Annotated in this window: 72 protein-coding genes and 1 other annotated feature (1 of these 73 only partly in view); of the genes, 61 read left to right on the top strand and 11 right to left on the bottom strand. The window is 53.5% G+C overall.

Annotated elements, in window-relative coordinates; all coding sequences use genetic code 11:
• Together SERS4_RS0123640 and SERS4_RS0123635 are read right to left on the bottom strand one after the other, a co-directional pair.
• Positions 1-146, bottom strand: the 5' portion of a protein-coding gene (locus tag SERS4_RS0123640; RefSeq protein ID WP_012147255.1) for a YheU family protein. The gene continues 88 nt to the left of window position 1, outside the view; only the first 146 of its 234 coding nucleotides appear in the window; its start codon is at positions 144-146; its stop codon lies beyond the left edge, outside the window.
• Positions 143-1,123, bottom strand: coding sequence for a hydrolase (locus SERS4_RS0123635; RefSeq protein ID WP_017894267.1), 981 nt, complete (start codon positions 1,121-1,123; stop codon positions 143-145). The genes SERS4_RS0123640 and SERS4_RS0123635 overlap by 4 nt, the downstream gene beginning before the upstream one ends.
• A gap of 118 nt (positions 1,124-1,241) precedes the next feature.
• Between SERS4_RS0123635 and SERS4_RS0123630 the strand changes: the two genes are divergently transcribed.
• Both SERS4_RS0123630 and SERS4_RS0123625 read left to right on the top strand, forming a co-directional pair.
• Complete coding sequence (locus SERS4_RS0123630; RefSeq protein ID WP_012147253.1) at positions 1,242-1,844, top strand: LysE family translocator; 603 nt, start codon at positions 1,242-1,244, stop codon at positions 1,842-1,844.
• A 10-nt stretch (positions 1,845-1,854) separates the two neighbouring features.
• Positions 1,855-2,637 (top strand): PhzF family phenazine biosynthesis protein, encoded by a 783-nt coding sequence (locus SERS4_RS0123625; RefSeq protein ID WP_017894266.1) that lies wholly within the window; start codon positions 1,855-1,857, stop codon positions 2,635-2,637.
• Here SERS4_RS0123625 and SERS4_RS0123620 read toward each other — a convergent pair whose 3' ends face one another.
• Positions 2,638-3,618, bottom strand: a complete 981-nt coding sequence (locus SERS4_RS0123620) for a LacI family DNA-binding transcriptional regulator (protein ID WP_012147251.1) — start codon at positions 3,616-3,618, stop codon at positions 2,638-2,640.
• Positions 3,619-3,861: 243 nt separating this feature from the next.
• Between SERS4_RS0123620 and SERS4_RS0123615 the strand changes: the two genes are divergently transcribed.
• The 9 genes from SERS4_RS0123615 to tauD all read left to right on the top strand — a co-directional run bounded on the left by SERS4_RS0123615 (position 3,862) and on the right by tauD (position 12,882).
• Complete coding sequence (locus tag SERS4_RS0123615) at positions 3,862-4,779, top strand: GNAT family N-acetyltransferase (protein WP_017894265.1); 918 nt, start codon at positions 3,862-3,864, stop codon at positions 4,777-4,779.
• Positions 4,780-4,810: 31 nt separating this feature from the next.
• On the top strand, positions 4,811-6,070 hold the full coding sequence (locus tag SERS4_RS0123610) for an MFS transporter (RefSeq protein ID WP_017894264.1): 1,260 nt from the start codon (positions 4,811-4,813) through the stop codon (positions 6,068-6,070).
• The gene (locus SERS4_RS0123605; protein ID WP_017894263.1) at positions 6,063-7,142 is read left to right on the top strand and encodes a Gfo/Idh/MocA family protein; all 1,080 of its coding nucleotides are present in this window, start codon (positions 6,063-6,065) and stop codon (positions 7,140-7,142) included. The genes SERS4_RS0123610 and SERS4_RS0123605 overlap by 8 nt, the downstream gene beginning before the upstream one ends.
• On the top strand, positions 7,139-8,203 hold the full coding sequence (locus SERS4_RS0123600) for a sugar phosphate isomerase/epimerase (RefSeq protein WP_017894262.1): 1,065 nt from the start codon (positions 7,139-7,141) through the stop codon (positions 8,201-8,203). The genes SERS4_RS0123605 and SERS4_RS0123600 overlap by 4 nt, the downstream gene beginning before the upstream one ends.
• Positions 8,200-9,321: a Gfo/Idh/MocA family protein gene (locus SERS4_RS0123595; protein ID WP_017894261.1), complete on the top strand. Its 1,122-nt coding sequence runs from the start codon at positions 8,200-8,202 to the stop codon at positions 9,319-9,321. The genes SERS4_RS0123600 and SERS4_RS0123595 overlap by 4 nt, the downstream gene beginning before the upstream one ends.
• 107 nt (positions 9,322-9,428) lie before the next feature.
• Positions 9,429-10,424: a taurine ABC transporter substrate-binding protein gene (gene tauA, locus SERS4_RS0123590; RefSeq protein ID WP_017894260.1), complete on the top strand. Its 996-nt coding sequence runs from the start codon at positions 9,429-9,431 to the stop codon at positions 10,422-10,424.
• 9 nt (positions 10,425-10,433) lie between these two features.
• On the top strand, positions 10,434-11,201 hold the full coding sequence (tauB, locus tag SERS4_RS0123585) for a taurine ABC transporter ATP-binding subunit (RefSeq protein ID WP_017894259.1): 768 nt from the start codon (positions 10,434-10,436) through the stop codon (positions 11,199-11,201).
• Positions 11,198-12,037, top strand: a complete 840-nt coding sequence (gene tauC / locus SERS4_RS0123580) for a taurine ABC transporter permease TauC (RefSeq protein WP_012147242.1) — start codon at positions 11,198-11,200, stop codon at positions 12,035-12,037. The genes tauB and tauC overlap by 4 nt, the downstream gene beginning before the upstream one ends.
• Complete coding sequence (tauD, locus tag SERS4_RS0123575; protein ID WP_017894258.1) at positions 12,034-12,882, top strand: taurine dioxygenase; 849 nt, start codon at positions 12,034-12,036, stop codon at positions 12,880-12,882. The genes tauC and tauD overlap by 4 nt, the downstream gene beginning before the upstream one ends.
• Here the strand turns inward: tauD and SERS4_RS0123570 are convergent.
• Positions 12,879-14,792 (bottom strand): ABC transporter ATP-binding protein, encoded by a 1,914-nt coding sequence (locus tag SERS4_RS0123570; RefSeq protein ID WP_017894257.1) that lies wholly within the window; start codon positions 14,790-14,792, stop codon positions 12,879-12,881. The genes tauD and SERS4_RS0123570 overlap by 4 nt on opposite strands.
• Positions 14,793-14,925: 133 nt before the next feature.
• Here SERS4_RS0123570 and kefG point away from each other — a divergent pair, with 133 nt between their 5' ends.
• From kefG to slyD, 4 genes are all read left to right on the top strand, one after another.
• Entirely contained in the window at positions 14,926-15,477 is a 552-nt protein-coding gene (gene kefG / locus SERS4_RS0123565) for a glutathione-regulated potassium-efflux system ancillary protein KefG (protein WP_012147239.1), read from the top strand.
• Positions 15,478-15,479: 2 nt separating this feature from the next.
• On the top strand, positions 15,480-17,288 hold the full coding sequence (gene kefB, locus SERS4_RS0123560) for a glutathione-regulated potassium-efflux system protein KefB (protein WP_017894255.1): 1,809 nt from the start codon (positions 15,480-15,482) through the stop codon (positions 17,286-17,288).
• A gap of 14 nt (positions 17,289-17,302) precedes the next feature.
• Positions 17,303-17,506 (top strand): YheV family putative zinc ribbon protein, encoded by a 204-nt coding sequence (locus SERS4_RS0123555; protein ID WP_012147237.1) that lies wholly within the window; start codon positions 17,303-17,305, stop codon positions 17,504-17,506.
• 122 nt (positions 17,507-17,628) lie between these two features.
• Positions 17,629-18,231, top strand: coding sequence for a peptidylprolyl isomerase (gene slyD / locus SERS4_RS0123550; RefSeq protein WP_012147236.1), 603 nt, complete (start codon positions 17,629-17,631; stop codon positions 18,229-18,231).
• 74 nt (positions 18,232-18,305) lie between these two features.
• On the opposite strand, the gene SERS4_RS0123545 is transcribed toward slyD, so the two are convergent.
• Positions 18,306-18,533 carry a SlyX family protein gene (locus SERS4_RS0123545; RefSeq protein WP_012147235.1) on the bottom strand — a complete coding sequence of 76 codons (228 nt, stop codon included), beginning with the start codon at positions 18,531-18,533 and terminating at the stop codon, positions 18,306-18,308.
• 369 nt (positions 18,534-18,902) lie between these two features.
• Here SERS4_RS0123545 and fkpA point away from each other — a divergent pair, with 369 nt between their 5' ends.
• From fkpA to SERS4_RS0123345, 41 genes are all read left to right on the top strand, one after another.
• Entirely contained in the window at positions 18,903-19,736 is an 834-nt protein-coding gene (gene fkpA / locus SERS4_RS0123540; protein WP_012147234.1) for an FKBP-type peptidyl-prolyl cis-trans isomerase, read from the top strand.
• A gap of 400 nt (positions 19,737-20,136) precedes the next feature.
• Positions 20,137-20,859 (top strand): transcriptional regulator, encoded by a 723-nt coding sequence (locus SERS4_RS0123535; RefSeq protein ID WP_012147233.1) that lies wholly within the window; start codon positions 20,137-20,139, stop codon positions 20,857-20,859.
• Positions 20,859-21,248, top strand: coding sequence for a sulfurtransferase complex subunit TusD (tusD, locus tag SERS4_RS0123530; RefSeq protein ID WP_017894253.1), 390 nt, complete (start codon positions 20,859-20,861; stop codon positions 21,246-21,248). The genes SERS4_RS0123535 and tusD overlap by 1 nt, the downstream gene beginning before the upstream one ends.
• Before the next feature lie 8 nt (positions 21,249-21,256).
• Complete coding sequence (gene tusC, locus SERS4_RS0123525) at positions 21,257-21,616, top strand: sulfurtransferase complex subunit TusC (RefSeq protein ID WP_012147231.1); 360 nt, start codon at positions 21,257-21,259, stop codon at positions 21,614-21,616.
• Between the two features lie 9 nt (positions 21,617-21,625).
• Positions 21,626-21,913, top strand: a complete 288-nt coding sequence (gene tusB / locus SERS4_RS0123520; RefSeq protein ID WP_017894252.1) for a sulfurtransferase complex subunit TusB — start codon at positions 21,626-21,628, stop codon at positions 21,911-21,913.
• Between the two features lie 142 nt (positions 21,914-22,055).
• Positions 22,056-22,430: a 30S ribosomal protein S12 gene (gene rpsL, locus SERS4_RS0123515; RefSeq protein ID WP_004930426.1), complete on the top strand. Its 375-nt coding sequence runs from the start codon at positions 22,056-22,058 to the stop codon at positions 22,428-22,430.
• A gap of 96 nt (positions 22,431-22,526) precedes the next feature.
• The gene (gene rpsG, locus SERS4_RS0123510; protein WP_012147229.1) at positions 22,527-22,997 is read left to right on the top strand and encodes a 30S ribosomal protein S7; all 471 of its coding nucleotides are present in this window, start codon (positions 22,527-22,529) and stop codon (positions 22,995-22,997) included.
• 97 nt (positions 22,998-23,094) lie between these two features.
• On the top strand, positions 23,095-25,209 hold the full coding sequence (fusA, locus tag SERS4_RS0123505) for an elongation factor G (protein ID WP_012147228.1): 2,115 nt from the start codon (positions 23,095-23,097) through the stop codon (positions 25,207-25,209).
• Positions 25,210-25,279: 70 nt separating this feature from the next.
• Complete coding sequence (tuf, locus tag SERS4_RS0123500; protein ID WP_012147227.1) at positions 25,280-26,464, top strand: elongation factor Tu; 1,185 nt, start codon at positions 25,280-25,282, stop codon at positions 26,462-26,464.
• 132 nt (positions 26,465-26,596) lie between these two features.
• A complete protein-coding gene (gene bfd, locus SERS4_RS0123495; protein WP_017894251.1) occupies positions 26,597-26,791 on the top strand; it encodes a bacterioferritin-associated ferredoxin in 195 nt (64 codons plus the stop codon).
• Between the two features lie 74 nt (positions 26,792-26,865).
• Positions 26,866-27,330 carry a bacterioferritin gene (gene bfr / locus SERS4_RS0123490; protein ID WP_017894250.1) on the top strand — a complete coding sequence of 155 codons (465 nt, stop codon included), beginning with the start codon at positions 26,866-26,868 and terminating at the stop codon, positions 27,328-27,330.
• 407 nt (positions 27,331-27,737) lie between these two features.
• Complete coding sequence (gene rpsJ, locus SERS4_RS0123485; protein ID WP_001181005.1) at positions 27,738-28,049, top strand: 30S ribosomal protein S10; 312 nt, start codon at positions 27,738-27,740, stop codon at positions 28,047-28,049.
• Between the two features lie 32 nt (positions 28,050-28,081).
• Positions 28,082-28,711 (top strand): 50S ribosomal protein L3, encoded by a 630-nt coding sequence (gene rplC / locus SERS4_RS0123480; RefSeq protein WP_012147224.1) that lies wholly within the window; start codon positions 28,082-28,084, stop codon positions 28,709-28,711.
• 10 nt (positions 28,712-28,721) lie between these two features.
• Positions 28,722-29,327, top strand: a complete 606-nt coding sequence (gene rplD / locus SERS4_RS0123475; protein WP_012147223.1) for a 50S ribosomal protein L4 — start codon at positions 28,722-28,724, stop codon at positions 29,325-29,327.
• Positions 29,324-29,626, top strand: a complete 303-nt coding sequence (rplW, locus tag SERS4_RS0123470; RefSeq protein ID WP_012147222.1) for a 50S ribosomal protein L23 — start codon at positions 29,324-29,326, stop codon at positions 29,624-29,626. The genes rplD and rplW overlap by 4 nt, the downstream gene beginning before the upstream one ends.
• Before the next feature lie 18 nt (positions 29,627-29,644).
• On the top strand, positions 29,645-30,469 hold the full coding sequence (rplB, locus tag SERS4_RS0123465; protein ID WP_012147221.1) for a 50S ribosomal protein L2: 825 nt from the start codon (positions 29,645-29,647) through the stop codon (positions 30,467-30,469).
• Positions 30,470-30,483: 14 nt separating this feature from the next.
• Positions 30,484-30,762, top strand: a complete 279-nt coding sequence (gene rpsS / locus SERS4_RS0123460; RefSeq protein ID WP_004929772.1) for a 30S ribosomal protein S19 — start codon at positions 30,484-30,486, stop codon at positions 30,760-30,762.
• A gap of 14 nt (positions 30,763-30,776) precedes the next feature.
• On the top strand, positions 30,777-31,109 hold the full coding sequence (rplV, locus tag SERS4_RS0123455; protein WP_004391423.1) for a 50S ribosomal protein L22: 333 nt from the start codon (positions 30,777-30,779) through the stop codon (positions 31,107-31,109).
• Positions 31,110-31,126: 17 nt separating this feature from the next.
• Entirely contained in the window at positions 31,127-31,825 is a 699-nt protein-coding gene (gene rpsC, locus SERS4_RS26805) for a 30S ribosomal protein S3 (RefSeq protein WP_012147220.1), read from the top strand.
• A gap of 12 nt (positions 31,826-31,837) precedes the next feature.
• Complete coding sequence (gene rplP, locus SERS4_RS26800) at positions 31,838-32,248, top strand: 50S ribosomal protein L16 (RefSeq protein ID WP_004951171.1); 411 nt, start codon at positions 31,838-31,840, stop codon at positions 32,246-32,248.
• Positions 32,248-32,439 carry a 50S ribosomal protein L29 gene (gene rpmC / locus SERS4_RS26795; protein WP_004951169.1) on the top strand — a complete coding sequence of 64 codons (192 nt, stop codon included), beginning with the start codon at positions 32,248-32,250 and terminating at the stop codon, positions 32,437-32,439. Before rplP ends, rpmC begins: the two co-directional genes overlap by 1 nt.
• On the top strand, positions 32,440-32,694 hold the full coding sequence (gene rpsQ, locus SERS4_RS26790; RefSeq protein WP_012147219.1) for a 30S ribosomal protein S17: 255 nt from the start codon (positions 32,440-32,442) through the stop codon (positions 32,692-32,694).
• A gap of 165 nt (positions 32,695-32,859) precedes the next feature.
• On the top strand, positions 32,860-33,231 hold the full coding sequence (gene rplN, locus SERS4_RS0123430; protein WP_004951161.1) for a 50S ribosomal protein L14: 372 nt from the start codon (positions 32,860-32,862) through the stop codon (positions 33,229-33,231).
• A 10-nt stretch (positions 33,232-33,241) separates the two neighbouring features.
• The gene (gene rplX, locus SERS4_RS0123425) at positions 33,242-33,556 is read left to right on the top strand and encodes a 50S ribosomal protein L24 (protein ID WP_004951158.1); all 315 of its coding nucleotides are present in this window, start codon (positions 33,242-33,244) and stop codon (positions 33,554-33,556) included.
• 14 nt (positions 33,557-33,570) lie between these two features.
• The gene (gene rplE / locus SERS4_RS0123420) at positions 33,571-34,110 is read left to right on the top strand and encodes a 50S ribosomal protein L5 (RefSeq protein WP_004951155.1); all 540 of its coding nucleotides are present in this window, start codon (positions 33,571-33,573) and stop codon (positions 34,108-34,110) included.
• Positions 34,111-34,123: 13 nt separating this feature from the next.
• Complete coding sequence (gene rpsN / locus SERS4_RS0123415) at positions 34,124-34,429, top strand: 30S ribosomal protein S14 (protein WP_012147218.1); 306 nt, start codon at positions 34,124-34,126, stop codon at positions 34,427-34,429.
• A gap of 30 nt (positions 34,430-34,459) precedes the next feature.
• On the top strand, positions 34,460-34,852 hold the full coding sequence (gene rpsH, locus SERS4_RS0123410) for a 30S ribosomal protein S8 (RefSeq protein ID WP_004951149.1): 393 nt from the start codon (positions 34,460-34,462) through the stop codon (positions 34,850-34,852).
• A gap of 14 nt (positions 34,853-34,866) precedes the next feature.
• On the top strand, positions 34,867-35,400 hold the full coding sequence (gene rplF, locus SERS4_RS26785) for a 50S ribosomal protein L6 (protein WP_012147217.1): 534 nt from the start codon (positions 34,867-34,869) through the stop codon (positions 35,398-35,400).
• Between the two features lie 9 nt (positions 35,401-35,409).
• Complete coding sequence (gene rplR / locus SERS4_RS26780) at positions 35,410-35,763, top strand: 50S ribosomal protein L18 (RefSeq protein WP_012147216.1); 354 nt, start codon at positions 35,410-35,412, stop codon at positions 35,761-35,763.
• 14 nt (positions 35,764-35,777) lie between these two features.
• Entirely contained in the window at positions 35,778-36,281 is a 504-nt protein-coding gene (gene rpsE / locus SERS4_RS0123395) for a 30S ribosomal protein S5 (RefSeq protein ID WP_004951140.1), read from the top strand.
• Positions 36,282-36,283: 2 nt separating this feature from the next.
• Positions 36,284-36,463, top strand: coding sequence for a 50S ribosomal protein L30 (rpmD, locus tag SERS4_RS0123390; protein ID WP_012147215.1), 180 nt, complete (start codon positions 36,284-36,286; stop codon positions 36,461-36,463).
• 3 nt (positions 36,464-36,466) lie between these two features.
• The gene (rplO, locus tag SERS4_RS0123385; RefSeq protein ID WP_012147214.1) at positions 36,467-36,901 is read left to right on the top strand and encodes a 50S ribosomal protein L15; all 435 of its coding nucleotides are present in this window, start codon (positions 36,467-36,469) and stop codon (positions 36,899-36,901) included.
• A 7-nt stretch (positions 36,902-36,908) separates the two neighbouring features.
• The gene (gene secY, locus SERS4_RS0123380) at positions 36,909-38,240 is read left to right on the top strand and encodes a preprotein translocase subunit SecY (protein ID WP_004929740.1); all 1,332 of its coding nucleotides are present in this window, start codon (positions 36,909-36,911) and stop codon (positions 38,238-38,240) included.
• A 32-nt stretch (positions 38,241-38,272) separates the two neighbouring features.
• Complete coding sequence (gene rpmJ, locus SERS4_RS26625) at positions 38,273-38,389, top strand: 50S ribosomal protein L36 (protein ID WP_002227352.1); 117 nt, start codon at positions 38,273-38,275, stop codon at positions 38,387-38,389.
• A 146-nt stretch (positions 38,390-38,535) separates the two neighbouring features.
• Positions 38,536-38,892 (top strand): 30S ribosomal protein S13, encoded by a 357-nt coding sequence (gene rpsM / locus SERS4_RS0123375; RefSeq protein ID WP_012147213.1) that lies wholly within the window; start codon positions 38,536-38,538, stop codon positions 38,890-38,892.
• Positions 38,893-38,908: 16 nt separating this feature from the next.
• Entirely contained in the window at positions 38,909-39,298 is a 390-nt protein-coding gene (gene rpsK / locus SERS4_RS0123370; protein WP_004951128.1) for a 30S ribosomal protein S11, read from the top strand.
• Between the two features lie 31 nt (positions 39,299-39,329).
• Complete coding sequence (gene rpsD / locus SERS4_RS0123365) at positions 39,330-39,950, top strand: 30S ribosomal protein S4 (protein WP_012147212.1); 621 nt, start codon at positions 39,330-39,332, stop codon at positions 39,948-39,950.
• 25 nt (positions 39,951-39,975) lie between these two features.
• Entirely contained in the window at positions 39,976-40,965 is a 990-nt protein-coding gene (gene rpoA / locus SERS4_RS0123360) for a DNA-directed RNA polymerase subunit alpha (RefSeq protein WP_002919219.1), read from the top strand.
• A 40-nt stretch (positions 40,966-41,005) separates the two neighbouring features.
• A complete protein-coding gene (gene rplQ / locus SERS4_RS0123355; RefSeq protein WP_004929726.1) occupies positions 41,006-41,395 on the top strand; it encodes a 50S ribosomal protein L17 in 390 nt (129 codons plus the stop codon).
• A 195-nt stretch (positions 41,396-41,590) separates the two neighbouring features.
• Complete coding sequence (gene zntR, locus SERS4_RS0123350; protein WP_017894248.1) at positions 41,591-42,022, top strand: Zn(2+)-responsive transcriptional regulator; 432 nt, start codon at positions 41,591-41,593, stop codon at positions 42,020-42,022.
• Between the two features lie 84 nt (positions 42,023-42,106).
• Positions 42,107-42,313: an alternative ribosome-rescue factor A gene (locus SERS4_RS0123345; RefSeq protein ID WP_012147210.1), complete on the top strand. Its 207-nt coding sequence runs from the start codon at positions 42,107-42,109 to the stop codon at positions 42,311-42,313.
• A gap of 57 nt (positions 42,314-42,370) precedes the next feature.
• On the opposite strand, the gene mscL is transcribed toward SERS4_RS0123345, so the two are convergent.
• The 5 genes from mscL to def all read right to left on the bottom strand — a co-directional run bounded on the left by mscL (position 42,371) and on the right by def (position 47,216).
• Complete coding sequence (gene mscL / locus SERS4_RS0123340; RefSeq protein WP_012147209.1) at positions 42,371-42,787, bottom strand: large-conductance mechanosensitive channel protein MscL; 417 nt, start codon at positions 42,785-42,787, stop codon at positions 42,371-42,373.
• 140 nt (positions 42,788-42,927) lie between these two features.
• Positions 42,928-44,304 (bottom strand): Trk system potassium transporter TrkA, encoded by a 1,377-nt coding sequence (gene trkA / locus SERS4_RS0123335; protein WP_012147208.1) that lies wholly within the window; start codon positions 44,302-44,304, stop codon positions 42,928-42,930.
• A 77-nt stretch (positions 44,305-44,381) separates the two neighbouring features.
• On the bottom strand, positions 44,382-45,671 hold the full coding sequence (gene rsmB, locus SERS4_RS0123330; RefSeq protein WP_017894247.1) for a 16S rRNA (cytosine(967)-C(5))-methyltransferase RsmB: 1,290 nt from the start codon (positions 45,669-45,671) through the stop codon (positions 44,382-44,384).
• A gap of 73 nt (positions 45,672-45,744) precedes the next feature.
• Positions 45,745-46,689 carry a methionyl-tRNA formyltransferase gene (gene fmt / locus SERS4_RS0123325; protein WP_017894246.1) on the bottom strand — a complete coding sequence of 315 codons (945 nt, stop codon included), beginning with the start codon at positions 46,687-46,689 and terminating at the stop codon, positions 45,745-45,747.
• A 17-nt stretch (positions 46,690-46,706) separates the two neighbouring features.
• Entirely contained in the window at positions 46,707-47,216 is a 510-nt protein-coding gene (gene def, locus SERS4_RS0123320) for a peptide deformylase (RefSeq protein ID WP_012147205.1), read from the bottom strand.
• Between the two features lie 133 nt (positions 47,217-47,349).
• Between def and dprA the strand changes: the two genes are divergently transcribed.
• Genes dprA through aroE form a run of 5 tightly spaced genes read left to right on the top strand, consistent with a single transcriptional unit; the run spans position 47,350 to position 50,894 of the window.
• Entirely contained in the window at positions 47,350-48,471 is a 1,122-nt protein-coding gene (gene dprA, locus SERS4_RS0123315; RefSeq protein ID WP_017894245.1) for a DNA-protecting protein DprA, read from the top strand.
• Positions 48,443-48,916, top strand: a complete 474-nt coding sequence (gene smg, locus SERS4_RS0123310) for a DUF494 family protein Smg (protein WP_012147203.1) — start codon at positions 48,443-48,445, stop codon at positions 48,914-48,916. The genes dprA and smg overlap by 29 nt, the downstream gene beginning before the upstream one ends.
• Positions 48,917-48,941: 25 nt before the next feature.
• Entirely contained in the window at positions 48,942-49,487 is a 546-nt protein-coding gene (locus SERS4_RS0123305) for a type I DNA topoisomerase (RefSeq protein WP_012147202.1), read from the top strand.
• A 7-nt stretch (positions 49,488-49,494) separates the two neighbouring features.
• Positions 49,495-50,064: an L-threonylcarbamoyladenylate synthase type 1 TsaC gene (tsaC, locus tag SERS4_RS0123300; RefSeq protein ID WP_017894244.1), complete on the top strand. Its 570-nt coding sequence runs from the start codon at positions 49,495-49,497 to the stop codon at positions 50,062-50,064.
• Positions 50,065-50,075: 11 nt separating this feature from the next.
• Entirely contained in the window at positions 50,076-50,894 is an 819-nt protein-coding gene (aroE, locus tag SERS4_RS0123295) for a shikimate dehydrogenase (protein WP_012147200.1), read from the top strand.
• A 36-nt stretch (positions 50,895-50,930) separates the two neighbouring features.
• Here aroE and SERS4_RS0123290 read toward each other — a convergent pair whose 3' ends face one another.
• A complete protein-coding gene (locus SERS4_RS0123290; protein WP_012147199.1) occupies positions 50,931-51,473 on the bottom strand; it encodes a gamma carbonic anhydrase family protein in 543 nt (180 codons plus the stop codon).
• A 582-nt stretch (positions 51,474-52,055) separates the two neighbouring features.
• Positions 52,056-52,370, top strand: a sequence feature (16S ribosomal RNA rRNA prediction is too short).
• Positions 52,371-52,386 lie beyond the last annotated feature (16 nt).

Here is a 52,386-nt window from a genome sequence, read left to right as displayed (position 1 = left end):
CCGTTTTTCAGTTGGCGGCGCACGTCTTCCACTTTCTGTTCCAGCGAACGTTCATGCTCGCCGTAGTCGGTACCTTCGCGCAGCACAAAGGACTCGATCAGGCTATTGAGGGTCTCGGTTTCCAGTTCTTTCCAGGGGATGATCACTTGGTTGTTTCCAGGTAAGGGGCAAGCCAGGATGGAATACGGTATTCCAGCCACATATGGGGTTTTTTCAATGTGCCGCCGACAAAACCGACGTGACCGCCAAACTCGGTCAATTGATATTCAATATTGTGCGGCAACGTGGCGGTTTCGGGGATCACTTCGTCGGTCATAAAAGGATCGTCCTTGGCATGGATGATCAACAGCGGCGTTTGGATCGACGGTAACAACGGCAGGGCGCTGCAACGGCGGTAATAATCGGTGGCGTCGCTAAAGCCATGGATGCGCGAGGTAATGGCATCATCAAAGTCGCGGATCCGACGCAATGCCTTGAGCTGCGGCAGTTTGAGCGGCAGCGTATCAGGATAGTGCAGCAGTTTGCGGGTGGCGTTTTGTTTCAACTGCCCGAGCAGGTAGTGCTGATAGACCCGCGAGAAGCCTTGATCCATCCGCCACGAACAGGGCTCCAGCATCAGTGGCGCAGAAACCACCACCGCCGCCTGCAGCAGGCTGTCGGCGCCCTGTTGTGCCAGATAACAGGCCAGCATGTTGCCGCCGAGAGAGACGCCAACGGCAGCGGTGGGGGCTTCTCCGTAGGTAGCACGCAGCCACTGGAGGAAGAAGCGTGCATCTTCCGTTTCACCGGAATGGTAGATGCGCTGCTTGCGGTTCGGGACACCGCTGCAACCGCGAAAATGCATTACCACCCCGAGCCAACCCTTTTCACGCCAGGCATTAAGTTGGCCATGGGCATAGGGGCTGTAGAAGTTGCCTTCCAGGCCGTGGAACAGCACCACTCGCGGCTTGCCGCTGGCCTGAGCCGGATCTTCGCTCCAGGCGAGATCGACAAAGTCGCCGTCGGGCAGTTCCAGCCGTTGCCAGTGGGGTTTCAACTGCACGCGGCGACGCATCAGCCGTGGCAGCAGCGTTTGCAGGTGCGGATTACTGGCCCCGGTCAAAGGGCGAAAGGATTCATGCATAACCTGAGTAAAATTCTTATTGGCAACTATTGTGGGATGATTAGTGCGCTGATAGCTTCACTAGCCTGAGTTAACAATAATACTGCAAAAAATGACCTGGGTGAGGAGCGCCCGCCTGATGGATGCGAGTTTATTTCTTTCGATGTTAGGTTTTCTGTGGGTGGCCGCGATCACACCTGGCCCCAACAATATGTTACTGACCACTTCCGGTGCCAACTTTGGCTTTATGCGTTCACTGTTGCTGATGATTGGCATCATGCTCGGCATGCAAAGCATTTTGCTGCTGGTGGCGTTCGGCGTCGGCAGCCTGATTCTGGTTTATCCGGCGCTGCATCTGGTGCTGAAAATTCTCGGTAGCCTGTATCTGCTGTGGCTGGCATGGAAAGTGGCTACCGCCGCTTATGAAAAGCTGGAAACCGACGTGGCTCCGCCCAAACCGATACGGCTCTACCAGGGGTGGCTGCTACAGTTCCTTAATCCCAAAGCCTGGCTGATGGCGCTGGGGGCGGTGGCAAGCTTCAGCCTGGCGGGTGCTCAATACAACGCCTCGATTCTGGCGATCTCACTGGGCATATTCGTGGTGAACATCATTGCCGGCGTGATTTGGTTGGGATTTGGCACGGTGATTGGCCGACTGCTGCGCAGCAAAAAGGCCTGGATCATTTTTAACGTTTCTATGGGGTTGCTCACCGCGGCCTGTGTGTTACTCATCTGGCATTAAGGAATTGCGAATGGCAGAAAATTACTTCCATATTGCGGCCTTCACCGGTAAAGGGTTTCGGGGCAATCCGGCCGGCGTCTGCCTGCTGAAGCAGCCGTTGTCGGTTGCGGAGATGCAGGCTATCGCCAATGAACTGAGCCTGCCGGAAACCAGCTTTGTCTGGGACGATGGCGATATGTCGGCCATCCGTTGGTTTACTCCCCAGCGAGAAGTCGATTTGTGCGGTCATGGCACGCTGGCGGCGGCACACGTGATGTTCAGCGTGGTGAACCCGGCGCTGCAGGATATTCGTTTCCGCTCGGCGAGCGGCGACCTGTACGTTAAACGCGACGCCGAAGATGGCGAACGCCTGGTCCTGGATTTCCCGTCCCGGCCGCCGCAGAAGGTTGTGGAGCCTGAAGGGTTGGCGGCGCTGCTGGGGGCTAATCCGCAGGAAGTGTGGCAGGCCAATGCGCTGTTGGTGGTATTGGAAAACGAAGCGCAGGTCAGGGCATTACAGCCGGATATCCCGGCACTGATTGCCCTGGTCGGCCGGGCAGTGATTGTCAGCGCTCCGGGTGAGGCGGTGGATTTTGTCTCGCGCTATTTTACCCTCGACGGCGGCGAAGATCCGGTGACCGGCTCCGCACACTGCACGCTGATGCCCTACTGGAGCGCACGTCTTGGTCGCCATCAGCTGCACGCCCGGCAGATTTCGGCGCGCGGCGGCGAGTTGTTCTGTGAGCTGAAGGGCGATCGCACCTTGATTGGCGGCTATGCGCACACGTTTTTGCGTGGGGAATTGAGCTTGTAATCAGGCTGAGCCACGCTCAACCAGCCGCCACTCAAGCACTTCATTGCGCGGTGGTTGTTGCGGATTTTTGATTTTTTCCAGCAGCAACTGCACGCTGCGCACGCCGAACTGGTGCATCGGTTGTTCGACGGTGGTCAGCGGTGGCGTGGTGACGGCCCCGAATGGCACGCCGTCAAAGCCCATTACCGCGACATCTTCGGGAATGCGCAATCCCTGTTGGTGCAGGGTGCTCATCGCCCCACCGGCGATCACGTCGGAGATGGTGAATACCGCATCCGGTCGCGGCCCGGCATCCAGCAGGCGAGCCATGGCCAACGCACCGGCGGCATATTCCAACCCCTCGACGTATTCCACCTGACAATAGTCGAATCCGGCTTCGGCCAGCGCCTGTCGATAACCTTGCTCTCGCTGCTGCGAGTAGAGATAGCGCATGTCGCTGTTGATCAGGGCAATACGTCGTCGGCCCCGTGCAGCTAAATAACGCACGCCGGCCCTCGCCGCCTGATGGTTGTCGATGGTGACTGAAGAGGCACGGAACTCGGGATCGCCTTCGCCGCATTGTACCCAGGGAAAATCGCCAATCATTGCGGTCAGGCCGGGCAGGCAACTGACGGCGTCCATGGTAATCACGCCGTCGACCACTTTACCGCTCAGCAGGCTGAGATAGGCGGACTCCCGGGTTGGATTGGATTCGGAGTTGCACAGCAAAATGTGGTAGCCGTGGCGTTCGGCTTCTTCTTCGATACCGCGTACTACCAGGGAACAAAAAGGATTGGTGATACTGGAAACCAGCACCAGCAGCATACGGCTACGCGAAGTGCGTAGCTGACGCGCCAGCAGGTTGGGTTGGTAGTCGCATGCGCGGATCGCCGCCAGTACCTTGTCGCGAGTGGCCGGTTTGACGATTTGCTGGCCGTTCAATACCCGTGAGACCGTCGCGGCAGAGACGCCGGCGAGTTTCGCCACCTTTTCGATCGACATGGTTTGCTGTTCCTTCTGCCCAATTGCCCCGCACAATATGCCCAAGCGCGGCAAAAAGTCTGCGCCTGGCCTCAGGATTGTGATGTGGGTTACAAATTCATCTTATCAGCCCCTTTCACCAGATTAATCAGGTTGCCGAAAAAAAGAAATCGATTACATTTTGCTCATGGTGAAAATGAAATCGATTACATTTTGCGATTTCACGTTATTTCGCTGAACCCATAATCTGAAAAGAGGGGGCGGATGCAGGTGCAACTGAGAGTAGCGGAAAACAGTGATCGCCAGGCGGTCGCACAACTGATTCATCTGTCGACCAATGCCTGGTATCAACGCCACGGCATGGGCGCCATCTTTTCCGCAGCACCGACCAGCTGCGGGCTGTTTGTTGACGTCTATCGCCATCTGGATCCCGGACAGCACTGGGTTGCGCACGATGAACAGGGCGTGCTGTGCGGTTCCTGCTTCTTTCACCTGCGTGAAACTCATCTCGGGCTGGGCATCATGAATGTACATCCCGACTACTTTGGTCGTGGTATCGCCGTGCAGCTGATGGCGAAAGCCGACGAACTGGCGGGATCGCTACCTATACGCCTGATTTCCAGCGCGTTAAATCTGGACTCCTACGCGTTGTACCACCGTGCCGGCTTCACGCCCTATGCGATTTATCAGGATATGGCGATCCCGGTGCCGGTAGAGGGATTTTCCTTCCCCAGTCTGACGCGCGGCAGAGTGCGCGCCGCCCAGCCAGATGATCTGCCCGGCATCCTGCAGTTGGAACGAATGCTGTTGGGCATCGAACGTCGGCGCGATATTGACTACTTCCTCAATGACGCCAGCGGGCTATGGCGCACTGCCGTGTGGGAACTTGACGGCAGCATGGGCGGTTATCTGGCTTCGGTGGCGCATCCGGCTTCCCGCCTGTTGGGGCCGGGCTGTAGCCACAGCGAAGAGATTGCCCTGGAGTTGATCGGTTGGATGCTGGATCGCCACCATCGCGGTACCACGCCTGTGGTGCTGGTACCGGCGCAACGTTCCGCCCTCAGCCAGGTGCTGTTGCAGTGGGGCGGGCGGATTTGTGAATTGCATTTGGCGCAGGTGAAAGGCCGTGCGCTACAACCCGGCGGTGTGGTTATGCCGTCCTTCCTGCCGGAAAGCGGTTAGACAACACCACAACAAGACCAATGGGGGAATTATGCAAACTGACAGCGCGGTCCTGGGGACCAAAAGCGTCACATTCAAATGGGTGGTGCCGCGGTTGGCACTGATGATGTTTCTGCAGTTCTTTGTGTGGGGGGCGTGGTACGTCACGCTCGGCGTAGTGATGGGTAAGTTCGGCCTGGCGGCGATCATCGGCGATGCTTACTCGACCGGGCCGATCGCTTCGATTCTGTCACCGTTTGTGCTGGGCATGCTGGTCGATCGCTTCTTCGCCTCGCAGAAGGTGCTGGGGGTACTGCATCTGATCGGTGCCGGGTTGTTGTGGCTGATGCCCGGCTTCTTCAGCAGTGGACAGAGCGGCCTGTTGTGGATCATTTTCGGTTATATGTTGTGTTATATGCCGACTATCGCTCTCAGCAACAACGTGGCGTTTTATAGCCTGAGCAACAGCGAAAAAGCCTTTCCTGTGGTGCGGGCGTTCGGCACCTTTGGCTGGATTGTCGCTGGGCTGATCGTCGGTGCCAGCGGATTGTCAGACAGTACCGGTATTTTCACACTGGCGGCGGTGGCCTCGTTGATGTTGGCCATTTACAGCTTCACCTTGCCACACACCCCGGCACCGGAACGCGGCAAACCGATAAAAATGCGTGACCTGCTGTGTGCCGATGCTTTCGCCATGCTCAAGCAGCGGCACTTCCTGGTGTTTATCATCTGCGCGACGCTGATCTCTATCCCGCTGGCGGCCTACTATGCCTATGCCGCGCCTTTCATCGCGGCGACCGGTTTCAGCAATGTCGGCGGGGTGATGTCGCTGGGGCAGATGTCCGAACTGTTCTTTATGCTGCTGATCCCGTTTCTGTTTGTACGGCTGGGCATCAAGGTGATGCTGTTGATTGGCATGTTGGCGTGGTTCCTGCGCTACGTGATGTTTGCGCTGGGGATTACCGAAGAACTGCGCTGGATGATTTACCTCGGCATCATTCTGCACGGTATGTGCTACGACTTCTTTTTCGTGATCGGTTTTATCTACACCGACAAGGTGGCCGGTGACAAGGTCAAGGGCCAGGCCCAGAGTCTGCTGGTGTTGTTCACCTATGGTCTGGGCATGTTGATCGGTTCGCAAATCAGCGGTGCACTGTTCAATCGTTTGGTGACGGCGGAAGGGGCGGCAGCGCTGCCACAGTGGCAGAGTTTCTGGTGGTATCCGGCCATCGGTGCGCTGGCGATCGCGGCACTGTTCTTCTTCACCTTCAATTACCGGGAAATCCCGCAGGGGGAGAAACGCGATGACTGATTTGCGTGTGCTGGTGGTGGGCTGCGGCAATATGGGGGCTTCACATGCTGAAGCCTATCACGATATGGACGGCGTCGAGATTTGCGGCTTGGTGGCGCGCGGTGATTCGCGGCATCGGCTCAATACCCGGTTGGGGGGCGGTTACCCGGTGTTCAGTGATTTCGCCCAGGCGCTGACGGTGACGCGTCCGGATGCGGTTTGCCTGACCACCTGGCCAGATACCCATGAAGCCTACGCGTTGGCGGCGCTGGCTGCCGGTTGCCATCTGTTCATTGAAAAACCGCTCGCCACTACCCTGGTCGGTGCGGAGAGAGTGATTGCCGCCGCGCGGGCCGCCGGGCGGCAACTGGTGGTCGGCTATATTCTGCGTCACCATCCGTCATGGCAACAATTTGTCGAATTGGCCCGTGACCTGGGCAAACCGCTGGTGATGCGCATGAACCTCAATCAACAGAGTCACGGTGCGATGTGGGATGTGCACCGCAATTTGATGCAGTCGCTGTCGCCGATTGTCGACTGTGGCGTGCATTACCTTGACGTGATGTGCCAGATGACCCAGTCGGAGCCGGTCAGCGTCAGCGCCATCGGAGCACGACTGAGTGAGGAGCTGCCGCCGGAAATGTACAACTATGGCCAGTTACAGGTGCGTTTTGCCGATGGCTCCGTTGGCTGGTACGAAGCCGGCTGGGGGCCGATGATCAGCGAAACCGCCTACTTCGTCAAAGACGTGATTGGACCGCGTGGCTCAGTCTCGATCGTCGTGCGGCAGGCGGATGCGGATTCAGATAACGTCGACGGCCACACCCGTACCGACTCGTTGCGTATCCACAGCGCGGCGTTGGATAGCACTAATCAGTTTCTCCAGTCGGACCGCTGGATTGACTGTCAGGACGAACCGGACCATTTGGCGCTGTGCCTGAGCGAGCAGCGCTATTTTCTTCAGGCGATCCAGGACGGGTTGGATCTCGACCGGCATTGGCAGGATGCCCTGAACAGCCTGCGGGTGGTACTGGCGGCAGACGAAGCGGTGCGCAGCCGGCAAACAGTAATGTTAGGGAGGTCATCAGCATGAAAACCATTCAGGGGCCGGGGCTGTTTCTGGCCCAGTTTATCGGCCCGCAGGCGCCGTTTGATTCGCTGGACGGGGTGGCCGGTTGGGCCGCCGGGCTGGGGTTTAAAAGCCTGCAGATCCCGACCACGTCTGCCACTATTTTTGATCTCAAGCGGGCGTCCCACAGTCAGGAGTATTGTGACGAGGTGCGCGCGTTGCTGGCGGGGCACGGCCTGACGATCTCCGAGTTATCCACCCATTTGCAGGGGCAACTGGTGGCGGTGCATCCGGCTTACGATCCGGCTTTTGACGGCTTTGCTCCGGTTCAGGTGCGCGGCAATTCTCAGGCCCGGCAAGCATGGGCAACGGAGCAATTGCTGATGGCAGCACAGGCATCGCAGCGGTTGGGATTAGCCGCACACGTGACTTTTTCTGGCGCGCTGGCCTGGCCCTATTTTTACCCCTGGCCACCGCACAATGCGCTGTTGCTGGAGGAAGCCTTCGGGCAACTGGCACAGCGTTGGCGGCCGATCCTCGATGCTTTTGACGACGTCGGTGTCGACCTTTGCTATGAACTGCACCCAGGGGAGGATCTGCATGACGGTGTGACCTTTGAGCGCTTTCTGCGGCAGGTTGGCAATCACCCGCGTTGCCATATCCTGTATGACCCCAGCCATCTGCATTTGCAGCAGATGGACTATCTTGGCTTTATTGATGTTTATCACCCGCGCATTCGGGCGTTTCACGTCAAGGATGCTGAATATCGGCCCAATGCTCGCAGCGGCGTGTACGGCGGTTATCAGCCGTGGCTGGAAAGACCCGGACGCTTTCGTTCACTCGGCGATGGGCAGATCGACTTCCCGGCCATTTTCAGCAAGCTGGCGCAGTACGATTTTCCCGGCTGGGCCACGCTGGAGTGGGAGTGCTGTCTGAAATCGCCGGAGGCCGGTGCGCGGGAAGGGGCTGAGTTTATCGCCCGCCATATTATTCCGGTCGCTGAGAGGGCGTTTGATGATTTTGCCGCCGTCGGCGGTGAACGCAAACAGGTCAGACAGATGTTGGGTATGGGAGAGCAACCATGAGATTACGCTTGGGGATGGTCGGCGGTGGCGAAGGGGCCTTTATCGGCGCAGTGCATCGTCTGGCGGCGCGGATGGACGATGAGTTTGAGCTGGTAGCCGGGGCTTTCTCTGCTGATTGGGAAAATTGTCGCCGCACCGGCGAACGGCTACACCTCGACCCACAGCGCTGCTATCACGATTTTAAGCAGATGGCGCAGGCAGAGGCGGCGCGCGAAAACGGCATCGATGTGGTGGCTATCGTCACCCCCAATTATCTGCATGCGCCGGTGGCGACCGCGTTTCTTAACGCCGGCATCGACGTCATCTGCGACAAGCCTCTGTGCAACAGCTATGCCGAGGCGTTGCAGTTGGCCGAGACGGTGCAGCGTAGCGGAAAGCAGCTGATATTGACCCATAACTACAGTGCCTATCCGTTGGTGCGCGAGGCGCGTAGTCGGGTATTAGCCGGTGAATTGGGGGCGATCCGCTTTATCGAGGTGGAGTATTTGCAAGAATGGCTGGCGCAGCCGCTGGAACTGACCGACAACAAGCAGGCTGGCTGGCGTTCCCAGCCAGAAAAGGCCGGGGCCGGCTGTATTGGTGATGTGGGTACCCATGCCTGGCAGTTGGCGCACTTTGTCAGCGGCCTGTTGCCGCAGGCGATCAGCGCCGAACTCACTGCGTTTATTGCTGGGCGTCAGGTAGACGACGATGTGCGGGTGCAGATGCGCTACGCCAACGGTGCCAGAGGCCGACTGTGGGCCAGTCAGGTGGCTTGTGGCCATGAGAACGGCCTGCGGTTGAGAGTCTATGGTAGCGACGGCAGCCTGGAGTTTTGTCAGGAACAATCGAATCAGCTGTGGATGCGGCCCCGGGATGCGCCAGCCTATTGCATAACCCGCGCCTCTTCATTCCAGTATGTGGAGAACCGTTCACTGGCACGGGTACCGGCAGGGCATCCTGAAGGCTATCTGGAAGGATTTGGTCAGATTTACCGCGAGGCGGCGGCACGATTGCGGGATGGGCCGCAGGCGGCTCCCCTGTTACCGGGGATTGAGACCGGGGTGCAGGGCATGGCATTTATCGATGCTGCCCAACGTAGCAGTGCTGCCGGCGGGCAATGGATCGACCTGAATTAATTTATATTCCCATAAGTAATAACGCAGTTTTTTTTATTCTTTTATAGCTCGTCACCGCTCAGATAAAACTGTCAGCAACTGAACAGACTTTTATCAACGGAGCGATCATGGCGAGCAAACACTTTTCATTACGCGGCGCGGCACTGCTGGTGTTATCACTTGCTGCGGCTAACGCCTATGCGGTGGACGTGACCGTGGCGTACCAGACTTCGGCGGAACCCGCCAAGGTGGCGCAGGCGGAAAACAGCTTCGCCAAACAGTCCGGTGCCACCGTTGACTGGCGTAAATTCGACAGCGGCTCCAGCGTGCTACGCGCGTTGGCCTCCGGTGACGTGCAGATCGGTAATATCGGTTCCAGCCCACTGGCGGTGGCCGCCAGCCAAAAACTCCCTATCGAAGTCTTCCTGATCGCCTCCCAGCTCGGCAGCTCCGAAGCCCTGGTGGTGAAGAAAGAGATCAAAACCCCGCAGGATTTGATCGGCAAGCGAATCGCCGTGCCCTTTATCTCAACCACTCACTACAGCCTGCTAGCCTCTCTGAAGCACTGGGGCATCAAGCCTGAGCAGGTCAAAATTCTCAATCTGCAACCGCCGGCCATTGCCGCTGCCTGGCAGCGCGGTGACATCGACGGAGCCTACGTCTGGGCGCCGGTAGTCAATGAATTAGCCAAGCAGGGCAAGGTACTGACCGATTCCGCCCAGGTTGGGCAATGGGGCGCGCCGACGCTTGACGTCTGGGTGGTGCGCAAGGACTTTGCCGAAAAACACCCGGAAGTGGTGACCGCCTTTGCCGCCAGCGCGTTGAACGCCCAAAAAGCCTATCTGGCGCAGCCGGAGCAGTGGCTGAAGGATAAAGGCAATCTCAACACGCTGTCCCGTTTGAGCGGCGTGCCGGAAGAACAGATACCGGTGCTGGTGAAGGGCAATACCTATTTGCCGGTGGCGGAGCAAATAACCCAACTTGGCCAGCCGGTGGACAAGGCTATCCGCGATACCGCCGAGTTCCTTAAGCAGCAGGGCAAAATTCCGCAGGTCGACGGTGATTACAGTGCCTACGTCACCGATCGCTTTGTGAAACAGGTGCAGGCTGCGCCGCAGTCGTAGGGGAGCAGCATGTTAAACGTTAATCACCTTTCAGCAGAGTATCAGGGGCGCCCTGCGCTGCGCGACGTCTCGTTCCAGATTGACGCCGGGCAACTGGTGGTGGTGCTTGGCCCTTCGGGCTGCGGCAAAACCACGCTGCTGAATTTGATCGCCGGGTTTATCGAGCCTTCAGCTGGCAGCATCACGCTTGACGAAGTTCCCGTAAAAGGCCCCGGAGCCGAACGGGGCGTGGTGTTCCAGCATGAAGGTTTACTGCCGTGGCGCAACGTGGTGGATAACGTGGAGTTTGGTCTGCAACTGGCCGGTGTCGGCAAACAGCAGCGACGTCAGGTGGCACAAGAGATGTTGCAACGCGTCGGATTGGCCGGCTATGAGCAGCACTTTATCTGGCAACTCTCCGGCGGCATGCGTCAGCGGGTAGGGATTGCCCGTGCGCTGGCTGCCGATCCGCGCCTGTTGCTGCTGGATGAGCCGTTTGGCGCGCTGGATGCATTTACCCGCGAACAAATGCAGGAACTGCTGTTGACCATTTGGCGGGATACCGGCAAACAGGTGCTGCTGATCACCCACGATATTGAAGAAGCGGTGTTTCTGGCCAGTGAACTGCTGTTGCTGTCGCCGGGACCGGGGCAGGTGGTGGAACGCCTGGCGCTTAACTTCGGCCAACGCTATGCCAACGGCGAGGCGTGCCGTTCGATCAAGTCCGACCCTGAATTTATCGCGCAGCGCGAATATGTGCTGGGCAAAGTCTTCCAACAGCGCGAGGCCTTGCTATGAGCCTGCATTCCGCCCTCAAAGAAGTTGTTCAGCCGCAGGCTGCCGCCCCGACGCGCCGTTTTAGCGTGCCGCGTAACCTCTGGCTAAGCAGTGCCACCCTGCTGGTGGTATTGGCCATCTGGTGGGGCGTGACCGCGCTGAACCTGATCAGCCCGTTATTTCTACCGGCACCGCAGCAGGTACTGCATCAACTGATTACCATCGCCAGCCCGCAAGGCTTTATGGACGCCACGCTATGGCAGCATTTGGCCGCCAGCCTGGGGCGCATTCTGGTGGCGCTGTTGGCGGCGGTGATTATCGGTGTACCGGTGGGTATCGCCATGGGGCTGAATGATACGGTGCGCGGCATTCTCGATCCGTTGATTGAAATTTACCGCCCGGTGCCGCCGCTGGCCTATTTACCGCTGATGGTGATTTGGTTCGGCATTGGCGAAACCTCGAAAATCTTGCTGATTTATCTGGCGATCTTCGCCCCGGTGACATTGTCTGCCGTAGCCGGTGTGCGCAGTGTGGCGCAGGTTCGTGTGCGGGCCGCCCGTGCGCTGGGGGCCAACCGTTGGCAGTTGCTGCGTTTTGTGGTGCTGCCTAGTGCCTTGCCGGAGATTTTAACCGGCATCCGAATTGGGCTGGGGGTCGGTTGGTCGACGCTGGTGGCCGCAGAACTGATCGCCGCCACCCGCGGCCTGGGATTTATGGTGCAATCCGCCGGTGAGTTTCTGGCTACCGACGTGGTGCTGGCCGGTATCGGTGTGATTGCGATTATTGCATTTGGGCTGGAGCTGGGGCTGCGCGCCCTGCAGCGCCGATTGACCCCGTGGCACGGAGTAAACCAATGAACGAACGTTTAAGTATCACCCCGTTGGGGCCTTATATCGGTGCGCTGGTGGAAAACGTTAATCTGGCACGCCCCCTGGGTGATGGCCAATTCGAACAGCTCTACCATGCATTGCTGAAACATCAGGTGCTGTTTCTGCGTAATCAGCCGATCACGCCGTTGCAACAGCGGAATTTGGCCGGTCGCTTCGGCGACCTGCATATTCACCCGGTCTATCCGCAAGCCGCCGATGTGAAAGAGATTATCGTGCTGGATACCCATGACAATAATCCGCCGGACAATGATAACTGGCATACCGACGTGACCTTTATCGAGAATCCGCCGCTGGGGGCGATTCTGGCGGCGAAAACCCTGCCTTCCACCGGCGGCGATACGCTGTGGGCCAGTGGTATTGCGGCCTTTGAAGCGCTGTCTGAGCCGTTCAGGCAACTGTTGGCCGGGCTGAAGGCGGAGCATGATTTCACCAAGTCATTCCCGGAACACAAGCATCGCGGCAGCGAAGAAGAGCGCCAGCGCTGGCAGGTAGCGGTACAGAAAAATCCGCCGTTGCTGCATCCGGTAGTGCGCACGCATCCGGTCAGCGGCCGGCAGGCCCTGTTCGTCAATGAAGGTTTTACGACGCGGATTGTTGATCTGGCACCGAAGGAAAGCGACGCGCTGCTGAACTTTCTGTTCGCCCACATCACCAAGCCGGAGTTTCAGGTGCGCTGGCGTTGGCAGGAAAATGACATTGCCATCTGGGATAACCGCGTGACGCAGCATTACGCCAACGCGGATTATCTGCCGCAGCGGCGCATTATGCACCGCGCGACCATTCTGGGGGACAAGCCTTTCTACAAGGCTTAAAGGTCAAACTCGTTGGTGAACTGTTCCAACTGCTCTTGCGCATCCAGCCAGGTCATTTCCGTTTCTTCCAACGCGGACTTGGCCTGGCTTTGCTGTTGCAGACAAAGCGTCAAATCGGCCTTGCGGCTGATGTCGTACAACGCGGAATCCGCCAGCTTCTCTTCCACCGCCGCCAGTTCGGCACTCAGTTTTTCCATCTGCTGTTCCAGCTTGGCGATCTGCTTGCGCAGCGGCTGAGTCTGGCTGCGGAACTCGGCTTCCCGACGTTTCTGATCTTTACGGGCCTGCGCGCTGTTGGCGTTGTTTTCCTTGTCTGGCGCGTCCTGCTGGTTTTCCTGACGTTGCAGGTCAACCAGCCATTGCTGATAGTCGTCCAAATCGCCGTCGAACACTTCCACCTGGCCATCGTGCACCAGATAGAGATCGTCAGTAGTGGAGCGCAACAGGTGACGGTCGTGCGAGACCACCACTAACGCGCCTTCAAAGTCGATCAGCGCTTCGGTCAGCGCCTGACGCATATCCAGATCCAGGTGGTTGGTCGGTTCATCGAGCAGCAGCAGGTTAGGGCGCTGCCAGACAATCAGCGCCAGCACCAACCGCGCCTTTTCGCCACCGGAGAAACGTTCGGTAATCTCGGTGACCTTATCGCCCTGGAAGCCAAAACCGCCCAAATAGTCGCGCAACTGCTGTTCCAGCACCCGAGGGGCGATGCGGCTCAGATGTTGCAACGGGGATTCGTCGGCGCGCAAGAACTCCAACTGATGCTGGGCGAAGTAACCCAGCTTGATGCCTTTCGCCAGACCAATCTCACCGCTGAGCGGCTCCAGCGAACCGGCCAGCATTTTGATCAGGGTGGATTTACCGGCGCCATTACGGCCCAGCAGACCGATACGTGAGCCGGGTACCAGGTTCAGTTTGATCGAGTTCAGGATCACCTTGTCGCCATAACCGGCGCTGACCTTCTCCATGCGCAGCAGCGGGTTCGGCAGGCTTTCCGGCTGGCGGAAGCTGAAGCTGAACGGGTTATCGACGTGGGCCGGTGCAATCAGCTCCATGCGTTCAAGCATTTTGATACGGCTTTGCGCCTGCTTGGCCTTGGTGGCCTGCGCGCGGAAGCGGTCAATGTAGCTTTGCAGATGCGCCACTTTCTCCTGTTGGTTCTGGTACAGCGCCTGCTGCTGTGCCAGTTTGGTCGAACGTTGACGTTCGAACGAGGAGTAGTTACCGGTATATTCGTTAATGGTTTCTTGTTCGATATGCAGAATCTTATCGACGATCGGATCAAGGAAATCGCGGTCGTGCGAAATCAGCACCAGCGTGCCTGGGTAGCTTTTCAACCAGCGTTCCAGCCAGATCACCGCGTCCAAATCCAGGTGGTTGGTCGGTTCGTCGAGCAGCAGCAGGTCTGAACGACAGACCAACGCTTGTGCCAGGTTAAGGCGCATACGCCAGCCGCCCGAGAAGGCGCGTACCGGATTGAGCAACTGTTCATTGGAAAAGCCCAGGCCGTGCAGCAGGCTGGCGGCGCGTGAACGGATGGTCCAGGCATCAAGGGCATCCAGTTTGCCGTGCAATGTGGCGATGGCGTGGCCGTCGTTTTTATCGTTTGCCACCTGCAATTCGGCTTCAAGCTGGCGGAATTCGCGGTCGCCGTCGATCACATACTCAAGCGCAGGTACGTCCAGCGCCGGTGTTTCCTGATTAACCCAGGCCAGGGCCCAGTTGCTTGGAAAGGTGTAGCTGCCGCCGTCCGCGGCCATCTCGCCCTTCAGCAATGACAGCAACGTGGATTTGCCGCAGCCGTTTTTACCCACCAGGCCGACCTTCTGACCTGGATTAACCGTCGCCGTGGCGTTGTCCAACAGGACGCGGGTGCCGCGTCGGATTTGTAGCGAGGAAAATACAATCATAAAGTGCCGTATGTTCAGAGTATGTTAAATTGAGTGAGTTCTAAGTTAACAGGACGCAGACTGTCCTATTATTAGTCTTTGCGGAGCATGGTAACGGAAAACCGCTACCCTGACGACGCTTTGGAGGGGAATGATGTCGCAGCCGCCGAAGGTCTTGCTGCTGTATGCCCATCCGGAATCCCAGGACTCGGTCGCGAATCGGGTTTTGCTTCGACCGGCACAGCAGTTGGAACATGTCACCGTGCACGATTTATACGCGCACTATCCTGATTTTTTTATTGATATTCACCACGAACAACAACTGCTGCGTGAACATCAGGTCATTGTTTTTCAACATCCTCTCTATACCTACAGTTGCCCGGCCCTGCTGAAAGAATGGCTGGATCGCGTGCTGTCGCGTGGTTTTGCCAGCGGCATGGGGGGCAATGCGCTGGCGGGAAAATACTGGCGTTCGGTGATCACCACCGGTGAACCGGAGGGCGCCTACCGTACCGGCGGTTATAACCGCTATCCGATAGAAGATATTTTGCGCCCGTTTGAGTTGACCGCCGCCATGTGCCATATGCACTGGCTGACGCCGATGCTGGTGTATTGGGCGCGTCGGCAGAAGCCAGAGGTGCTGGAAAGCCATGCCACGGCCTATGGCGACTGGTTGCGCAACCCGCTGCCACACGGAGGGAGGTAAACATGGAAGGCTCAACCTTACTGACCGCAATTTTACTGTTTCTGTTCGCTGCGGTGGTCACGGTGCCGATTGCACGCCGCCTGGGTATTGGCGCGGTCTTGGGCTACCTGATCGCCGGCATTGCCATCGGGCCCTGGGGGCTGGGCTTCATTCGCGACGTCGACGAGATCCTGCACTTTTCCGAATTGGGCGTGGTGTTTCTGATGTTTATCATCGGCCTGGAGCTGAACCCCAGCAAGCTGTGGGAGTTGCGGCGTTCAATCTTTGGCGTCGGTGCCGGACAGGTGCTGATCACCGCCGCGGTGCTGGGGGCCCTGCTTTATCTGACCCATTTTGCTTGGCAGGCCGCCGTGATAGGCGGTATCGGGCTGGCGATGTCGTCAACCGCCATGGCGTTGCAGCTAATGCGCGAGAAGGGCATGAACCGCAATGAGGGCGGCCAACTGGGGTTCTCGGTGCTGCTGTTCCAGGATATGGCGGTGATCCCGGCGCTGGCGCTGATCCCGATCCTCGCCGGGGCCGGGGGCAGCAGTGACGACTGGGCACAAATTGCACTCAAGGTGGCGGCGTTCGGCGGCATGCTGATTGGCGGGCGGTTCCTGTTGCGGCCACTGTTCCGCTATATCGCCTCTTCCGGAGTACGCGAAATCTTCACCGCTGCCGCTCTGCTGGTGGTGTTGGGGGCGGCGATGTTTATGGATGCGCTCGGCCTGTCGATGGCGCTCGGCACCTTTATCGCCGGCGTGTTGCTGGCGGAGAGTGAATATCGCCATGAGCTGGAGATTTCAATCGAGCCATTCAAGGGGCTGCTGCTGGGGCTGTTCTTTATCTCGGTGGGCATGGCGTTGAATATCGGCGTACTCTATACCCATCTGGCCGAAGTGCTGCTGGGCGTGGTGGTGCTGGTGGCGATCAAGTCGGGCGTCCTGTATTCGCTGTCGCGTATTTTTGGCCTGCGCAGTTCGGTGCGTTTGCAGTTTGCCGGCGTGCTTAGCCAGGGCGGCGAGTTTGCCTTCGTACTGTTTTCGGCGGCAGGCACGCAGAAGGTGCTGCAGCCCGATCAACTCGCGCTGTTGCTGGTGGTGGTGACCTTGTCGATGATGACTACGCCGCTGTTGATGCAAATTATTGACCGTATTCTGGTGCGCCGATACAACGCCAGGGATGAAGACGAAGAGACACCCTATGTGGAGGACGATGACCCGCAGGTGATCATCGTCGGCTTCGGGCGTTTTGGTCAGGTGATCGGCCGATTGCTGATGGCCAACAAGATGCGCATCACCGTATTGGAGCGCGATGTCAGCGCCGTTGGCGTGCTGCGCCGCTACGGTTACAAGGTATATTACGGCGACGCCACCGAACTGGAGCTGCTGCGTGCGGCCGGTGCGGCGAAGGCCAGGTCGATCGTGATCACCTGCAATGAGCCGGAAGACACTATGGAAATTGTGCGGCTGTGTCAGCAGCATTTCCCCGATCTGAGCATTTTGGCGCGAGCGCGCGGTCGTGTTGAAGCGCACGAATTGCTGCAGGCCGGGGTCAAGCAGTTCAGCCGCGAAACCTTCTCCAGCGCGCTGGAACTGGGGCGAAAGGCACTGATGGAGTTAGGTATGCATCCGCATCAGGCCTATCGTGCGCAACAGCACTTCCGCCGGCTGGACATGCGTATGCTGCGTGAATTGATGCCGCCGCATCACGGCGATGTGGCGCAAATTTCCCGCGTGAAAGAAGCGCGGCGTGAGTTGGAAGAACTTTTCCACCGAGAAATGCAAAAAGAGAGTCGCCAGTTCGACGGCTGGGATGAATACGAATAATTTGGAGCACTGAGATGTCTGCAACACGTAAAAGATTTATCGCCGGAGCAGTCTGCCCGAGCTGTAAGGCTATGGATACGCTGGCAGTTTGGCGTGAAGACCAGGTCGAAGTGGTGGAGTGCGTCAAGTGCGGCCATCACCAGCGACAGACCGAAGAACAGGTGGAAAAGCACGTCCGGCCGCAGGAGCAGGTGATCGGTATTTTCCATCCGGAGTAGCGTTATCGGGCGCGATTTTTTATGCTGAAGGGTACAGCGGGAAAGATTTCCGATACAATCTGTCCGGTTAAGGCGCGGCCCCCATGACGGTTGCGTCCAAGTATCCAACGGTAGGAGATATCATGAAAGTAGCAAAAGACTTGGTGGTCAGCCTGGCTTACCAAGTACGTACAGAAGACGGTGTGTTGGTTGATGAGTCTCCGGTGAGTGCGCCGCTGGACTATCTGCATGGGCATGGTTCACTGATTGCGGGTCTGGAAAAAGCACTCGAAGGCCACGAAGCGGGCGACCGTTTTGACGTGAATGTTGGCGCTAACGATGCGTACGGCAACTACGACGAAAACCTGGTGCAGCGCGTGCCGAAAGACGTCTTTATGGGCGTTGACGAGTTGGAAGTGGGTATGCGCTTCCTGGCTGATACCGATCAGGGCCCAGTGCCAGTCGAAATCACCGAAGTGGACGGCGACCACGTAGTGGTTGACGGTAACCACATGCTGGCGGGTCAGAACCTGAACTTCAACGTGGAAGTTGTCGCGATCCGCGAAGCTACCGCTGAAGAACTGGCGCACGGCCACGTACATGGCGAGCACGATCATCATCACGACCATGAACACGGTGAAGGCTGCTGCGGCGGTCATGGCCATGACCACGATCATGACCATGCACACGACCAGGCTCCGGCCAAGAAAGGCGGTTGCGGTAACGGCGGTTGCGGTTGCCACTAATCGCAATGCTGTAACGGCAATGCTGTAACGGCAAAAAAAAGGGCGGCCCTGGGGCTGCCCTTTTTTATTGTTTATCAATAATGTGGCGGCGGAGTCTCTTCCGACTGCGAAGCGATCATCGACGTCTGGCTCGAACGCAGTTTATCGGTCAGCACGCGCAGGTGCTCTTGTAATTTCAGCATTTCAAACTGGTGCTGCACCACGATCTGATTGAGCTCTTCGATGGTGACTTCCTGGAAGGCCTGGCGGCTCTCCAGCTCTTCCAGCCGCAGTAACAGGCTGTGGTTATCGGCGTTGTGCATGGTGCTACCTCTGACGCGGTTTAATCCTGAATCTGACGCTATGTTAACAGCTGCCGCCGGCTTTGCGCTGCGCTATTTCACCCCGTTTCATGGGGGCGATAACCGCACGCGTCATAGCACTGTGTAAAGTGCTGAAAAATAGAGCGCTTACCATGGGCGGATTTGTTACCGTTGGGCGTCGGATGATGGAAAAATCTGATTTATCATACGGGTAGCACATTAAACGAAACTTCTGTTTAAAGCTGGAGTCACACTTTGACTCGATTGGTTACCTGTGTGACTGTTTTGTTTTGTTTCGGACAGCTATAGTAGCCCGGTTATCTTACTTAATGATTGTTTGGGGCATCGCTTCAGACACTGGAGAAATGGATGAAATCTTTGTTTAAAGTCACGCTTCTGGCAACCACCATGGCTTTTGCTTTGAATGCGACCCAGGTTATGGCTGCTGATGCAGCTAAACCAGCAGAAGCGGCTAAAGCTGCCGACGCGGCACCAAGCACTGGCAAGTTCAAGAACGATGACGAGCAAGCGGCTTACGCACTGGGTGCATCCCTGGGCCGTTACATGGACAACTCGCTGAAAGAGCAAGAAAAACTGGGCATCAAACTGGATAAAGACCAGTTGATCTCAGGCGTTCAGGACGCTTTTGCCAACAAGAGCAAGCTGAACGATGCAGATATCGAAAAAACCCTGCAAAGCTTTGAAGCACGCGTGAAGGCTTCCGCTCAGGCGAAGATGGAGCAGGATGCGAAAGATAACGAAGCGAAAGGCACCAAGTACCGTGATACCTTCGCTAAAGAAAAAGGCGTGAAGAAAACCGAGTCTGGCCTGCTGTATCAGGTAGAGAAGCCAGGTACCGGCGCGGCGCCTAAAGACAGCGATACCGTTGTGGTGAACTACAAGGGCACCCTGACCGACGGTACCGAGTTTGACAACTCCTACACCCGTGGTGAGCCACTGTCATTCCGTCTGGACGGTGTGATCCCAGGCTGGACCGAAGGCCTGAAACACATCAAGAAAGGCGGCAAAATCAAGCTGGTTATCCCACCGGCGCTGGCCTACGGTAAAACTGGCGTCCCGGGTATTCCGGCTAACTCCACTCTGGTGTTCGACGTTGAGCTGCTGGATGTGAAAGCCGCGCCGAAAGCGGACGCCAAGGCTGAGAAACCGGCTGACGCAGCGGCCGATGCCAAAGCGCAGTAAGTCTGCCTGAGCCCCACACCGCCGCGAACATTCTTCGCGGCGGTGTTCATTTCAACCTGCCAAATCAGGCGTAACTTTCACTTCCTCCCCCACTGATCGCTTGACGCCTGCCGGGCATCGGGCTTAACGTCAATACCACGCGCAAACGCAAGGACTTTACTCTGGCTGTTTTGCTAGACTAATTATCCGGACTTATAAGTCATGCGCCTGCCCCTTAGGGCGTGTACCTAAAACTGTTCCTGGTCGTCAAGGCCGGCGGACGCACATCGTGCTGTTTCAGACTGATATCAGCCAGCCACCCTGCGTAATCACAAGGGTGTGCCGCCTGTGGAAGGGAACCCGCACGAGCAGTTTTAGCTGCGCCCCCTGGCACAGGCGATCTTTGAGGGTGGTATTTTCGATGTCTAATTCGCTTTTATCCAGCGAAGCCAGCGAACTTGATTTGCTGAACGAACGTCCGTTTACCCAAACGGATCATGAAATTTTGAAGTCTTACGAAGCGGTAGTTGATGGCCTGGCGATGCTGATCGGCGGGCACTGTGAGATCGTGCTGCACGCACTGGAAGATTTGAAATGCTCGGCGGTACGTATTGCCAACGGTGAGCATACCGGGCGGCAAATCGGTTCGCCGATTACCGATCTGGCGCTGCGCATGTTGCACGATATGGCCGGCAATGACAGTAGCGTATCGCAGGCCTATTTTACTCGCGCCAAGAGCGGTGTGCTGATGAAGTCGGTGACCATCGCCATCCGCAATCGCGAGCAGCGAGTGATCGGCCTGCTGTGTATCAACATGAACCTCGACGTGCCTTTCTCGCAGGTGATGCAGACATTTATGCCGCCGGAAACGCAGGAAGTGGCCCCTTCGGTCAACTTTGCGTCCTCCGTTGACGATCTGGTGGCACAAACGCTGGAGTTCACCATCGAAGAAGTTAATGCCGACCGCAACGTTTCCAACAATGCCAAAAATCGTCAGGTGGTACTGAATCTCTATGAGAAGGGTATTTTTGATATCAAGGATGCGATTAATCAGGTGGCGGACCGTCTGAATATCTCCAAGCACACCGTCTATCTGTATATCCGCCAGTTCAAAAGCGGCGATCTGTTGGGAACTGAACGCTGATGCTGGATTACTGCCTTGTGGTCACCGGCCCGGCGTATGGCACCCAGCAGGCCAGTAGCGCCTATCAGTTTGCTCAGGCTCTATTGGCGAAAGGACACCGCCTCTCCAGCGTGTTTTTTTACCGTGAAGGGGTGTTGAACGCCAACCAGCTGACGGCGCCTGCCGGTGATGAGTTTGATTTGGTCCGTGGCTGGGTACAATTGGCGCAGCAGCATGGCATCGAGCTCAATGTCTGCGTTGCCGCTGCGTTGCGACGTGGGGTGACCGATGAGCAGGAGGCTGCACAACAGGGGTTGCCCGCGGCAAACCTCCAACCGGGTTTTATCCTCAGTGGGTTGGGCTCACTGGCCGAGGCTGCGCTGAGCAGTGACCGCCTGGTGCAGTTCTGAGAAAATTTATGAAACGAGTTGCTTTTGTTTTTACCCAGGGCCCTCACGGCAACGCCGGCGGCAGGGAAGGGCTGGATGCGTTACTGGCCACCTCGGCGCTGAGCGAAGATCTGGGCGTGTTTTTTATCGGTGACGGCGTATTGCAGCTATTGCCGGGGCAGCAACCGGAAAAAATTCTGGCTCGCAATTACATCGCCACCTTTGGTGTACTGCCATTGTATGACGTTGAACGCTGCTATCTGTGCCAGGCATCCTTGCAGGAACGCGGTCTGAGTCAGGTGACTGACTGGGTGCTGGACGCCGAGGTATTGGCACCGGACGCGCTGGGCCAACTCTTGGCCGGCTATGATGCGGTGATGACTTTTTAGGAAATCCTGATGTTGTATACCCTTAGCCATTCCCCCACTCAATGCGATTTGCCTGCGCTGCTGCGCCTGACGGCAGCGGGCGACGACCTGCTGCTGCTACAGGATGGTGTGCTGGCCGGCCTGGCCGGTAGTGCGCATCTTGAATTGCTGCTTAATGCCCCCATATCCCTTTATGCACTGCAAGATGACCTGGAAGCCAGAGGCTTGATTGGTCATTTTTCGCACAAAATCACTGTCATCGGCTATAATCACTTCGTTGAATTAACCGAAAAGCATCGCAGCCAAATGTCCTGGTGATGAGAGTAATGTTGTATATTTCTTGACACCTCTACTGCTCAGCCATAAAATTCTGCGTCCCGTACTTTGCCTGTAGTGCATACGGGGGGATTTATCACATGTTTACGAAGCAACAAACGAAGCAAAAACCAGGAGCTTTTTAATGGCAACAATTAATCAGCTGGTACGCAAACCACGCTCTGTGAAGGCTGCTAAAAGCAACGTTCCAGCGCTGGAAGCTTGCCCGCAGAAACGTGGCGTATGTACTCGCGTATATACCACCACTCCTAAGAAACCAAACTCCGCACTGCGTAAAGTATGCCGTGTGCGTTTGACTAACGGTTTTGAAGTTACCTCCTACATCGGCGGTGAAGGTCATAACCTGCAGGAACACTCCGTGATCCTGATCCGTGGCGGTCGTGTAAAAGACTTGCCAGGTGTGCGTTACCACACCGTCCGTGGTGCACTTGACTGCTCCGGTGTTAAAGACCGTAAGCAAGCTCGTTCCAAGTACGGCGTGAAGAAGCCAAAGGCTTAATGGTTCTCCGTTAAGTAAGGCCAAACATTTTCACTTTAATGTCAAAATAAACTCGTAGAGTTTTGGACAATCCTGAATTAACAACGGAGTATTTCCATGCCACGTCGTCGCGTAATCGGCCAACGTAAAATCCTTCCAGATCCTAAGTTCGGATCCGAACTGTTGGCCAAATTTGTAAACATCCTGATGGTAGATGGTAAAAAATCTACTGCAGAAGCAATCGTCTATACCGCGCTGGAAACCCTGGCTCAGCGTTCTGGTAAAGATCACCTGGAAGCTTTTGAAGTAGCTCTCGACAACGTTCGCCCGACTGTAGAAGTTAAGTCGCGCCGCGTTGGTGGTTCTACTTATCAGGTACCAGTTGAAGTCCGCCCGGTCCGTCGTAATGCTCTGGCAATGCGCTGGATCGTTGATGCTGCTCGTAAACGCGGTGATAAATCCATGGCTCTGCGCTTGGCGAACGAACTTTCTGATGCAGTTGAGAACAAAGGTTCTGCTGTTAAGAAACGTGAAGACGTTCACCGTATGGCAGAAGCCAACAAGGCGTTCGCCCACTACCGCTGGTAATTGCCACGCAGTAGTTATGCTAACCAAGCGGGCGCTTCAAGAAGCCAACCCGCTTGGGTTAACTGAACTTGAACGCCTAAGGCAATAGAGGAATCAAATGGCTCGTAAAACACCCATTGAGCGCTATCGTAACATCGGTATCAGCGCTCACATCGACGCCGGTAAAACGACCACTACCGAACGTGTTTTGTTCTACACCGGTGTAAACCACAAAATCGGTGAAGTGCACGACGGCGCAGCTACCATGGACTGGATGGAGCAGGAGCAGGAACGTGGTATTACCATCACGTCTGCTGCGACTACCTGTTTCTGGTCTGGTATGGCTAAGCAGTTCGACGCACACCACATCAACATCATCGACACCCCAGGACACGTTGACTTCACCATCGAAGTAGAACGTTCCATGCGTGTTCTTGATGGCGCGGTAATGGTTTACTGTGCAGTTGGTGGCGTTCAGCCACAGTCTGAAACCGTATGGCGTCAGGCTAACAAATATAAAGTTCCACGCATCGCGTTCGTTAACAAAATGGACCGCATGGGTGCTAACTTCCTGAAAGTTGTTGATCAGATTGAAAAACGTCTGGGCGCAACTCCGGTCCCTCTGCAGCTGGCTATCGGCGCAGAAGAGAAATTCACCGGTGTTGTTGACCTGGTGAAAATGAAAGCCATCAACTGGAACGAAGCCGATCAGGGCGTGACCTTCGAATACGAAGAGATCCCGGCTGATATGCAAGAACTGGCTGAAGAATGGCGTCAGAAGCTGGTTGAGTCCGCTGCTGAAGGTTCTGATGAGCTGATGGAGAAATTCTTTGGTGGCGAAGAGCTGACTGAAGAAGAGATCAAAACTTCTCTGCGTAAGCGCGTTCTGAACAACGAAATCATCCTGGTTACCTGTGGTTCTGCGTTTAAAAACAAAGGCGTACAGGCAATGCTGGATGCTGTTGTTGAGTATCTGCCGGCACCAACTGACGTTGCAGCAATCAACGGCATTTTGGATGACGGTAAAGACACTCCAGCAGTTCGTCGTTCTGACGATGCTGAGCCGTTCTCTGCTCTGGCGTTCAAAATCGCTACTGACCCATTCGTGGGTAACCTGACGTTCTTCCGTGTTTACTCCGGTCTTGTTAACTCAGGTGACACTGTATTTAACCCAGTGAAATCTCAGCGTGAACGTCTGGGCCGTATCGTTCAGATGCATGCTAACAAGCGTGAAGAGATCAAAGAAGTTCGCGCAGGCGACATCGCTGCAGCTATCGGTCTGAAAGACGTGACTACCGGTGACACTCTGTGTGATCCGAACAACGTGATCATTCTGGAGCGCATGGAGTTCCCTGAGCCGGTAATCTCCGTTGCAGTTGAACCAAAAACCAAAGCTGACCAGGAAAAAATGGGTCTGGCTCTGGGCCGTCTGGCGAAGGAAGATCCATCATTCCGCGTATGGACTGACGAAGAATCAGGTCAGACTATCATCGCAGGTATGGGTGAACTTCACCTGGATATCCTGGTTGACCGTATGCGTCGTGAATTCAACGTTGAAGCGAACGTGGGCAAACCTCAGGTTGCTTACCGTGAAGCGATTCGTTCGAAAGTTACCGATATCGAAGGTAAACACGCCAAGCAGTCTGGTGGTCGTGGTCAGTATGGTCACGTTGTGATCGACATGTACCCACTGGAGCCGGGCTCAAATCCGAAAGGCTACGAGTTCATCAATGACATTAAAGGTGGTGTAATCCCAACGGAATACATCGGTGCCATTGATAAAGGCCTCCAGGAGCAGCTTAAGTCTGGTCCGCTGGCCGGTTACCCGGTAGTTGATCTCGGTGTGCGTCTGCATTTCGGTTCTTACCACGATGTTGACTCCTCCGAATTGGCGTTTAAACTGGCCGCTTCTATCGCCTTTAAAGATGGCTTTAAGAAAGCGAAACCTGTTTTGCTTGAGCCAATCATGAAGGTTGAAGTTGAAACGCCGGAAGAGAACACTGGTGACGTCATCGGTGACCTTAGCCGTCGTCGTGGTCAACTGAAAGGTCAGGAATCCAACGCTACTGGCGTTCAGATTCACGCTGAAGTTCCGTTGTCCGAGATGTTCGGCTACGCAACTCAACTGCGTTCTCTGACCAAAGGCCGTGCTTCTTACTCCATGGAGTTCCTGAAGTACGATGATGCGCCGAACAACGTCGCTCAGGCCGTTATTGAAGCCCGTGGTAAATAAGCTTTCGGGTTTAACACATTGATCAGTGCTCTCTCCATGAGGGGAGAGCATAAGAGTAAGGAATATAGCCGTGTCTAAAGAAAAATTTGAACGTTCCAAACCGCACGTTAACGTTGGTACTATCGGCCACGTTGACCACGGTAAAACTACCCTGACTGCAGCAATCACCACCGTTCTGGCTAAAACCTACGGCGGTTCTGCACGTGCTTTCGACCAGATCGATAATGCGCCAGAAGAAAAAGCTCGTGGTATCACCATCAACACTTCTCACGTTGAATATGACACCCCAAGCCGTCACTACGCGCACGTTGACTGCCCAGGGCACGCCGACTACGTTAAAAACATGATCACCGGTGCTGCTCAGATGGACGGCGCTATCCTGGTTGTTGCTGCGACTGACGGCCCTATGCCTCAGACCCGTGAGCACATCCTGCTGGGTCGTCAGGTTGGCGTTCCTTTCATCATCGTATTCATGAACAAATGTGACATGGTTGATGATGAAGAGCTGCTGGAACTGGTAGAAATGGAAGTTCGTGAACTTCTGTCTGCTTATGACTTCCCTGGTGATGACCTGCCGGTTGTTCGTGGTTCAGCGCTGAAAGCACTGGAAGGCGAAGCTGAGTGGGAAGCTAAAATCATCGAGCTGGCTGGCTACCTGGATTCTTACATCCCAGAACCAGAGCGTGCTATCGACAAGCCGTTCCTGCTGCCAATCGAAGACGTATTCTCCATCTCCGGTCGTGGTACTGTTGTTACCGGTCGTGTTGAGCGCGGTATCGTTAAAGTTGGCGAAGAAGTTGAAATCGTTGGTATCAAAGACACCGTTAAGTCTACCTGTACTGGCGTTGAAATGTTCCGCAAACTGCTGGACGAAGGCCGTGCTGGTGAGAACGTTGGTGTTCTGCTGCGTGGTATCAAGCGTGAAGATATCGAACGTGGTCAGGTACTGGCTAAACCAGGTTCTATCAAGCCACACACCAAATTCGACTCAGAAGTTTACATCCTGAGCAAAGAAGAAGGTGGTCGTCATACTCCATTCTTCAAAGGCTACCGTCCACAGTTCTACTTCCGTACAACTGACGTGACCGGTACCATCGAACTGCCAGAAGGCGTTGAGATGGTAATGCCTGGCGATAACGTGAACATGGTTGTTACCCTGATTCACCCAATCGCGATGGACGACGGTCTGCGTTTCGCAATCCGTGAAGGCGGCCGTACTGTAGGCGCTGGTGTTGTTGCTAAAGTTATCGCTTAATCGCGAATAATTTTTCGACACAAAAAGAGGGCACTTCGGTGCCCTTTTTTTATGCAATTTTTCCAAATCTTAATTGAAATAAAAAGCATTCCTATTTAGACTTACAGCATTGGTTAAGAAGTGAGTCCCTCTATGTATGTATGTCTGTGTAATGCCGTGACTGACAAAGCGATCCGCAAGGCCGTGCGTCAGCACAATCCGCATACCATGAAACAACTGCGTGAACTTGTACCTATTGGTACCGATTGTGGAAAGTGCATTCGCCAGGCGAGACAGATTATGGTGGAGGAAAGCGGAACCATTATCCATATGCACGAAGTCGCCTAACTAAAGGTAAGGTTATTTTTTGACTCTTGGCTTTCAGCTTCTACACTTTTAGAACTGGCCAGGAGGAGTTACCTATGAAAGGCGATAAAAAGATCATTGCTCACCTCAACAAACTGCTCGGCAACGAGCTGGTTGCCATCAATCAATATTTCCTGCATGCCCGAATGTTCAAGAACTGGGGTTTAACTCGCCTCAATGATAAGGAATACCACGAGTCGATCGACGAAATGAAGCATGCCGATCGTTACATCGAACGTATTTTGTTTTTGGAAGGTATCCCGAACTTGCAGGACCTCGGCAAGTTAAATATTGGCGAAGATATTGAAGAAATGTTGCGTTCAGATCTGACTCTGGAGTTGGACGGTGCCAAGGGGCTGCGTGAAGCTATAGCTTACGCCGATTCCATCCATGACTACGTCAGCCGTGATTTGATGATAGAGATCCTGGCAGATGAGGAAGAGCATATCGACTGGCTGGAAACAGAACTTGATTTGATCGACCGCCTGGGTATTCAGAACTACGCACAAGCCCAACTTTAGCAATGTAAAAGCTGTTTCTCCCACTTAACAACAATGCTTCCCTGCCGGCATGTTTTATCTCCGGCAGGGCAGGGGGAGCAGCCTCAACGTCCCACTGATTCCCTCGCAAGCCAATGCCCCCAGCTTACCGAATCGTCATCCAAGAGCTAAAACTGTATTAAATGTCGATATCCTGAGCATATTTCCATCTGCGCCTTGCTTCTCGCTCTGTTTTGCGTATAATGCGCGGGCTTACCTAATCTTGGTAAGCCTGATTTTAGCGAATCAGTCGATAGGCAAGTTCGTTTTGCCCTTCGAACAATACTCCCGATATGGGGGTTATATGTTGACGATTACACTCCCCCATCAATCGAAATGGGTGTGAGGAGTAATTATTTACGTTTATAAATAATTGGAGCTCTGGTCTCATGCAGAACCAAAGAATCCGTATCCGCCTGAAAGCGTTTGATCATCGTCTTATCGATCAATCAACCGCGGAAATCGTCGAGACTGCTAAGCGCACTGGTGCGCAAGTCCGTGGTCCGATCCCGCTGCCAACTCGCAAAGAGCGCTTTACCGTTCTGATCTCTCCGCACGTTAACAAAGACGCGCGTGATCAGTACGAAATTCGCACTCACAAGCGTCTGGTTGACATCGTTGAGCCAACCGAGAAAACCGTTGATGCTCTGATGCGTCTGGATCTGGCTGCTGGTGTAGACGTGCAGATCAGCCTGGGTTAATCAGGTCATTGAGCGATTGAGAGGTTGAAACAATGATTGGTTTAGTCGGTAAGAAATTGGGCATGACTCGTATCTTCACTGAAGATGGCGTTTCTATCCCAGTAACCGTGATTGAAATTGAAGCGAACCGCGTGACTCAGGTCAAAGACCTGGCTAACGACGGGTACCGTGCTGTGCAGGTTACTACCGGTAGCAAAAAAGCTAACCGCGTAACCAAGCCGGAAGCGGGCCATTTCGCTAAAGCTGGCGTTGAAGCTGGCCGTGGTCTGTGGGAATTCCGCACTGCTGAAGGTGAAGAATTTACTGCAGGTCAAAACATCAGCGTAGAAATCTTCGCTGAAGTTAAAAAAGTCGATGTTACCGGTACTTCTAAAGGTAAAGGTTTTGCTGGCACTGTAAAGCGCTGGAACTTCCGTACCCAAGACGCTACCCACGGTAACTCCTTGTCTCACCGCGTTCCGGGTTCTATCGGTCAGAACCAGACTCCGGGCAAAGTGTTCAAAGGCAAGAAAATGGCTGGCCACCTGGGTGACGAGCGTGTAACCGTTCAAAGCCTGGACGTAGTACGTGTTGACGCTGAGCGCAACCTGCTGCTGGTTAAGGGTGCTGTACCGGGCGCAACCGGTGGCAACCTGATCGTTAAACCAGCTGTGAAGGCGTAAGGGGATAGCAATGGAATTAGTATTGAAAGACGCGCAAAGCGCGCTGACTGTTTCCGAAACTACCTTCGGTCGTGACTTTAACGAAGCGCTGGTACACCAGGTTGTTGTTGCTTATGCAGCAGGTGCCCGTCAAGGTACTCGTGCTCAGAAGACCCGTGCTGAAGTAACTGGTTCCGGTAAAAAACCGTGGCGCCAGAAAGGTACCGGCCGTGCGCGTTCAGGTTCTGTAAAGAGCCCGATCTGGCGTTCAGGTGGCGTGACCTTTGCTGCGAAGCCTCAGGACCACAGTCAGAAAGTAAACAAAAAGATGTACCGCGGCGCGCTGAAAAGCATCCTGTCCGAACTGGTACGTCAAGATCGTCTGATCATTGTCGAGAAGTTCTCTGTAGAAGCGCCTAAAACTAAGCTGCTGGCACAGAAACTGAAAGATATGGCTCTGGAAGATGTGCTGATCGTAACCGGCGAACTGGATGAGAATCTGTTCCTGGCTGCTCGCAACCTGTACAAGGTTGACGTGCGCGATGTAGCAGGTATCGACCCGGTTAGCCTGATCGCCTTCGACAAAGTGGTTATGACTGCTGATGCTGTGAAGCAAGTTGAGGAGATGCTGGCATGATCCGTGAAGAACGTCTGCTGAAAGTGCTGCGTGCACCGCACGTATCTGAAAAAGCATCCGCTGCGATGGAAAAAACTAACACCATCGTTCTCAAAGTTGCCAAAGACGCGACCAAAGCAGAAATTAAAGCTGCAGTGCAGAAACTGTTTGAAGTCGAAGTCGAAGACGTTAACACCCTGGTAGTTAAAGGGAAAGTGAAGCGTCACGGTCAGCGTGTTGGTCGTCGTAGCGACTGGAAAAAAGCTTACGTCACCCTGAAAGAAGGCCAGAATCTGGACTTCATCGGCGGCGCAGAGTAAGTCGGAGGAGTAAGAACAATGGCAATTGTTAAATGTAAACCTACATCTCCGGGTCGTCGCCACGTTGTTAAAGTGGTTAACCCTGAGCTGCACAAGGGTAAACCTCATGCCCCGCTGCTTGAGAAACTGAGCAAAAGCGGTGGCCGTAACAACAATGGCCGTATCACCACCCGTCATATCGGTGGTGGCCACAAGCAACATTATCGTCTGGTTGACTTCAAACGCAACAAAGACGGTGTGGCTGCAGTGGTTGAGCGTCTGGAGTACGATCCGAACCGTTCCGCGAACATCGCGCTGGTTCTGTACAAAGACGGCGAACGCCGTTATATCCTGGCGCCGAAAGGTCTGAAAGCTGGTGACCAGATCCAATCTGGCGTTGATGCTGCAATCAAGGTAGGTAACGCCCTGCCAATGCGCAACATCCCAGTGGGTTCAACGGTTCATAACGTAGAAATGAAACCAGGTAAAGGCGGTCAGATCGCTCGCTCTGCTGGTGCCTACGTTCAGATCGTTGCACGTGATGGTTCCTACGTAACTCTGCGTCTGCGCTCAGGCGAAATGCGTAAAGTTCCAGTTGATTGCCGCGCCACCCTGGGTGAAGTCGGTAACGCTGAACATATGCTTCGCGTTCTGGGTAAAGCAGGTGCTGCACGTTGGCGTGGTATTCGTCCTACCGTTCGCGGTACGGCGATGAACCCGGTAGATCACCCGCACGGTGGTGGTGAGGGTAAAAACTTTGGTAAACACCCAGTAACACCATGGGGCGTTCAGACCAAAGGTAAGAAAACCCGCAGCAACAAGCGTACTGATAAGTTCATCGTACGTCGCCGTAGCAAAAAATAATTAGAGGATAAGCCATGCCACGTTCTCTCAAGAAAGGTCCTTTTATTGACCTGCACTTGCTGAAGAAGGTAGAGAAAGCGGTGGAAAGCGGTGACAAGAAGCCTTTGCGCACTTGGTCCCGTCGTTCAACGATCTTTCCTAACATGATCGGTTTGACCATCGCTGTCCATAATGGTCGTCAGCACGTACCAGTGTTCGTTTCCGATGAAATGGTCGGTCACAAACTGGGTGAATTCGCGCCGACTCGCACTTATCGCGGCCATGCGGCTGATAAAAAAGCTAAAAAGCGCTAAGGTAGGAGGAAGAGATGGAAACTATCGCTAAACATCGCCACGCTCGTTCTTCTGCACAGAAGGTCCGCCTTGTTGCAGACCTGATCCGCGGTAAGAAAGTGTCGCAAGCTCTGGAAACTCTGGCCTACACCAACAAGAAAGCTGCTGGTCTGGTTAAGAAAGTGCTGGAGTCTGCCATTGCTAACGCAGAACACAACGATGGCGCTGACATCGATGATCTGAAAGTCACGAAAATCTTCGTAGACGAAGGCCCAAGCATGAAGCGCATTATGCCGCGTGCAAAAGGTCGTGCAGATCGCATCCTGAAGCGCACCAGCCACATTACTGTGGTTGTGTCCGATCGCTGAGACTCTGGAGACTAGCAATGGGTCAGAAAGTACATCCTAATGGTATTCGCCTGGGTATTGTCAAACCTTGGAACTCTACTTGGTATGCGAATACCAAAGAATTCGCTGACAACCTGGACAGCGACTTTAAAGTTCGCCAATTCCTGATTAAGGAACTGGCGAAAGCTTCCGTTTCTCGCATCGTTATCGAGCGTCCTGCGAAGAGCATCCGTGTGACTATTCACACTGCTCGTCCAGGCATCGTTATCGGCAAGAAAGGTGAAGATGTCGAAAAACTGCGTAAGGTCGTAGCGAACATCGCTGGCGTTCCTGCGCAAATTAACATCGCCGAAGTCCGTAAACCGGAACTTGACGCTAAATTGGTTGCTGACAGCATCACTTCACAGTTGGAACGTCGCGTTATGTTCCGTCGTGCTATGAAGCGTGCTGTACAGAACGCAATGCGTCTTGGCGCTAAAGGTATCAAAGTTGAAGTAAGCGGCCGCCTTGGCGGTGCTGAAATCGCGCGTACCGAATGGTACCGTGAAGGTCGTGTTCCGTTGCATACACTGCGTGCGGATATCGATTACAACACATCTGAAGCGCACACCACTTATGGTGTAATCGGCGTTAAGGTATGGATCTTCAAAGGTGAGATCCTGGGTGGTATGGCTGCAGTTGAACAACCGGAACCGGCTGCTCAACCTAAAAAGCAGCAGCGTAAAGGCCGCAAGTAAGGAGAGTCGCTGATGTTACAACCAAAGCGTACAAAATTCCGTAAGATGCACAAAGGCCGCAACCGTGGTCTGGCGCAGGGTACGGATGTTAGCTTCGGCACTTTCGGTCTGAAAGCTGTTGGCCGTGGCCGTCTGACTGCTCGTCAAATCGAAGCAGCTCGTCGTGCAATGACTCGTGCAGTTAAGCGTCAAGGTAAAATTTGGATCCGTGTATTCCCGGACAAACCAATTACCGAGAAGCCGCTCGAAGTGCGTATGGGTAAAGGTAAGGGTAACGTGGAATATTGGGTTGCCCTGATCCAACCTGGGAAAGTCCTGTACGAAATGGACGGTGTACCAGAAGAGGTCGCCCGTGAGGCATTCAAGCTGGCTGCAGCTAAATTGCCGATCAAAACCACCTTTGTAACTAAGACGGTGATGTAATGAAAGCACAAGAGCTGCGTGAAAAAAGCGTTGAAGAGCTGAACACTGAGCTGCTCAACCTGCTGCGTGAGCAATTTAACTTGCGCATGCAGGCGGCAAGTGGCCAGCTGCAACAAACTCACCTGTTGAAACAAGTGCGTCGTAATGTCGCACGCGTTAAGACTTTACTGACTGAAAAGGCGGGTGTGTAAATGACTGATATTAACCGTACTCTGCAGGGTCGTGTTATTAGTGACAAAATGGAGAAATCCATGGTTGTTGCTATCGAGCGCACGGTGAAGCACCCGATCTACGGGAAATTCATCAAGCGTACGACCAAGCTGCACGTACATGACGAGAACAACGAATGTGGTATCGGTGACGTGGTAGAAATCCGCGAATGCCGTCCACTGTCCAAGACTAAGTCCTGGACGTTGGTTCGCGTTGTAGAGAAAGCGATTCTGTAATAGAGTAGCTGGCTCTAACTTATAAACGGCTCAGAAAATGAGCCGTTTATTTTTTCTACCCATACTCTGGAAGCGGTGTTATAATGCTGCGCCCTTGGTTATGGGGCTTTTCAACGATCTAGTAATAGGTCCTAAAGTTGTAGTTGACATTAGCGGAGCACTAACATGATCCAAGAACAGACTATGCTGACCGTGGCCGACAACTCCGGTGCACGTCGCGTAATGTGTATCAAGGTTCTAGGTGGCTCGCACCGTCGCTACGCAGGCATTGGCGATGTCATCAAAATTACCATCAAGGAAGCAATTCCTCGCGGTAAGGTGAAGAAAGGCGATGTGCTGAAGGCGGTAGTGGTGCGCACCAAGAAGGGTGTACGTCGCCCGGACGGTTCTGTCATTCGCTTCGATGGTAATGCATGCGTTATTTTAAACAATAACAGCGAGCAACCTATCGGTACGCGTATTTTTGGGCCGGTAACTCGTGAACTGCGTAATGAGAAGTTCATGAAAATTATCTCTCTGGCACCAGAAGTACTCTAAGGAGCGAAACATGGCAGCGAAAATCCGTCGTGATGACGAAATTATCGTGCTTACCGGGAAAGACAAAGGTAAACGCGGTAAAGTAAAAAATGTCCTGTCTGCTGGTAAGGTCATTGTTGAAGGTATCAACCTGGTTAAGAAACATCAGAAGCCGGTCCCGGCCCTGAACCAACCAGGTGGCATTGTTGAAAAAGAAGCTGCAATTCAAGTTTCTAACATTGCTCTCTTCAACGCGGCTACCGGTAAGGCTGACCGTGTAGGCTTTAGATTCGAAGACGGGAAAAAAGTCCGTTTCTTCAAATCTAACAGCGAAACTATCAAGTAATTTGGAGTAATACGATGGCGAAACTGCATGATTACTACAAAGACGAGGTAGTCAAACAACTGATGTCTCAGTTTGATTACAACTCTGTCATGCAAGTCCCTCGGGTCGAGAAGATCACCCTGAATATGGGTGTTGGTGAAGCGATCGCTGACAAGAAACTGCTGGATAATGCAGCAGCGGATCTGGCAGCAATCTCCGGTCAAAAGCCGTTCATCACCAAAGCACGCAAATCTGTTGCAGGCTTCAAAATCCGCCAGGGCTATCCGATCGGCTGTAAAGTAACTCTGCGTGGCGAACGCATGTGGGAGTTCTTTGAGCGACTGATTTCCATTGCTGTTCCACGTATCCGTGACTTCCGTGGCTTGTCCGCTAAGTCATTCGATGGCCGTGGTAACTACAGCATGGGTGTGCGTGAGCAAATCATCTTCCCAGAAATCGACTACGACAAAGTCGATCGCGTTCGTGGTTTGGATATTACCATTACCACTACTGCGAAATCTGATGATGAAGGCCGCGCGCTGTTGGCTGCTTTTAACTTCCCGTTCCGTAAGTAAGGCAGGGTTACTGATGGCTAAGCAATCAATGAAAGCACGCGAAGTCGTTCGCGTGAAACTGGCTGAAAAGTACCGCGCTAAACGCGAGGAACTGAAGGCTATCATTTCTGGTGTGAACTCTTCCGACGAAGATCGTTGGGATGCTGTTCTCAAGCTGCAAACTCTGCCGCGTGATTCCAGCCCGTCTCGTCAGCGTAAACGCTGCCGCCAAACTGGCCGTCCACATGGTTATGTGGGCAAATTCGGGTTGAGCCGTATCAAGTTACGTGAAGCCGCTATGCGCGGTGAAGTACCAGGCTTGAAAAAGGCTAGCTGGTAATTACCAATTGAATCACGGGAGTAAAGACAGATGAGCATGCAAGATCCGATCGCGGATATGCTGACCCGTATCCGTAACGGTCAAGCCGCGAACAAAGTTGCGGTCACCATGCCTTCCTCCAAGCTGAAAGTGGCAATTGCCAACCTGCTGAAGGAAGAAGGTTTTATTGAAGATTTCAAAATCGAAGGCGACACCAAGCCTGTTCTGGAACTGGTACTGAAGTACTTCCAGGGCAAGGCAGTGGTAGAAAGCATTCAACGAATTAGCCGTCCTGGTCTGCGCATCTACAAGAAAAAAGATGCACTGCCAAAAGTTATGGCTGGTTTGGGTATTGCTGTTATTTCTACCTCTAAAGGTGTTATGACCGATCGTGCAGCTCGCCAAGCAGGTCTTGGTGGCGAGATTATCTGCTACGTAGCTTAATTCGGGAGGAAAGAATGTCTCGTGTTGCAAAAGCACCCGTCGTCATTCCTGCCGGCGTAGAGGTAAAACTCAACGGTCAGGTTATTTCGATTAAGGGTAAGAACGGCGAGCTGACTCGTACTGTCCACAACGCCGTTGAAGTGAAGCAAGAAGCTAACGCACTGACTTTCGCCCCGCGCGAAGGTTTTGCTAACGCATGGGCCCAAGCGGGTACTACGCGCGCTCTGCTGAACGCAATGGTTGTTGGTGTTACCGAAGGCTTCACCAAGAAGCTTCAACTGGTAGGTGTTGGTTATCGTGCTGCTGTTAAAGGCAACGTGGTGAATTTAGCCTTAGGCTTCTCTCACCCGGTCGATCACCAGCTGCCAGCAGGTATTACTGCTGAATGCCCAAGCCAAACTGAAATCGTGCTGAAAGGCGCTGATAAGCAAGTTATTGGCCAGGTTGCTGCAGATCTGCGTGCCTACCGCCGTCCTGAGCCTTACAAAGGCAAGGGTGTCCGTTACGCCGATGAAGTCGTGCGTACCAAAGAGGCTAAGAAGAAGTAAGGTAACACTATGGATAAGAAATCTGCTCGTATCCGTCGTGCGACCCGCGCACGCCGTAAGATCAAAGAACTGGGTGCAACCCGCCTGGTGGTACATCGTACCCCGCGTCACATTTACGCACAGGTAATTGCTCCAAATGGTTCTGAAGTACTGGTAGCTGCTTCTACTTTAGAAAAAGCTGTCACAGAGCAATTGAAGTATTCCGGTAACAAAGACGCAGCAGCAGCCGTAGGTAAAGCTCTGGCTGAGCGCGCGTTGGAAAAAGGGATCTCTAAAGTATCCTTTGACCGTTCCGGTTTCCAATATCATGGTCGAGTCCAGGCACTGGCAGATGCTGCCCGTGAAGCTGGCCTTCAGTTCTAAGGAAGAGGTTTAAGATGGCTCACATCGAAAAACAAGCTGGCGAACTGCAGGAAAAGCTGATCGCGGTAAACCGCGTATCTAAAACCGTAAAAGGTGGCCGTATTTTCAGCTTTACCGCACTGACAGTAGTTGGTGATGGTAACGGTCGCGTTGGTTTTGGCTACGGCAAAGCACGCGAAGTTCCGGCAGCGATCCAGAAAGCGATGGAAAAAGCCCGTCGCGCTATGATTAATGTTGCTTTGAATAGCGGTACTCTGCAGCACCCTGTTAAAGGTGCTCACACGGGTTCTCGCGTGTTCATGCAACCAGCTTCCGAAGGTACCGGTATCATCGCCGGTGGTGCAATGCGCGCCGTCCTGGAAGTTGCAGGGGTTCATAACGTATTAGCTAAAGCATATGGTTCTACTAACCCGATCAACGTGGTTCGTGCAACTATTGCTGCTTTGGAAGATATGAAATCCCCAGAAATGGTCGCTGCCAAGCGTGGTAAGTCCGTCGAAGAAATTCTAGGGAAATAACCATGGCAAAGACTATTAAAGTAACTCAAACAAAAAGCAGCATCGGCCGTTTGCCAAAGCACAAGGCAACCTTGCTCGGTTTAGGTCTGCGTCGTATTGGTCATACTGTAGAGCGTGAGGATACTCCTGCTGTACGTGGTATGGTCAACTTGGTTTCCTACATGGTTAAGGTTGAGGAGTAACAGATGCGTTTAAATACTCTGTCTCCGGCTGAAGGTGCCAAGCATGCGCCTAAGCGTGTAGGTCGTGGTATTGGTTCTGGCCTGGGTAAAACCGCTGGTCGTGGTCACAAAGGTCAGAACTCACGTTCTGGCGGTGGCGTACGTCGTGGTTTTGAAGGTGGTCAGATGCCTTTATATCGTCGTTTGCCGAAATTCGGCTTCACCTCTCGCAAAGCTATGATCACGGCAGAAGTTCGTCTGTCTGAACTGGCTCTTGTTGAAGGCGACGTAATCGACCTGAACACGCTGAAAGCCGCTAACGTTGTTGGTGTCCAGATCGAATTCGCGAAAGTTATGCTTTCTGGCGAAATCGCTCGTCCGGTTACCCTGCGTGGTCTGCGTGTCACCAAAGGCGCTCGTGCTGCTATCGAAGCTGCTGGCGGTAAAATTGAGGAATAAGTAGCAGATGGCTAAGCAACCAGGATTAGATTTTCAAAGTGCTAAAGGCGGACTCGGCGAGCTGAAGCGCAGACTTTTGTTTGTAATCGGCGCGCTGATTGTCTTCCGTATCGGCTCTTTTATTCCGATTCCTGGTATCGATGCCACTGTGCTTGCCAAATTGCTCGAGCAGCAGAGAGGCACTATCATTGAAATGTTTAACATGTTCTCTGGTGGTGCCCTCAGCCGTGCTTCTATCTTTGCCCTGGGGATCATGCCGTATATTTCGGCGTCGATCATTATCCAGCTGTTAACGGTGGTTCATCCAGCGTTAGCAGAAATCAAGAAAGAAGGGGAGGCTGGCCGTCGCAAGATTAGTCAGTACACCCGTTACGGTACGCTGGTGTTGGCTATATTCCAGTCGATCGGTATTGCTACCGGTTTGCCGAATATGCCTGGTATGCAAGGTCTGGTATTAAACCCAGGCTTTGCGTTCTACTTTACTGCAGTAGTGAGCTTGGTTACCGGGACAATGTTCCTGATGTGGCTGGGTGAACAGATTACTGAACGTGGTATCGGTAACGGTATCTCGATCATTATCTTTGCAGGCATTGTAGCGGGACTCCCGCCGGCTGTGGCCCATACTATCGAACAAGCCCGGCAAGGCGACCTGCACTTCCTCCTGTTGCTGTTGGTTGCAGTATTGGTGTTTGCAGTAACCTTCTTCGTTGTTTTCATCGAACGTGGTCAACGTCGTATCGTCGTTAACTATGCGAAACGTCAACAAGGTCGTCGTGTTTATGCAGCACAGAGCACACACTTACCGTTGAAAGTGAACATGGCAGGGGTTATCCCGGCAATCTTCGCTTCCAGCATTATTCTGTTCCCGGCCACGATTGCATCATGGTTTGGGGGCGGTACCGGTTGGAACTGGCTGACAACGATTTCGCTGTATTTGCAGCCAGGGCAACCGCTTTATGTGTTACTCTATGCGTCTGCAATCATCTTCTTCTGTTTCTTTTACACGGCGTTGGTTTTCAACCCGCGTGAGACAGCAGATAACCTGAAGAAGTCCGGTGCCTTCGTACCAGGAATTCGTCCGGGAGAGCAAACGGCGAAGTATATCGATAAAGTAATGACGCGTTTAACCCTGGTGGGCGCGATGTACATTACTTTCATCTGCCTGATCCCGGAGTTCATGCGTGATGCAATGAAAGTACCATTCTACTTTGGTGGTACCTCGCTACTGATCGTGGTTGTCGTCATCATGGACTTTATGGCTCAAGTGCAAACTCTGATGATGTCAAGTCAGTACGAGTCTGCATTGAAGAAAGCAAACCTGAAAGGCTATAACCGCTAACAGGTTCGTTTGAGAAGTTACGGAGAGTAAAAATGAAAGTTCGTGCTTCCGTCAAGAAATTATGTCGTAACTGCAAAATCGTTAAGCGTAACGGTGTCGTTCGTGTGATTTGCAGCGCCGAGCCGAAGCATAAACAGCGTCAAGGCTGATTATCTCGCATATTTTTCTTGCAAAGTTGGGTTGAGCTGGCTAGATTAGCCAGCCAATCTTTTGTATGTAGCTGCAACATTATTTGAGTATCCTGAAAACGGGCTTTTCAGAATGGTGTTGCCGTATAAAATAGTAGGAGTGCATAGTGGCCCGTATAGCAGGCATTAACATTCCTGATCATAAACATACCGTAATCGCCTTAACGTCGATCTTCGGAATCGGTAAAACCCGCTCACAGTCTATCTGTGCGTCTACGGGTATTGCTGAACATGTTAAGATCAGTGAGCTGTCTGAAGAGCAAATTGAACAGCTGCGTGAAGCAGTCGCCAAATTCACTGTAGAAGGTGATTTGCGTCGTGAAGTTACCCTGAGCATCAAGCGTCTGATGGATCTTGGTACTTACCGTGGTTTGCGTCATCGTCGTGGTCTGCCAGTTCGCGGTCAGCGTACTAAGACCAACGCACGTACCCGTAAGGGTCCGCGTAAACCAATCAAGAAATAATCAGGGTGATTGAATAATGGCAAAGGCACCTGTTCGTACACGTAAGCGTGTAAGAAAACAAGTCTCTGACGGCGTGGCTCATGTCCATGCGTCTTTCAACAACACCATTGTGACTATTACCGATCGTCAGGGTAATGCATTGGGTTGGGCAACTGCCGGTGGTTCTGGTTTCCGTGGTTCTCGTAAGTCAACTCCGTTTGCAGCTCAGGTTGCAGCCGAACGTTGTGCTGACGCAGTAAAAGAATACGGTATCAAGAATCTGGAAGTTATGGTTAAGGGACCGGGTCCAGGCCGCGAATCAACTATTCGTGCTCTGAACGCCGCTGGTTTCCGCATCACTAATATTACTGATGTGACTCCTATCCCTCACAACGGTTGTCGTCCGCCGAAAAAGCGCCGCGTATAACGTAAGCTTTTAGGTTTGTTGGAGAAAGAAAATGGCAAGATATTTGGGTCCTAAGCTCAAGCTTAGCCGCCGTGAGGGCACAGACTTGTTCCTGAAGTCTGGCGTTCGCGCGATCGATACCAAGTGTAAAATTGAGCAACCGCCTGGTCAACACGGTGCGCGTAAACCGCGTCTGTCTGACTATGGTGTACAGTTACGTGAGAAGCAAAAAGTTCGCCGTATGTACGGTGTTCTGGAGCGTCAATTCCGTAACTATTACAAAGAAGCAGCACGCCTGAAGGGCAACACCGGTGCAAACCTGTTGCAACTGCTGGAAGGTCGTTTGGACAACGTTGTTTACCGTATGGGCTTCGGCGCTACTCGTTCAGAGTCACGTCAGTTGGTTAGCCACAAAGCAATTATGGTAAATGGTCGCGTTGTTAACATCGCTTCTTATCAGGTATCTCCGAATGACGTAGTCAGCATCCGCGAGAAGGCTAAAAAGCAATCTCGTGTTAAAGCTTCTCTGGAGCTGGCTGAGCAGCGTGAAAAGCCGACCTGGCTTGAAGTTGATGCTGCTAAGATGGAAGGCGTGTTCAAGCGTATGCCTGAACGTACCGATCTGTCTGCGGACATTAACGAACACCTGATCGTCGAGCTTTACTCCAAGTAAGGCTTAGTACCAAAGAGAGGACACAATGCAGGGTTCTGTGACAGAGTTTCTAAAACCGCGCCTGGTAGATATCGAGCAAGTCAGTTCGACGCACGCCAAGGTGACCCTTGAGCCGTTAGAGCGTGGCTTTGGCCATACTCTCGGCAATGCACTGCGCCGTATTCTGCTTTCGTCTATGCCGGGTTGCGCGGTGACCGAGGTTGAGATTGATGGTGTACTGCATGAGTACAGCACCAAAGAAGGCGTACAGGAAGATATCCTGGAGATCCTGCTCAACCTGAAAGGGCTGGCGGTGAGAGTTCAAGGGAAAGATGAAGTTATCCTTACCCTGAATAAATCTGGCATTGGCCCTGTGACCGCTGCCGACATTACCCATGATGGTGATGTCGAAATCGTCAAGCCTCAGCACGTGATCTGCCACCTGACCGATGAAAACGCTGCTATCAGCATGCGTATCAAAGTTCAACGTGGTCGTGGTTATGTGCCGGCTTCTGCCCGAATTCATTCGGAAGAAGATGAGCGCCCGATCGGTCGTCTGTTGGTTGACGCCTGCTATAGCCCTGTAGAGCGTATTGCCTACAATGTTGAAGCAGCGCGTGTAGAACAGCGTACTGACCTGGACAAGCTGGTCATCGAAATGGAAACCAATGGCACGATCGATCCTGAAGAGGCGATCCGCCGTGCGGCTACCATCCTGGCTGAACAACTTGAAGCTTTTGTTGACTTACGTGATGTTCGTCAACCAGAAGTTAAAGAAGAGAAACCAGAATTCGATCCGATTCTGCTGCGCCCTGTTGACGATCTGGAATTGACTGTCCGCTCTGCTAACTGCCTTAAGGCAGAAGCTATCCACTACATCGGTGATCTGGTACAGCGTACCGAGGTTGAGTTGCTGAAAACGCCGAACCTGGGTAAAAAATCTCTTACTGAGATTAAAGACGTGCTGGCCTCCCGTGGACTGTCACTGGGCATGCGCCTGGAAAACTGGCCACCGGCAAGCATTGCTGACGAGTAACCGGATCACAGGTTAAGGTTTTACTGAGAAGGATAAGGTCATGCGCCATCGTAAGAGTGGTCGTCAACTGAACCGTAACAGCAGCCATCGCCAGGCTATGTTCCGTAACATGGCCGGCTCTTTGGTTCGTCATGAGATCATCAAGACGACCTTGCCAAAAGCAAAAGAGCTGCGTCGCGTTGTTGAGCCGCTGATTACTCTTGCCAAGACCGACAGCGTAGCTAATCGTCGTCTGGCATTCGCCCGTACTCGTGATAACGAGATCGTGGCAAAACTGTTTAACGAGCTGGGCCCGCGTTTCGCGAGCCGTGCCGGTGGTTACACTCGCATTCTGAAGTGTGGCTTCCGCGCAGGCGACAACGCGCCGATGGCATACATCGAGCTGGTTGATCGTGCTGAGTCTCAAGCAGAAGTAGCAACTGCAGAGTAATCTGTGGACGCGTGAAAAAACCGGGCTTGCCCGGTTTTTTTACGTCTATCGTCAGCCAAACGTGCGTTCTTTCCCCGCTAGACTTAAGATCCCCGTCCCTATCCGCTATGCTAACGCTATTAACATGAGTACCGATTTCTTGCATGGTGAATATCAACGTGCACTGAGTGGAAAATTTTCACCGGAGAAAGAGTGATGCTTAAAATTGGCCAACTGGCAAAGCTTGCTGACGTGACCCCTGACACCGTGCGTTACTACGAGAAGCAGGGAATGATGGATCATAACATCCGTACCGAGGGCGGTTATCGGTTGTATAGCCAGCAAGACTTGCAGCGGTTACGTTTTATCCGTTATGCCAAACAACTCGGTTTTACATTGGAAACCATTGCTGAACTATTATCTATCCGGGTTGACCCTGTACATCATACCTGTCGGGAGTCGAAGTCGATCGTCGATGCACGGCTCAGTGAAGTAGAGAATAAGCTTAAAGAGCTGACTCGGATGCGTGAGTCGCTAAAGCGCCTCAGCGATGCTTGCTGCGGTAGCGCGCATACCAGCAATTATTGCTCGATTTTGGAAGCGCTAGAACAGGGTGCCAGTGATGAAAAGGCAAGAAAAGACGCCTGAAAGGGCTGGCGGCTCTTTAATTTTTACACGGGCAGCAGTATTATCGCCGAGATTTATATCCATACATAAACAAGGAGAATTACCATGACTAAATACCGTCATACCAAAGGCCAGATACAGGACAATGCCATTGAGGCACTGTTGCACGATCCGTTATTCCGCCAAAGGATTGAGAAAAATACCAAAGGGAAAGGCAGCTACCGGCGTAAAGACAAACACGCAAAAGGCGGTAACTGGGAGGCCAGTGGTAAACTATCAAAGGATAATTTACCACTGGCCTTCTGGTTTTAAGGCATTAAAAAAGCCATCTGAGTAAGATGGCTTTTTAGTAATTCCAGATAAACTATTTTATAGTTTTGGCTGTTGCTGTTGGCTCAGTAAATCGCGAATTTCAGTCAGCAGTTTTTCTTCTGCAGTTGGCGCAGGCGGCGCTGCCGGCGCTTCTTCCTGTTTACGGCGTACTTTATTCATTAATTTAATTGCCAGGAAAATAGCGAAGGCAACAATCACGAAATCGAAAATGGTTTGGATGAATGAACCGTAGTTCATCACTACTGCAGGAACCGCGCCTTGAGCTTCGCGTAATACCAGGTGGAATTGTTTGAAATCAACCCCACCGATCAGCAAGCCTAGCGGTGGCATGATGATATCTGCAACGAAAGACGATACGATCTTACCAAACGCCGCACCAATAATTACACCCACTGCCAAGTCAACCACGTTGCCACGCATGGCAAATTCGCGGAACTCTTTCATCATACTCATAGAACGCACCCCTTGCAGAATTTAATAACTCAAGTTTAACAAAGCAATTTCCCTTTGCCACAAAAGGAGCGAAAAGTTTTATCTCTTTCTATGGCAGAGAACAACCTCGCAATTATAGACCATTCATTACTACATTTGTTCTACAGGAAGAAAGGACTTGGCTGGAACAGCCGCTCAACGTCAGGAACGAACTTTTTATCGGTTATAAACATAATGACGTGATCGCCCTGTTCGATTTTGCTGTTGCCGTTGGCAATAATAACGTCATCACCGCGCACAATGGCGCCAATAGTAGTACCTGGCGGCAATTTAATATTTTCAACGGTGCGGCCAACCACTTTTGAGGTGCTTTCGTCACCGTGTGCAATGGCTTCGATGGCTTCCGCGACGCCGCGACGGAGTGAGGAAACGCTGACGATATCCGCTTTCCGCACATGGCCCAACAGCGCTGAAATGGTGGCTTGTTGTGGAGAAATTGCAATGTCGATGACGCTGCCTTGTACCAGGTCAACATAGGCACGACGCTGAATCAGCACCATTACCTTTTTGGCCCCCATACGTTTGGCGAGCATGGCGGACATGATATTTGCTTCGTCATCGTTGGTGATGGCGATAAAAACATCCACCTGATCAACATGTTCTTCTGCCAGCAGCTCCTGGTCAGAAGCATCGCCATAAAATACGATGGTGTCATGCAGTTGTTCGGCCAGCTCTGCGGCACGTTGCTGATTACGTTCAATCAGCTTCACGTTGTAAGATTTCTCCAACCTTTGCGCCAGGCCTGCGCCGACGTTGCCACCGCCAACAATCATGATGCGTTTATAGGGCTTTTCCAGTCGTTGCAACTCACTCATTACCGCACGGATATGCTGTGATGCAGCTACAAAGAACACTTCATCGCCAGCCTCAATAATGGTGGAGCCCTGCGGTCGAATCGGTCGATCCTGACGGAAGATAGCGGCGACGCGAGTATCAATATGCGGCATATGCTCGCGCATTGAAGACAAGGCATTACCCACCAATGGCCCACCGTAGTAGGCTTTTACCGCGGCAATGCTGACTTTGCCCTCTGCAAAGTTGACCACCTGCAGCGCACCTGGATACTCAATCAATTTATAGATGTAGTCGATAACCAGCTGTTCTGGTGAGATCAGGTGGTCGATGGGTACCGCTTCAGGGTGAAACAGCTTCTCTGACTCGCGGATATATTCTGGCGCACGGATACGGGCGATTCGGTTAGGTGTATTAAACAGCGAGTAGGCAATCTGACAGGCAATCATGTTGGTTTCGTCCGAATTAGTGACGGCAACCAGCATATCGGCATCTTCCGCCCCCGCTTCCCGGAGTACACGTGGATGAGAGCCGTAGCCCTGAACGACCCGCAGGTCGAACTTATCCTGTAACTGACGCAGGCGGCCGGAATCGGTATCCACGACGGTAATATCGTTATTTTCACCCACCAGGTTTTCTGCCAGTGTCCCGCCAACCTGACCCGCGCCAAGAATAATTATTTTCATTCGCTTCTCTGCTTCACACTGAAACCGCTGAAGATTATCTGAAAGGGCGCAACAGCCGCGCCCAGAGTACTGAACAGCTACATTTTAATCAGCTTAGCGTAAAAGAAGCCATCCCCATCCTCTGGATGCGGAAGATTCTGTCGGCCAGGCTGCTGCTGGTTGCCGGTCTCAACCAGACGGGCATCGGCATGACGCTGGAGGAAGGCGCTAACCTGCTCAGCATTTTCTGCCGGCAAGATCGAGCAGGTGGCATATACCATCACTCCTCCGCTTTTGAGATGCGGCCAGATGGCCTCAATAATCTCGGCCTGCAGCGCGGCCAGTTCAGCGATATCACTGTCGCGTCGTAACCATTTAATATCTGGGTGACGGCGGATCACACCGGTGGCAGAGCAAGGAGCATCCAGCAAAATGCGATCGAATTGCTTGTCGCCGCACCATTGTTGCGGAGTGCGGCCATCGCCTTGCTTTACTTCGGCGTGTAAACGCAGACGTTGCAGGTTTTCTTTGACCCGCTTCAGGCGTTGTTCATCGATATCGACGGCCATCACATGGGCTTTGGGAGCCGCCTCTAAAATATGGGTAGTTTTTCCACCGGGAGCCGCACACAAATCGAGGATCTGTTCCCCGTCTTGCGGATCCAGCAGATCGACACAGCCTTGCGCTGAGGCATCCTGCACGGTGACCCAGCCGTCGGCAAAGCCTGGCAGGTCGGTAACGGCGCAGGGCGCCAGCAGGCGCACCGCATCGCGATATTCGGCATGAGGTTCCGCGGCAATACCGGCCTGTTCCATCAACTGCAAGTAGTCTTCGCGAGTATGATGCAAACGGTTGACGCGCAGCCACATTGGCGGTTTCTGATTATTGGCATCGACGATCTGCTCCCACTGTGCGGGATAGGCCTGCTGGATACGTTTCAACAGCCAGCTCGGGTGCAGATAGCGGCTGTCATTATTGGCAGCGCGTTGCAGTAATTCTTCCTGCTGGCGTTGGAACTGGCGCAATACGCCGTTGATCAGGCCCTTAAGCTGCGGGCGTTTCAGCGCTACTGCGCCTTCTACGGTTTCCGCCAGCACCGCATGAGCGGGGATACGGGTATACAGCAGTTGGTATAAGCCGACCATCAACAAATAGTGCAGCGTGCGCTGCTTGCCGGTCATTGGCTTGGCCATTAATTGTTGAATACACCATTCCAACTGTGGCAGGACGCGCAGGGTGCCAAAGCACAGTTCCTGCAACAGAGCACGATCCTTGTCAGAAATGGTTTTTTGCAGTGACGGCAGGACAGTACTGAGTGACTGGCCCTGATCCAACACCTGACCGATGGCAATGGCTGCGATGCTGCGGAGATTGTAATTGTTTTTCATAGGCTAAAGCTGATAACGATCGGCATTAAGAAAGAAACAGCCCGGCGATTATTGGCCGGGCAGTGGGGGCGGTTTATAACCGGTTGCCCGGTGTAAACCATTCACGACGTGAGTTCAGCAAATCCTGAGCAGACATGGGTTTTTTGCCTGCCGGCTGCAGTTGAGTCAGGTTAAGAATGCCCTCGGCGGTCGCCACCTGAATACCGTGCTTGTCGGCATGGATGATGGTGCCAGGTTCTGCATCCGCGTTTTGTGCCAGCACCGTTGCCTGCCACACTTTCACCGGTTGATCGTCAATGGTGAAGTAACTGACTGGCCACGGGTTGAAGGCACGAACGCAGCGTTCAAGCTGCACGGCGGGCAGGTTCCAGTCCAGGCGGGCTTCTTCTTTGCTCAACTTTTCGGCATAGGTGACCAGCGATTCATCCTGCACTTCACGTTTCGCCGTACCTGCAGCCATCTGCTGCAACGTGGTCAGCATGCCCTGCGGGCCGAGCTGCGCCAGTTTATCGTACAGGCTGGCGCTGGTGTCATCGGCTTCGATCGGGCAGGCAATCTTGTGCATCATATCGCCGGTGTCCAAACCCACGTCCATCTGCATGATGGTAACGCCGGTTTCATAATCGCCGGCCCACAGTGAACGTTGGATCGGTGCGGCTCCACGCCAGCGAGGCAGCAGTGAACCATGGACGTTGATGCAACCGAGTCGCGGCATATCCAACACCGCTTTGGGTAGAATCAGACCATAAGCCACGACCACCATGACATCGGCGTTGAGATCGGCAACCAGGTGCTGGTTCTCTTCCGGGCGCAGTGATTTGGGCTGAAACACCGGTAAATGGTGCTGCTCGGCCAGAACCTTGACTGGGCTGGGCGTCAGCTTATTGCCGCGACCCGCAGGGCGGTCGGGTTGAGTGAAAACCCCGACAATCTGGTGCCCAGATGACAACAGCGCGTCAAGATGACGCGCTGCGAAGTCTGGAGTTCCGGCGAAAATAATCCGTAAAGAGTCAGACACGTTGATTTCCTGATCGGTTAGGCGCGGGCGTTAAGCTTGGCCATTTTTTCCAGTTTCTGACGGATTCGCTGGCGCTTGAGTGGCGACAGGTAATCGACGAACAGCTTGCCTACCAGGTGGTCCATCTCATGCTGGATACAAATGGCCAACAGGTCGTCGGCTTCCAGCTCAAAAGGTTTGCCGTCACGGTCCAGCGCTCTGATTTTCACAGCAGCGGCGCGCGGGACTAAAGCACGTTGTTCAGGAATGGAAAGGCAGCCTTCCTCAATCCCGGTTTCACCGCTTTTTTCCAGCAGTTCCGGGTTGATCAGCACCAGGCGCTGATCGCGGTTCTCAGAAACATCAATGACGATAATGCGCTGATGGATATCCACCTGTGTCGCAGCCAGGCCAATGCCTTCCTCTGCGTACATGGTTTCAAACATATCATCCACGATGCGCTGGATATTCGCATTGACTTCTTTTACCGGGGCCGCGACTTTGCGCAGCCGGTCATCTGGGTAATGTAATACCTGCAATACTGACATATATCTTGAGATCTGTATCCGAGTGATAAACGAGGTTTAGCTTCTATTCTAGACATTTCCCAGCCTGATTGACAGCATTGCGCACCAATTGCTCGAATTGGTAATACCACCATTTTCTGCGAGGGAACAGGCGATGCAGGCACAGGAAATCGGCTTACGGATGCGTGGGGTCACCGGGCTGGGGGCGGCGCAGGCCAGCCAGATTATACGGCAGATGGTGGCGACTGGAGGAGAGCCTTATCTCCTGTTACGAGAGTTGGGGTTGAATGACCGACAGCAGGCCCAGTTTCGTCAGGTAGATCCGCGCTATCTGGCGGCTACGCTTGCCTGGTTGGAACAGCCCGGCAACTTGATGTGGGTCTACGGTGAGGTTGGTTACCCAGAACTCTTGCTCCCTATCGATGATGCTCCGCTGTTGCTGCTGGTAAAGGGGAATCCGGATGCTGCGCAGCAGCCGCAAATCGCCATGGTAGGTAGCCGTCAGTTTAGTCATTACGGTGAACACTGGGCCAATTACTTTGCCACCGGATTAGTGCACTGCGGGTTTACCATCACCAGTGGTCTGGCGCTTGGCATTGACAGTATTTGCCACCGCGCGGCGCTGGCGGCGGAAGGAGGAACGGTAGCGGTATTAGGCAGCGGCCTGGACAACATCTATCCGCGCCGACATCGCCGCCTGGCAGAACGAATTGTTGAGAACGGTGGGGCGTTGATCTCTGAATATCTGGTCACGGATCTGCCGATGCCCGACCATTTTCCTCGTCGTAACCGTATCATTAGTGGATTGAGTCTGGGTGTGGTGGTGATTGAAGCCTCTTTGCGCAGTGGAACGCTGATTACCGCACGTTATGCGCTGGAGCAGGGGCGTGAAGTGTTCGCTTTACCTGGGGCGCTGGGTAATCCGATGAGCGAAGGCATGCATTGGTTGATCCAACAGGGAGCCTATCTGGTTACCGGCCCGAAAGAGATCGCTGAACAACTGGGAAGTGGGCTGCATTGGCTGTCACTGAACGAAAATACAACTATTTGTGCGTCAGAGGCCGAAGTTGAATTGCCATTTGCCGATGTGTTGGCTAACGTAGGAGATGAGGTGACACCTGTTGACGTCGTCGCTGAACGTGCCGGCCAACCTGTGCCAGAGGTGGTAATCAAATTACTCGATCTGGAGTTAGCAGGGTGGATCGCAGCTGTACCCGGCGGCTATGTCCGAATAAGGAGGGCAGGCCATGTTCGACGTACTGATGTACTTGTTTGAAACTTATATCCACAATGAACCAGAGATGCGCGTCGATCAGGATCAACTGACTGATGATCTCGCTCAGGCGGGGTTTCATCGGGATGATATCTACAACGCGTTGAATTGGCTTGAAAAACTCGCCGACCTGCAGGAAGGCGAAAATGCGCCTTATTTTATGGATGCCGATCCGCTGGCAATGCGGATTTACACCGAAGAAGAAGGCGTGCGTTTGGATGCCAGTTGCCGTGGTTTCCTCCTGTTCCTGGAGCAGATTCAGGTATTGAACCTCGAAACCCGTGAAATGGTTATCGATCGTGTTATGGCTTTGGATAACACGGAATTCGATCTCGAAGATCTGAAATGGGTGGTGCTGATGGTGCTGTTTAATATCCCCGGATATGAAAGTGCCTATCAGCAAATGGAAGAACTGTTGTTTGAAGTAAACGAAGGTTATCTGCACTGAGCCGATAACATGCATAGAAGAAGTTATGACAAAAGCCGCGATTTTTGCCGCCAGGCAAAATGAACCCTGTCCGGAATGCGGGGCCGAGCTGGTGATCCGCAGTGGTCGCCACGGCCCCTTCCTCGGCTGTACCCGTTACCCTGAATGCCAACATATCCGGCCGCTGAAAGCGCAGGCCGATGGCCATATCGTCAAAATGCTGGATGGACAGGAATGTCCAAAATGCCAGGCGACGCTGGCCTTGCGCCAGGGACGTTACGGCATGTTTATCGCTTGCAGTAACTACCCGGAGTGCGACCACACCGAGGTCATCGATAAGCCTGACGAAACCAGTATCAGCTGTCCGCAGTGCGAACAGGGCAAATTGCTGCAGCGGAAATCGCGCTATGGCAAAGTGTTCCACTCATGCGATCGCTACCCTGAATGCCAGTTTGTTCTCAATTTCAAACCCGTTGCCGGTGAGTGTGAGTACTGCCACTATCCGTTACTGATGGAAAAGCGCACGGCGAAAGGTCCAACCCTTTGCTGTGCGAGTAAACTTTGCGGGAAACCCGTAGTAACCACAGAATAATGACATCATGAGCTCAGAATCCACAGCCATCTTCACGCCAATTATTGACGCACTGCATAATCAACAGGTCATTGCCTATCCGACCGAGGCGGTGTTTGGCCTGGGTTGCGATCCCGACAGTGAGCATGCGGTTAATGCCTTACTGGCACTGAAACAGCGCCCATGGGAAAAAGGATTGATCCTGATTGCAGCGGATTACGCACAGCTAACACCTTATATAGATGACACTGCGTTGAACGAACAGCAACGCGCTACGATGTTTGCCAGTTGGCCGGGGCCGGTCACCTGGGTGATCCCTGCCCGGTCGGAAACCTCGCGTTTGCTGACCGGCCGTTTCAATTCGTTGGCGGTACGTGTTAGCGATCATCCGTTGGTACAGCAACTTTGTCGGCAGTTTGGCAAACCGCTGGTATCGACCAGCGCCAACCTCAGCGGGCAGGAGCCTTGCCGTAGTGTCGATGAAGTGCAGCAGCAGTTTGGTGCCGCTTTCCCGGTGCTGGCCGGCAGCGTCGGTGGCCGTCTTAATCCTTCCGAAATCAGAGATGTCCTGACCGGTGAGCAGATCCGTCAAGGCTAGAGGCAACGTGCATGGAGAAGTTTGCAGTATTCGGTAACCCTATCGGTCACAGCAAGTCACCGCGTATTCATGCGCTATTTGCCGCGCAAACAGGGATAGAACATCCCTATGGCACTGTGCTGGCGCCACTGGATGGTTTCGAAACCACTTTGCAGACGTTTATTCAGGCGGGTGGCAAGGGAGCGAACGTCACGGTTCCTTTTAAAGAAAATGCTTATGAAGCGGCGACCGAACTGAGTCAACGAGCCTCGCTGGCCGGTGCGGTAAATACCTTGAAGATACTGCCAGACGGTGGGTTACTGGGTGACAACACTGACGGGATCGGCCTGCTGACCGATCTTGAACGTCAGGGGTTGATCCAACCCAAGGATCGTATCCTGTTGGTGGGTGCTGGTGGCGCGGCACGTGGCGCGATCTTACCGCTACTGTCTTTTGGTTGTGAAGTGGTGATCACCAACCGTACTTTTAGCCGTGCGCAGACATTGGCACAGGTATTCCAGCATCTGGGTGAAATATCCGCGTTACCCCTGGATCAACTTGATCAACAGCGGTTTGATTTAGTGATTAACGCTACGGCATCCGGTATCAGCGGTGACATCCCGGCGCTACCGGTTGGTACGGTCAATGGCCATACGCGTTGTTATGACATGTTTTATCAGCAGGGATTAACTCCGTTTCTGGCTTGGGCGCAGCAACAGGGTGCCACAGAATATGCCGACGGTTTAGGGATGCTGGTGGGGCAGGCCGCGCATGCGTTCCTGCTGTGGCATGGTGTGATGCCGGAGATTGAACCGGTATTACGCCAGCTGCGTCACGAACTGGCAGTGTAACTCTGAGCCCGTTCCCTGAGCGGTAACGGGCGCCAGTCAGATATCCTCTGACAAATATTCGTCTTTCCAACGTACATAGTTAGTAGAAGAGTAAAGCAACCCTTCCCGTTCCGCAGCGGTCAATGGGCGAACCTGGCGTGCCGGGCTGCCCATATAGAGATAGCCGCTCTCCAGGCGTTTACCTGGTGCGACCAGGCTGCCGGCACCAATCATCACATCATCTTCTATTACTGCACCATCCAACAGGATCGAGCCCATACCTACCAGCACCCGATTGCCTATGGCGCAGCCATGCAACATGGCCTTGTGCCCAACAGTAACGTCTTCACCGATCAATAATGGGTAACCCTCAGGGTTATATTCAGACTTATGGGTTACGTGCAACACGCTGCCATCCTGAATATTGCTGCGTGCACCTATTTTTACTGCGTTCACATCTCCGCGGATAGCAACCAACGGCCAGATACTGACGTCATCGGCCAGCTCAACGTTACCGATCACCACACTGGAAGGGTCGATCATGACGCGCAGGCCCAGTTTGGGAGAGTAATGAAGGTAAGAACGTACTGCATCAGACATGGTAATAGCCTCGCATCGGGATCATATTTACCGGCAATACTAGACGTTGGCGGTGGAATTACAACCAACTGAAGTGATGGATCCTGCGGAAAACGGCCCTGATCGCGCAAGATCCACCCGAAAGGGCCGAAAAGTGTGCAAACAGTAAGAAAAGATCAAAAAAGGGGTTGTGCAAAAAACTCGGTTCCCTATAATGCGCCTCCATCGACACGGCGCAAGTGATTCACTTCACATAGCGGCCGGGAAGAAAGAGAAAAAATCCTGAAAATTAGGGGTTGACTCTGAAAGAGGAAAGCGTAATATACGCCACCTCGAGATAGCAAGCTACGGCGGCTAACTCACTGCTCTTTAACAATTTATCAGACAATCTGTGTGGGCACTCCACAAGACGATATCCAGAACCTTCGGGTTCGAAAAAATATCAAGTCTTGAAGAGTGACCAAGCAATAAGTTGTTTTGTTGGCTTGTCCAACTGAATGACTATTACGAAAGTTATTTTCGAGCATCGCTTCACGAGTTGAAGCAAATCAAGCTTTTAATTGAAGAGTTTGATCATGGCTCAGATTGAACGCTGGCGGCAGGCCTAACACATGCAAGTCGAGCGGTAGCACAAGAGAGCTTGCTCTCTGGGTGACGAGCGGCGGACGGGTGAGTAATGTCTGGGAAACTGCCTGATGGAGGGGGATAACTACTGGAAACGGTAGCTAATACCGCATAACGTCTTCGGACCAAAGTGGGGGACCTTCGGGCCTCACGCCATCAGATGTGCCCAGATGGGATTAGCTAGTAGGTGGGGTAATGGCTCACCTAGGCGACGATCCCTAGCTGGTCTGAGAGGATGACCAGCCACACTGGAACTGAGACACGGTCCAGACTCCTACGGGAGGCAGCAGTGGGGAATATTGCACAATGG

The organism is Serratia sp. S4 (assembly GCF_000347995.1).
In the GTDB taxonomy this organism is placed as follows: Bacteria; Pseudomonadota; Gammaproteobacteria; order Enterobacterales; family Enterobacteriaceae; genus Serratia; species Serratia quinivorans.
The sequence above is the reverse complement of the archived record's forward strand: the minus strand, read 5'-3'. Positions and strand labels throughout refer to the sequence as shown.

What these genes read in the sequence shown, in the direction of transcription:
- rpsD (WP_012147212.1), top strand. Translation starts at nt 39,330, where the DNA reads ATGGCAAGATATTTGGGTCCTAAGCTCAAGCTTAGCCGCCGTGAGGGC.
- SERS4_RS0123535 (WP_012147233.1), top strand. Translation starts at nt 20,137, where the DNA reads ATGTCTAATTCGCTTTTATCCAGCGAAGCCAGCGAACTTGATTTGCTG.
- SERS4_RS0123625 (WP_017894266.1), top strand. Translation starts at nt 1,855, where the DNA reads ATGGCAGAAAATTACTTCCATATTGCGGCCTTCACCGGTAAAGGGTTT.
- SERS4_RS0123635 (WP_017894267.1), bottom strand. Translation starts at nt 1,123, where the DNA reads ATGCATGAATCCTTTCGCCCTTTGACCGGGGCCAGTAATCCGCACCTG.
- rplW (WP_012147222.1), top strand. Translation starts at nt 29,324, where the DNA reads ATGATCCGTGAAGAACGTCTGCTGAAAGTGCTGCGTGCACCGCACGTA.
- dprA (WP_017894245.1), top strand. Translation starts at nt 47,350, where the DNA reads ATGCAGGCACAGGAAATCGGCTTACGGATGCGTGGGGTCACCGGGCTG.
- rpsN (WP_012147218.1), top strand. Translation starts at nt 34,124, where the DNA reads ATGGCTAAGCAATCAATGAAAGCACGCGAAGTCGTTCGCGTGAAACTG.
- rplF (WP_012147217.1), top strand. Translation starts at nt 34,867, where the DNA reads ATGTCTCGTGTTGCAAAAGCACCCGTCGTCATTCCTGCCGGCGTAGAG.
- tusD (WP_017894253.1), top strand. Translation starts at nt 20,859, where the DNA reads ATGCTGGATTACTGCCTTGTGGTCACCGGCCCGGCGTATGGCACCCAG.
- zntR (WP_017894248.1), top strand. Translation starts at nt 41,591, where the DNA reads ATGCTTAAAATTGGCCAACTGGCAAAGCTTGCTGACGTGACCCCTGAC.
- rplN (WP_004951161.1), top strand. Translation starts at nt 32,860, where the DNA reads ATGATCCAAGAACAGACTATGCTGACCGTGGCCGACAACTCCGGTGCA.
- SERS4_RS0123600 (WP_017894262.1), top strand. Translation starts at nt 7,139, where the DNA reads ATGAAAACCATTCAGGGGCCGGGGCTGTTTCTGGCCCAGTTTATCGGC.
- mscL (WP_012147209.1), bottom strand. Translation starts at nt 42,787, where the DNA reads ATGAGTATGATGAAAGAGTTCCGCGAATTTGCCATGCGTGGCAACGTG.
- rplC (WP_012147224.1), top strand. Translation starts at nt 28,082, where the DNA reads ATGATTGGTTTAGTCGGTAAGAAATTGGGCATGACTCGTATCTTCACT.
- SERS4_RS0123555 (WP_012147237.1), top strand. Translation starts at nt 17,303, where the DNA reads ATGTCTGCAACACGTAAAAGATTTATCGCCGGAGCAGTCTGCCCGAGC.
- smg (WP_012147203.1), top strand. Translation starts at nt 48,443, where the DNA reads ATGTTCGACGTACTGATGTACTTGTTTGAAACTTATATCCACAATGAA.
- rpsJ (WP_001181005.1), top strand. Translation starts at nt 27,738, where the DNA reads ATGCAGAACCAAAGAATCCGTATCCGCCTGAAAGCGTTTGATCATCGT.
- rplO (WP_012147214.1), top strand. Translation starts at nt 36,467, where the DNA reads ATGCGTTTAAATACTCTGTCTCCGGCTGAAGGTGCCAAGCATGCGCCT.
- rpsE (WP_004951140.1), top strand. Translation starts at nt 35,778, where the DNA reads ATGGCTCACATCGAAAAACAAGCTGGCGAACTGCAGGAAAAGCTGATC.
- SERS4_RS0123305 (WP_012147202.1), top strand. Translation starts at nt 48,942, where the DNA reads ATGACAAAAGCCGCGATTTTTGCCGCCAGGCAAAATGAACCCTGTCCG.
- rsmB (WP_017894247.1), bottom strand. Translation starts at nt 45,671, where the DNA reads ATGAAAAACAATTACAATCTCCGCAGCATCGCAGCCATTGCCATCGGT.
- SERS4_RS0123620 (WP_012147251.1), bottom strand. Translation starts at nt 3,618, where the DNA reads ATGTCGATCGAAAAGGTGGCGAAACTCGCCGGCGTCTCTGCCGCGACG.
- SERS4_RS0123595 (WP_017894261.1), top strand. Translation starts at nt 8,200, where the DNA reads ATGAGATTACGCTTGGGGATGGTCGGCGGTGGCGAAGGGGCCTTTATC.
- rplR (WP_012147216.1), top strand. Translation starts at nt 35,410, where the DNA reads ATGGATAAGAAATCTGCTCGTATCCGTCGTGCGACCCGCGCACGCCGT.
- rpsC (WP_012147220.1), top strand. Translation starts at nt 31,127, where the DNA reads ATGGGTCAGAAAGTACATCCTAATGGTATTCGCCTGGGTATTGTCAAA.
- rplP (WP_004951171.1), top strand. Translation starts at nt 31,838, where the DNA reads ATGTTACAACCAAAGCGTACAAAATTCCGTAAGATGCACAAAGGCCGC.
- rpmJ (WP_002227352.1), top strand. Translation starts at nt 38,273, where the DNA reads ATGAAAGTTCGTGCTTCCGTCAAGAAATTATGTCGTAACTGCAAAATC.
- def (WP_012147205.1), bottom strand. Translation starts at nt 47,216, where the DNA reads ATGTCAGTATTGCAGGTATTACATTACCCAGATGACCGGCTGCGCAAA.
- SERS4_RS0123290 (WP_012147199.1), bottom strand. Translation starts at nt 51,473, where the DNA reads ATGTCTGATGCAGTACGTTCTTACCTTCATTACTCTCCCAAACTGGGC.
- tsaC (WP_017894244.1), top strand. Translation starts at nt 49,495, where the DNA reads ATGAGCTCAGAATCCACAGCCATCTTCACGCCAATTATTGACGCACTG.
- SERS4_RS0123605 (WP_017894263.1), top strand. Translation starts at nt 6,063, where the DNA reads ATGACTGATTTGCGTGTGCTGGTGGTGGGCTGCGGCAATATGGGGGCT.
- secY (WP_004929740.1), top strand. Translation starts at nt 36,909, where the DNA reads ATGGCTAAGCAACCAGGATTAGATTTTCAAAGTGCTAAAGGCGGACTC.
- kefB (WP_017894255.1), top strand. Translation starts at nt 15,480, where the DNA reads ATGGAAGGCTCAACCTTACTGACCGCAATTTTACTGTTTCTGTTCGCT.
- rplB (WP_012147221.1), top strand. Translation starts at nt 29,645, where the DNA reads ATGGCAATTGTTAAATGTAAACCTACATCTCCGGGTCGTCGCCACGTT.
- SERS4_RS0123610 (WP_017894264.1), top strand. Translation starts at nt 4,811, where the DNA reads ATGCAAACTGACAGCGCGGTCCTGGGGACCAAAAGCGTCACATTCAAA.
- SERS4_RS0123345 (WP_012147210.1), top strand. Translation starts at nt 42,107, where the DNA reads ATGACTAAATACCGTCATACCAAAGGCCAGATACAGGACAATGCCATT.
- SERS4_RS0123570 (WP_017894257.1), bottom strand. Translation starts at nt 14,792, where the DNA reads ATGATTGTATTTTCCTCGCTACAAATCCGACGCGGCACCCGCGTCCTG.
- tauB (WP_017894259.1), top strand. Translation starts at nt 10,434, where the DNA reads ATGTTAAACGTTAATCACCTTTCAGCAGAGTATCAGGGGCGCCCTGCG.
- rpsS (WP_004929772.1), top strand. Translation starts at nt 30,484, where the DNA reads ATGCCACGTTCTCTCAAGAAAGGTCCTTTTATTGACCTGCACTTGCTG.
- rpsH (WP_004951149.1), top strand. Translation starts at nt 34,460, where the DNA reads ATGAGCATGCAAGATCCGATCGCGGATATGCTGACCCGTATCCGTAAC.
- SERS4_RS0123615 (WP_017894265.1), top strand. Translation starts at nt 3,862, where the DNA reads ATGCAGGTGCAACTGAGAGTAGCGGAAAACAGTGATCGCCAGGCGGTC.
- rpmD (WP_012147215.1), top strand. Translation starts at nt 36,284, where the DNA reads ATGGCAAAGACTATTAAAGTAACTCAAACAAAAAGCAGCATCGGCCGT.
- rplD (WP_012147223.1), top strand. Translation starts at nt 28,722, where the DNA reads ATGGAATTAGTATTGAAAGACGCGCAAAGCGCGCTGACTGTTTCCGAA.
- rpsK (WP_004951128.1), top strand. Translation starts at nt 38,909, where the DNA reads ATGGCAAAGGCACCTGTTCGTACACGTAAGCGTGTAAGAAAACAAGTC.
- tauC (WP_012147242.1), top strand. Translation starts at nt 11,198, where the DNA reads ATGAGCCTGCATTCCGCCCTCAAAGAAGTTGTTCAGCCGCAGGCTGCC.
- trkA (WP_012147208.1), bottom strand. Translation starts at nt 44,304, where the DNA reads ATGAAAATAATTATTCTTGGCGCGGGTCAGGTTGGCGGGACACTGGCA.
- tusB (WP_017894252.1), top strand. Translation starts at nt 21,626, where the DNA reads ATGTTGTATACCCTTAGCCATTCCCCCACTCAATGCGATTTGCCTGCG.
- kefG (WP_012147239.1), top strand. Translation starts at nt 14,926, where the DNA reads ATGTCGCAGCCGCCGAAGGTCTTGCTGCTGTATGCCCATCCGGAATCC.
- fusA (WP_012147228.1), top strand. Translation starts at nt 23,095, where the DNA reads ATGGCTCGTAAAACACCCATTGAGCGCTATCGTAACATCGGTATCAGC.
- aroE (WP_012147200.1), top strand. Translation starts at nt 50,076, where the DNA reads ATGGAGAAGTTTGCAGTATTCGGTAACCCTATCGGTCACAGCAAGTCA.
- rpsQ (WP_012147219.1), top strand. Translation starts at nt 32,440, where the DNA reads ATGACTGATATTAACCGTACTCTGCAGGGTCGTGTTATTAGTGACAAA.
- SERS4_RS0123545 (WP_012147235.1), bottom strand. Translation starts at nt 18,533, where the DNA reads ATGCACAACGCCGATAACCACAGCCTGTTACTGCGGCTGGAAGAGCTG.
- SERS4_RS0123630 (WP_012147253.1), top strand. Translation starts at nt 1,242, where the DNA reads ATGGATGCGAGTTTATTTCTTTCGATGTTAGGTTTTCTGTGGGTGGCC.
- rplE (WP_004951155.1), top strand. Translation starts at nt 33,571, where the DNA reads ATGGCGAAACTGCATGATTACTACAAAGACGAGGTAGTCAAACAACTG.
- rpoA (WP_002919219.1), top strand. Translation starts at nt 39,976, where the DNA reads ATGCAGGGTTCTGTGACAGAGTTTCTAAAACCGCGCCTGGTAGATATC.
- tauD (WP_017894258.1), top strand. Translation starts at nt 12,034, where the DNA reads ATGAACGAACGTTTAAGTATCACCCCGTTGGGGCCTTATATCGGTGCG.
- bfd (WP_017894251.1), top strand. Translation starts at nt 26,597, where the DNA reads ATGTATGTATGTCTGTGTAATGCCGTGACTGACAAAGCGATCCGCAAG.
- tauA (WP_017894260.1), top strand. Translation starts at nt 9,429, where the DNA reads ATGGCGAGCAAACACTTTTCATTACGCGGCGCGGCACTGCTGGTGTTA.
- rplV (WP_004391423.1), top strand. Translation starts at nt 30,777, where the DNA reads ATGGAAACTATCGCTAAACATCGCCACGCTCGTTCTTCTGCACAGAAG.
- bfr (WP_017894250.1), top strand. Translation starts at nt 26,866, where the DNA reads ATGAAAGGCGATAAAAAGATCATTGCTCACCTCAACAAACTGCTCGGC.
- fkpA (WP_012147234.1), top strand. Translation starts at nt 18,903, where the DNA reads ATGAAATCTTTGTTTAAAGTCACGCTTCTGGCAACCACCATGGCTTTT.
- rplQ (WP_004929726.1), top strand. Translation starts at nt 41,006, where the DNA reads ATGCGCCATCGTAAGAGTGGTCGTCAACTGAACCGTAACAGCAGCCAT.
- rplX (WP_004951158.1), top strand. Translation starts at nt 33,242, where the DNA reads ATGGCAGCGAAAATCCGTCGTGATGACGAAATTATCGTGCTTACCGGG.
- rpmC (WP_004951169.1), top strand. Translation starts at nt 32,248, where the DNA reads ATGAAAGCACAAGAGCTGCGTGAAAAAAGCGTTGAAGAGCTGAACACT.
- tusC (WP_012147231.1), top strand. Translation starts at nt 21,257, where the DNA reads ATGAAACGAGTTGCTTTTGTTTTTACCCAGGGCCCTCACGGCAACGCC.
- slyD (WP_012147236.1), top strand. Translation starts at nt 17,629, where the DNA reads ATGAAAGTAGCAAAAGACTTGGTGGTCAGCCTGGCTTACCAAGTACGT.
- rpsG (WP_012147229.1), top strand. Translation starts at nt 22,527, where the DNA reads ATGCCACGTCGTCGCGTAATCGGCCAACGTAAAATCCTTCCAGATCCT.
- rpsL (WP_004930426.1), top strand. Translation starts at nt 22,056, where the DNA reads ATGGCAACAATTAATCAGCTGGTACGCAAACCACGCTCTGTGAAGGCT.